We start from the raw sequence: 57,671 nt of genomic DNA, 5'->3' as shown, positions 1-57,671 counted from the left end.
TTTTTGAAGCAACGCTTTATGCCTGCCGCCAGCGTTTACGCCCGATTTTAATGACCTCGCTGGCGTTTGTCTTCGGCGTACTGCCGATGGCAGTCAGCAGCGGTGCTGGCTCCGGCGGACAACATGCGGTTGGTACTGGCGTAATGGGGGGGATGATTTCCGCTACCATTCTGGCAATTTACTTCGTACCGCTATTCTTTGTGCTGGTACGTCGCCGCTTCCCGCTGAAACCCCGGCCGGAATAAACAATAAAAAAGGCGACATGCCAACGTGTCGCCTTTTTCAACTTTCTGATAAAGAACCTGTTCATCAGGTTCTTTCATTTTACCTTTTGTCCTGGTAATTACTTACGAAGCATAACTTCGATAAAGTCTTTCCAGTTCCCCAGTTCACGTTCAATCATAACAACCTCTCTTATAATTATGGGTATTCTACGGAAACAATATACCGTGGTGAAGCTAATTTATTCGATTGCTGTGATTACTACCTCCGGGGCAAAACCTATGTAAATACTATGGCCCTGAGACAGGGATTTTTATGTGATGCAAAGCAACATTTCAACATATTCATACGGATTCTAATACTGAATCAATTCTGCTTGAAATACAGACAGATACCTAGGGGAATATTCTTAATAATTGCGTTCAAACTGCTCACAATTATTTAATAGTTGTTAAGTGAAATACCTTAATAAGGTTATATTCTCTGACAATCATTTGCAGGGGAAATGTATTGCCCGTTAAATGATTATTTATTCTTAATAATCGCAAAAGGATTCATTATGGTTACCCTTTACGGCATCAAAAACTGTGACACCATTAAAAAAGCCCGCCGTTGGCTGGAAACCAATAGCATTGACTTTCGCTTTCACGATTACCGTGTTGATGGTCTGGACAGTGAATTGCTGAACTCATTTATCAACGAATTAGGCTGGGAAGCGTTACTCAACACCCGTGGCACCACCTGGCGTAAACTGGACGAAATCACTCGCAATAAAATCACCGATGCGGCGTCTGCTGCGGCATTAATGACTGAAATGCCTGCAATTATCAAACGCCCATTGCTCTGCGCGCCCGGGAAGCCTATGCTGCTGGGTTTCAGTGAATCCAGTTATCAGCAATTTTTCCATGAGGTGTAGTCTATGTCGTGTCCGGTTATTGAGCTGACACAGCAGCTTATTCGCCGCCCATCCTTAAGTCCTGATGACGCAGGGTGTCAGGCAATTATGATCGAACGTTTACAGGCGATCGGTTTTACCGTCGAACGCATGGACTTTGCGGATACGCAGAATTTCTGGGCGTGGCGTGGACAGGGAGAAACGTTAGCCTTTGCCGGACATACCGACGTTGTACCGCCTGGCGATGCCGACCGTTGGATCAACCCACCATTTGAACCGACCATTCGTGATGGTATGTTATTCGGGCGCGGCGCGGCAGATATGAAAGGGTCGTTGGCGGCGATGGTCGTGGCGGCAGAACGCTTTGTCGCGCAACATCCCAACCATAAAGGTCGACTGGCGTTTCTGATCACCTCAGACGAAGAGGCCAGCGCCCACAACGGCACGGTCAAAGTGGTTGAAACCTTAATGGCGCGTCGTGAACGGCTGGATTACTGCCTGGTTGGCGAACCGTCGAGTATTGAAGTTGTCGGTGATGTAGTGAAAAATGGCCGTCGCGGCTCGTTGACCTGTAACCTTACTATTCATGGCGTGCAGGGACACGTAGCCTACCCACACCTTGCAGATAACCCCGTGCATCGCGCAGCACCTTTTCTCAATGAGTTAGTGGCTATCGAGTGGGATAAGGGTAATGAATTTTTCCCGGCAACCAGTATGCAGGTAGCCAATATTCAGGCGGGTACTGGCAGTAATAACGTCATTCCGGGTGAGCTGTTTATACAGTTTAACTTTCGTTTCAGTACTGAACTGACAGACGAAATGATCAAAGCGCAGGTTCATGCGTTACTGGAAAAATATCAGCTACGCTACACCGTTGACTGGTGGCTTTCCGGACAGCCATTTTTGACCGCGCGCGGTAAACTGGTCGATGCGGTAGTCAACGCTGTTGAGCACTATAATGAAATTAAACCGCAGCTACTGACCACAGGCGGAACGTCCGATGGGCGCTTTATTGCCCGCATGGGGGCGCAGGTGGTGGAACTCGGGCCGGTCAATGCCACCATTCATAAAATTAATGAATGCGTCAATGCTGCCGACCTGCAGCTACTTGCCCGTATGTATCAACGTATCATGGAACAGCTCGTCGCCTGATGAGTAGTTCTGCAAGAGGAAATAAGCATGGACTGGCTGGCTAAATATTGGTGGATTCTGGTGATTGTCTTTTTGGTGGGCGTTCTGCTGAATGTGATCAAAGATCTCAAGCGCGTCGACCATAAGAAATTTCTCGCCAACAAGCCGGAGCTTCCCCCGCATCGTGATTTCAACGATAAGTGGGACGATGACGACGACTGGCCGAAGAAGGATCAACCGAAGAAGTAAGCTGGAGGAGCCGGACAATGTCTGGCCTTCAACCGTAGGCCTGATAAGACGCCTCAGCGTCGCATCAGGCACCATAGCCGGATGCGGCGTAAACGCCTTATCCGGCCTACGCACCTGGCACCTGTTTTTCACATCATTTCAATCACATCATTATCACCGGGCTTACCGCCGCTTAACGCTTCGTCGAAGTAATGTTTCGGAATGGTATAACGCAAGTGATCCAGGGCAAATTGCATACTGCGATTATCGATCGCATGCCCCAAATCTTCCACGATATCCAGCGTGACATCACCACCAGCGTTAATTAACGCTTCTTGTGCCGCAACCGCATGTGCCAGATCGATAACCGGATCTTCACCACCGTGAATCAAGTGAATTGTCGTGGCAGTAGATGCGCTTTCCGGCAGGCTGGCATAACGCCCGTTAAAGGCTATTACGCGTGAGGCAAGACCCGGTTCGGCCTTAATGCTCTCCAGTGCCATAATCGCCCCTTGTGAGAAACCGATCAGCGCCGTGGCGTTAGCCCCTACTCCGCTCTGTTTCTGCCAGTAGCGTACCGTTTCAATAAACGTCGGCATGATGGCATCTACCCGCGCCTGGCGATTTTCTTCCGTTATACCCTGCACCGAAAACCATTGACGCCCTGCCGGATTACCACTCGGCTCCGCGCCGCCGACACTCACCACCAGCGCATCCGGAAACAGCGGCGCAAACCAACTGCCGATTTCCCCCATCGCCACTGGATTATCCCCAACACCGTGGAAAAGCAGTAACAACTGTTGCGCTGGTTTGTCCGGACTTTGAACAACAAAATGGTCATGTTTCATGGCGAACTCCTTAACTGATGTCAGTAATTTTACGCCGCTGACTCACAATGACCATGAGAGAAAATTGAAGGAGTCAGTGAAAAAATTGCCATTGCGTTATGCCATCGCGCAGGCGTTCAGTGCGAACATCATCAAGTGCCAATAGCGCCTGCACGGCTTCTTCGCGTTGGCGGGCCAGCAATGCCTTACGGCCTGAAAGTTTAAGTGTGGTACATAACCGCGCGTCGCTGACGCTTTTCTGCAAGCGTCCACGCAGCGCCGGTAACGCCAGTTCACTGGTTTGTAGCAGACGCGTTAAACAACCTAACGACGTTAAAAGCGGACGATGAGCGAAAGCAAAACCAGCCAGTTCAAGCCAGTCGTCGTCAGAAAGCACGGTGTCGTTTAGCCGATCAACCGGAATAGTTTCGCCATTCCACTGCGCGAGAATTTGCGCATCGCGGCGTAAACGGTCATGCTCACGCTCCGCCAGTTGTTTCCCCGCTTCGCTAACAGGTAACAGCGCTATCGCCGTATAACAGCCGCTGCTGGCTTCGCGATGGTTACCTATCCGCACCAGCACAAAACCACATCGTTGCCAGAAGCGCCATAATTCATCGGTGTAACCAAAACTCACAGAAAGATAATCGAGGTCATACGTATATTTCAGGGCGCTGACAATAAGCTGTTGTCCTATGCCTTCCCGTTGACGCGCCGGATGAACGGCTATCCGACTGACACGCCGCCCGCGTAATGTCGCCGCCAGTGGATTGCTGCCGTGCGCTGCCAGCGATTGAGCCACCAGATTTCCCCGCGGACGACGAAAACCGGCCCAGACCGCCTGACTGAGTTGTTCAGATAATCCGCCTTCATCCACCAACCATAGCGCCCCGGCGATCTCGTTTTCGCAAGTCGCCTGTAGGAAATGTTGTCCGGGTGCGTCCATCATCCGCCGTAAATCCAGTGGCGACGTCCGGTAGTGCGCACCAGACAATAATTGATAAACCTTTAACGGTGTTTCCGGCTCACTGCGCCATAATATCTGTTCAAATGGAGAAATGGTGATCTCGCCTTGTGGTGCGTGCGTGAAGTTTTCATCGTCAAAAACCAGTGCATCGCTGACCACTTTTTCCAGTGGACATCCCAGCGCCCAACGGATCGGTTGTTGCAATTCAAAACGTTGCAGATGCGGAAAACGAGCGCAAAATTTCAGCAAAAATCCGCGCCCGGTGCCTTCATAGCCCTGCACCGTAGTGGTTAACAAAGTACGCGGAAAATGCGATACCAGTTGATGCAGTAACGGTGCGGGAATGGCTGCGGCTTCATCGACCACCAGCCAGTCGGCTTTCTCATTGCTGGCTAATAATACATCTGGTGCCACAAAGCGATACTTCTCGCCCGCAAACTGTGCCAGCACATCCGTTGCGGCTTTCGCAGGCGCAGTAACAATCGCACGACCTGCGATACGGGAAATGAGTTGCCCCGCCAGTGCCGACTTACCGCGCCCGCGCGCAGCAGTTACCGCGGCCACGCCAGGCGGCATGGTCAGAAGCTGCTGTAGTATCTGTTGCTGTTCCGGCTGTGGTGCGCCAGTAGCGGGTTGCCAGTCAGTACGGGGAACAAAGTCAGCCAACGTTAGCGGCTGGTTTTGTCGCCAGAGAATAGCATCGTTCTCCGTCGTAAGGACGCATTTGAGATGTTGGACAAAATGTGGAGTAGCAATGGGACTGGAGCAATCACTCCAGCGCAGAGAATCGGCATCGGGATGGTTTTCCCATTCTTCCCATACAGGAAGCAACAAAACCAACCAACTTCCCGCTTTCAGTGTCCCACTAAGCGCCGCAAATGCTGCAGCATCAAAACCCTGGTGGGCGTCAAATACGGCATGACAGAACTCGCGCCCCAGCAAAGTTTGTAGCGCCGATGGCGTACAGTGGTTTTCAGTAGTTGGCTGCGGCGAAACCCACAACCAGTCACCGGGTAATATGTCACGCAATTTCAGTGCATGTTCACAGCACCAGCCCTCTTCCCCGCTCAACACCAACAAGCGGCGAATCCCTTCGCGTTTCATTTGCGCTGTTAATGTGTGTAGCGCAGTCAGTTCAGCCATCCCTGCCCCGAGAGTTAAATACTTTTACCGAAAGTATTGCATTGTGCCGGATCGCCACTATCGAAACCACGTTTAAACCAGCTATAGCGTTGTTGAGAAGTACCATGAGTAAAGCTGTCCGGCACCACCTGCCCCTGACTTTGCTGTTGTAAGCGGTCATCGCCAATAGCTTGCGCCGCATTCAGAGCCTCTTCCAGATCGCCAGTTTCCAGAACGCCTTGCTGCTGCATACTATGTCCCCAGACACCGGCAAAGCAGTCGGCTTGAAGTTCCATACGCACAGATAAGCGGTTCACTTCCGCCTGCGTCGCATTTTGTTGCAGTTGACGGACTTTCGGCTCGATACCTAACAGTTTCTGTACATGATGACCGACTTCATGGGCGATAACATACCCTTGGGCAAAATCGCCATCCGCGCCCAGCTTGTCTTTCATGTCATCATAGAAGGAGAGATCGATATAGACCGTGCCATCCGCCGGGCAATAGAACGGCCCCATAATGGACTGCCCGGCTCCGCAACCGGTGCGCGTCATCCCGCGATACATCACCAGCTTCGGTTGCTGATAAGTCTTCCCCATCTTCTCAAATTGCTGCCCCCAGGTATCTTCTGTGGTAGCCAGAATCACCGAGGTAAATTTTGCCGCTTCGTCTTCATTTGGGCTAATTGAACGCGTTGATTGCTGCTGAGAAACAGGTTGTCCAGTCATCAGCCCGGTTAAATCAACACCATAGTAGCCAGCGACCAGCACCACTACCAGTAAAATCAGCCCACCTTTACCGCTTGGCAGGCGAAAACCGGGACCGCCCATTGACGGACCACCAGAACTGTTTCGCCTGTCTTCAACATTGTCACTTTCACGACGCCCTTGCCAGCGCATAGATACCTCAACAATATATTCATTATAGTGATGATCGTAGGTGGTTCAGAGGAAGATTACCACAGGAAAACAGGAGGAAATGATGGAGGAATGAGCGTTCAATTCACGTCTTACAAAAGCGGTTGTCTTGCCGTGCCAACAGCACGGCAAGATGATGAGCGAAAAAATCAGTCCAGCTCTACACCCAGGCGGCGGGCGACGGCTTCATAGGCTTCGATCACGCCACCGAGGCTCTGGCGGAAACGGTCTTTGTCCATTTTCTCCAGCGTTTCTTTGTCCCACAGGCGGCTGCCATCCGGGGAGAACTCATCGCCCAGTACCACTTCACCTTTGTACAGACCAAACTCCAGCTTGAAATCGACCAGAATCAGACCGGCATCGTCGAACAGTTTTTTCAGCACGTCGTTCGCTTTGTAGGTCAACTCTTTCATACGCGCCAGGTTCTCTTTGCTTACCCAGCCAAAGGTTTCGCAGTAAGATTCGTTAACCATCGGGTCGTGCATTGCATCGTTTTTCAGGAACAGATCGAACAGCGGCGGGTTAAGCTCAATACCTTCTTCGATTCCAAGACGTTTCACCAGAGAGCCAGCGGCGCGGTTACGTACGACACACTCAACCGGCACCATATCCAGCTTTTTCACCAGACATTCAGTATCAGAGAGCAGACGCTCCATTTGAGTCGGGATACCCGCTTCAGCCAGTTTGCTCATAATGAAGTAGTTGAACTTGTTGTTCACCATACCTTTGCGATCAAACTGCTCAATGCGCGCGCCATCACCTGCTGACGTATCATTGCGGAATTCGAGCACCAACAGATCCGGGTTTTCCGTGCTGTATACGGTTTTCGCTTTACCACGATACAACTCAGCTTGCTTTTGCATCTTTATCACTCCTGGGTGTGAATTAACGTTTTAAAATCTTTTGCTGTCTGGTGTGCCAGATGTTTTGTCGGATGCGGTGTGAACGCCTTATCCGACCTGTGTCCGACAAACAAATTTCGTGCGAATTAACGCTAAAATTGCGTTTTTCTGTCGACGCACACGTTTGCGTATCATATCAGAAAAAAGGGCCGGATGATTCCAGCCCTGTATTTTTACTTGCTAAACGCTGCCTGGAAGACAGATACCAGTGCGTCGTTTTGGCTTTGAGTCAGCGTATGACCTTTCGGATCGATGAACTGTAAGCTGCTGCGGTTATCTAAATCACCGACCTGCAGTTTATAGTCGCCGGATGCCAGGCCAGGATCGCGAGCGCCCAGTTCCTGCCAGTCGCTGTCAGACAGCGGCTTATAGGTCACGGCCATGCTGCCCTGCGAACGGGTGCTGTCGGTCACTTTCATGCCCACTTTTTCCAGCGCCGCTGGCAGACGTTGCCAAACCACGTTGAACGGCCCGCGAACAACCAGCATTGGTAAACCGGTGTCGTCAGCAGCACTTTGTACGTCCATGGTGGTGGAAGCACGATTTTGCGCTGCATTCGCCGCGTCAGTAACGGATTTATCCAGGCCAGCGGAAATGACGTTCATCATCTCCGCGCTGTAACGCTGCATGGAAGCCGCGTCTGCAACCGGTTTGCCCGCCTGCTCCAGGTTCAGCAGTTTCACCGTTACCGCCTGCTGATAACCCTGCGGTTTAACAGAGATTTGATAACGGCCGCGATACTGCTCGTCTTCGTCCAGACGGTTCCATTGCACCCAATCGGTGGTCAGCGTCTGACCGGCATCATCGCGTTGGGTTATGGTGTAGTTTTTCGCCTGCAGCACGCTAACCACCTGCGGCCACAGAGTATTGCCACGACCATTTTCTACCAGCAGTGAAGCGGTATCGCCCGTGAACTGGGTACGTGCGCCAGATACCAGCGCCAGCGGCTGGGCTGGTGGACGAATATCCAGTGCCTTACCGACAGCACCGCTACCGTTGGTCACCGGGATTGCATAATCACCGGAGGTCACCGGCAAAATCATGCCTGCCGGGGCATGAAGCTCCGCAAGCGGTGCTGCTTCCAGGTAGGCTTCATCACCACTTACCTGACGCTTATAGCGTGAGTCAGAACTACAGGCAGCGAGTAATAAAACAAGCGAAACACCCGCAACCTTCGCCAGGCGCGACTTTTGAACAGAGTAAGCCATCAAATCTCCCTAAACTTTACAGCAAACCGGCATGCTTAAGCGCCGCTCTGACCGTCTCACGACCATTGTCGGTGATTGGCGTCATTGGCAGGCGCAGCGTATCGGTCGCCACAAGACCCAGTTCCTTACATGCCCATTTCACCGGGATTGGATTGGGTTCGACAAATAGTTTGTTGTGTAATGGCATCAGACGCTGATTAATAAGGCGTGCCTCGGCAAAATACCCTTCTGCCGCCAGTTTGCACATCTGAGCCATATCACGCGCAGCAACGTTAGCCGTAACGGAAATAACGCCATGACCACCTAATTGCATGAAGTCCAGCGCGCTCGCATCATCACCGCTCAGCAGAACAAAATCGTCTGAAACCAGCTCTTTGATCTGGTTAACACGTGTTAAGTTCCCTGTTGCCTCTTTGATTCCGATAATATTTTTTACTTTCGCCAGGCGGCCGACCGTTTCTGGTAGCAGATCGCAGCCAGTGCGGGACGGCACATTATACAGAATTTGCGGCAGGTCAGTATGTTCAGCGATGGCTTTGAAATGCTGATACAGACCTTCCTGCGATGGGCGGTTGTAATAAGGGGTTACCGTCAGGCAGCCAACGATGCCAGTGTCATTGAAACGCTGTGTCAGGTTAATGGCTTCCGCAGTAGCATTAGCGCCGGTTCCGGCAATCACCGGAATACGCCCGTCAGCCAGTTCCAGCGTCATCATCACCACATCAACATGTTCGTCATGATTCAGGGTAGCGGACTCGCCAGTGGTGCCAACAGAAACAATCGCCGAAGTACCGCTGGCGACATGATAATCAATCAGTTTTTTTAAGCTAGCCCGACAGACATTACCTTTTTCATCCATCGGAGTAACAATCGCGACAATACTTCCCGTGAACATGGGCCATCCTCTGTGCAAACAAGTGTCTCAATGGTACGTTTGGTATGGCATTAAAAGCAAGCAGACAGAACCGTTCTGATTGTTGTATGCATGTTTTTTTTATGCTTTCCTTAAGAGCTACTCTCCCCCTTGAAGGAATAACCGGTTTGACACTGTCATCGCAACATTATCTGGTGATTACTGCTCTGGGTGCCGATCGCCCCGGAATTGTGAACACTATCACCCGTCATGTCAGTAGTTGCGGCTGTAATATTGAAGACAGTCGCCTGGCGATGCTGGGAGAAGAGTTCACTTTTATCATGCTGCTTTCCGGTTCATGGAACGCAATCACCTTGATCGAATCAACGTTACCGTTGAAAGGTGCCGAGCTGGATCTGTTAATCGTGATGAAGCGAACGACGGCTCGTCCGCGTCCGCCGATGCCAGCATCTGTCTGGGTTCAGGTCGATGTAGCAGACTCACCACATTTAATTGAACGCTTTACCGCACTTTTTGACGCGCACCATATGAACATTGCGGAGCTGGTGTCTCGCACGCAACCTGCTGAAAATGAACGTGCTGCACAACTACATATTCAGATCACAGCCCACAGCCCGGCGTCTGCGGATTCAGCAAATATTGAACAAGCCTTCAAAGCACTATGTACAGAACTCAATGCGCAAGGCAGTATTAGCGTCGTCAATTATTCCCAACATGATGAACAGGATGGAGTTAAGTAATGAATCCACTGAAAGCCGGTGACATCGCACCGAAATTTAGCTTGCCGGATCAAGACGGAGAGCAAGTTAATTTGGCCGACTTCCAGGGACAGCGTGTTCTGGTTTATTTCTACCCGAAAGCCATGACCCCCGGCTGTACCGTACAGGCCTGCGGCTTACGCGATAACATGGATGAGTTGAAAAAAGCCGGTGTTGATGTGCTGGGTATCAGCACTGATAAACCCGAAAAACTCTTCCGTTTCGCGGAAAAAGAGCTGCTCAACTTTACGCTTCTGTCTGATGAGGATCACCAGGTGTGCGAGCAATTCGGCGTCTGGGGAGAGAAGTCCTTCATGGGCAAAACCTACGATGGTATTCACCGCATCAGCTTCCTGATCGACGCTGACGGCAAAATCGAACATGTATTTGACGATTTCAAAACCAGCAATCACCACGACGTAGTGATTAACTGGCTGAAAGAACACGCCTGATTACTTTGCTCCATTCCGTGCTGGCTGCGCTTGCGGCCAGCACATCTCACATTCCGGAATGAAGGTTAATCTTGTGCGATTTGGCCATCGGGCCAGGCATGAATCACCGCTTTAATTAGTGTCGCCAGAGGAATGGCGAAGAATACACCCCAGAATCCCCACAGCCCACCGAAGATCACCACCGATAAAATAATCACCAGCGGATGCAGATTGACCGCCTCGGAGAACAACACGGGAACTAACAGGTTACCGTCCAGCGCCTGGATAATCAGATACACCGCGAAGCAACTCCAGAATTCAGTGCCTGCTCCAAACTGGAATAGCGCCACCCCCACTACGGGAATAGTCACCACAAAAGCACCGATGTACGGGATAAGCACCGAGAAGCCGACCAGTACCGCCAACAGTAGTGAATAGTTCAGCCCGAAGAGTAAAAAACCCAGCCAGGTGGCTATCCCCACCACGATCATCTCCAGCACTTTACCGCGAATGTAGTTGGTGATTTGCTGGTTCATTTCCTTCCAGACCTGACCTGCCAGCCCACGGTTACGTGGTAGCACCCGACGAACGGCATTCAGCATTTGCTCTTTGTCTTTTAGCAGGAAGAAGACCATCAGCGGCACCAGCACCAGATAGACGGCAATGGTCAGCAATCCCACCAGCGAGGCGAGAGAGATTTTCACCACCGAATCGCCCATTGTGAGCATCCGACTGCGCATGTTGTCGGCCATCGCATCAATGATGCCCGCATCCATCAACGCCGGATAACGTCGCGGCAACGTGGCGGCAAAATCGGAAAGTTTATTGAGCATCCCCGGCATATCGCGGATTAAGTAAATACCCTGCTGCCAGGCAATAGGCAGTACCACGAATGCCATCAGTAGCAGGATGCCAACAAACAGAACCAGCACAATCGACGTCGCCCAACGGCGGGAACAGCCAATAGATTGTAGGCGGACGGTCGGCCATTCCAGCAAATAGGCCAGCACAATAGCCACCAGCAACGGCGCGAGTAGGCCACTAAAGAAAAAGATAATGCCAAAACCGGCAACTAAAATAACCAGCAAGGCAATCGCTTCCGGGTCGCTAAAACGGCGGCGATACCATTGCATCAACATTTCGAGCATAAAGACCTTCCCTGAACCTCAAGAGCGGGATTGCGATCCGCAATTGTATCGAAATGTCACAAAAAAGACTTCGCTTTTTATGACGGATTAAGGAAACTGAAAAGCCATTTGAGTGGGCTAATCTTCGTCGTTACACTCAAAGGCAGTGCGGTGGGAACGATATTTCACAGTATCGGTCAAATGACTACTCTCCAGAAATACAGGACAGAGGTTATGTTCAGGCAGTTGAAAAAAAACCTGGTTGCTACCCTCATTGCTGCCATGACCATCGGTCAGGTAGCCCCGGCGTTTGCCGACAGCACAGACACCTTGCCGGATATGGGAACCTCCGCGGGAAGCACGCTTTCCATTGGTCAGGAAATGCAGATGGGCGACTATTACGTTCGCCAGCTACGCGGTAGCGCACCATTAATTAATGACCCACTGTTAACACAATATATTAATTCGTTGGGGATGCGCCTGGTTTCACATGCCAACTCAGTGAAGACGCCGTTCCATTTCTTTCTGATCAATAACGACGAAATTAACGCCTTTGCTTTCTTTGGCGGCAACGTGGTGCTGCACTCTGCCCTGTTCCGTTATTCCGATAACGAAAGCCAGTTGGCTTCGGTTATGGCGCACGAAATCTCCCACGTCACCCAACGTCACCTGGCGCGAGCAATGGAAGATCAGCAGCGTAGCGCACCACTGACCTGGGTTGGCGCGCTAGGTTCTATTTTACTGGCGATGGCCAGCCCGCAGGCGGGGATGGCGGCGCTGACCGGTACGCTGGCGGGAACACGCCAGGGGATGATCAGTTTCACTCAGCAAAACGAACAGGAAGCAGACCGTATTGGTATCCAGGTGCTGCAACGCTCGGGGTTCGATCCGCAGGCGATGCCGACTTTCCTCGAAAAATTGCTCGATCAGGCGCGCTACTCTTCGCGTCCGCCAGAAATTTTGCTGACGCACCCGTTACCGGAAAGCCGTCTGGCAGATGCCCGTAACCGTGCTAATCAGATGCGCCCGATGGTGGTGCAATCGTCAGAAGATTTCTATCTGGCGAAAGCTCGCACACTGGGGATGTATAATTCCGGGCGTAACCAGCTCACCAGCGATTTACTGGATGAATGGGCGAAAGGTAACGTCCGCCAGCAGCGCGCGGCGCAGTATGGTCGTGCTTTGCAGGCGATGGAAGCCAATAAATACGACGAGGCGCGGAAAACGCTTCAGCCATTACTGACGGCAGAACCAACGAATGCATGGTTTCTCGATCTGGCAACCGATATCGACCTTGGGCAAAACAAAGCCAATGACGCGATCAATCGGCTGAAAAATGCTCGAGATTTACGCACCAATCCGGTGTTGCAGCTCAACCTGGCGAATGCTTATTTACAAGGTGGTCAACCACAGGAAGCGGCCAATATTCTGAATCGCTACACCTTTAATAATAAAGATGACATTAATGGCTGGGATTTACTGGCACAGGCGGAGGCCGCGCTAAATAACCGCGATCAGGAACTGGCTGCGCGAGCAGAAGGTTATGCGCTCGCCGGGCGACTCGATCAGGCCATTTCCTTATTGAGTAGCGCCAGTTCGCAGGTGAAATTAGGCAGTCTGCAACAGGCCCGCTATGATGCGCGTATTGACCAGTTGCGCCAGTTGCAGGAACGCTTTAAGCCTTATACCAAGATGTAATTCGCATTAAAGGAAGAACAATGACCAAACAGGTAAAAATCTACCATAACCCGCGCTGTTCAAAGAGCCGTGAAACGCTGAACTTGCTGAAAGAAAACGGCGTAGAGCCTGAAGTAGTGCTCTACCTTGAAACCCCCGCTGATGCGGCAACGCTGCGTGATTTACTGAACATGCTGGGGATGAACAGCGCCCGTGAATTAATGCGCCAGAAAGAGGATCTTTATAAAGAGCTGAATCTGGCTGACAGTTCGCTTAGCGAAGAGGCGCTGATTCAGGCGATGGTGGAGAATCCGAAGCTGATGGAACGCCCGATTGTGGTCGCGAATGGCAAAGCGCGCATTGGTCGTCCGCCGGAGCAGGTGCTGGAAATCGTGGGTTAAGATGTACCCCTTCGGTAGCTAAGGCATATTGCCGGATGCGACGCTTGACGAGTCTTATCCGGCCTACAAATACAATGAACTTGATTCGAGTAGGTCGGATAAGGCGCTCGCGCCGCATCTGACAATAAACGTCCCGTTTACAGCTTCAAAATCTCTTTCACAAACGGAATGGTCAACTTACGTTGCGCGGTAATAGACGCGCGATCCAACTGATCCAACGTCATAAATAGCGTGCGCATCTCTCTGTCGAGCCGCTTCAGCAAGAAACGTCCCACATCTTCCGGCAGTTCAAAACCACGCAAACGAGCACGTAACTGTAGCGCCTGCAACTTATCTTCATCAGAAAGCGGCTGCAATTTGTAGATCTGCCCCCAGTCGAGACGAGACGCGAGATCAGGTAATCCCAGATTCAACTGGCGCGGAGGGCGATCGCCGGTGATCAACAACCGCGTTTTGCCCGACTCCAGAATCCGATTGTAGAGATCGAAAATCGCCATCTCCCACAACTCATCGCCAGCAATACACTCAATATTGTCGATGCAGACCAGCGACAAATGCTCCATACCGTCGAGCACTTCCGGGACAAACCAGGTGCGTTTATCCAGCGGGACATAACCCACCGCATCGCCACGCTGCGACAATTCCGCGCAAGCCGCGTGCAGCAGATGGCTGCGCCCCGCGCCTTCGCGTGCCCAGAGATAAATGTAACCGCTATGTTCCTGACGCAGCACATTTTGCAGCGCGGCCAGTAGAGAGGAGTTATCCCCCGGCCAGAAACTTGCAAAGGTTTCGTCGTCAGGAAGATAAAGTGGCAAAGAGAGCTGTGCCGGTGTGTTCAGAGATACCTCAACCAGGGATTCCACAAAATCGCGAGAAGTTTACCACAGAATTCCATTATGTTTGAACCGGGCAGCAACACTGCCCGGTCTGTACATTATTTATCTGTTATATCCGCGTCTTCTGCGTCCAGCACCACTTCTTCAGGGCGCAGCACGCTAATCAGTTTGAAGATCAGGCTTAAGCCGATACCGACGATAGTCGCCAGCGCCATGCCTTTCAGCTCCGCCGCGCCGATGTTTACCTTCGCGCCACTGACGCCGATGATCAAAATAACAGAAGTCAGGATCAGGTTCTGAGCTTTGTTGTAATCCACTTTCGATTCAATCAGCACACGAATACCAGAAGCACCAATCACGCCGTAAAGCAGCAGTGAAACGCCGCCCATCACCGGCAGAGGGATCATCTGGATAGCGGCAGCCAGTTTACCAACGCAGGAAAGCAGGATGGCGAAAATCGCCGCGCCGCCGATTACCCATGTACTGTATACGCGGGTGATCGCCATAACACCGATGTTTTCCCCGTAGGTGGTGTTTGGTGTGGAACCAAAGAAACCGGAGATCACGGTCGACAGACCGTTAGCGAACATCGAACGATGCAGGCCCGGATCGCGCAGCAGATCTTTCTTCACAATGTTAGCCGTTACGACCAGATGCCCCACGTGTTCGGCAATCACCACCAGCGCCGCTGGCAGAATAGTCAGAATAGCAAACCACTCGAAGCGCGGTGTATAAAGGGTTGGCAGTGCAAACCAGTGAGCGTTAATAATCGGCGTGGTATCGACGATCCCCATCGCAAAGGAGAGCGCATAACCCACCAGCACGCCAATCAAAATCGGGATAATCGCCAGGAAACCACGGAACAGCACGGAACCTAAAACCGTGACTGCCAGGGTGGTAATAGAAATGATGACGGTTTTGGAATCTGGCGTTTGCCCTTCAGCCGGGAGTAAGCCAGCCATACCGGCAGCTACGCCTGCCAGCTCCAGACCGATGACGGCAACGATCGCGCCCATTGCTGCGGGCGGAAACAGGACGTCCAGCCAGCCGGTTCCCGCTTTCTTCACAATAAAAGAAACCAGGCAGAACAGCACGCCGCACATAATAAAGCCGCCCAACGCGACTTCATAACCCAACGGCAACAACAATAATACCGGTGAAATAAAGGCAAAGCTGGAACCGAGATAAGCCGGGATTTTGCCTTTACAAATGAAGAGATACAGTAGCGTTCCGATACCGTTAAATAGCAGTACGGTCGCCGGATTAATATGAAATAAGACGGGCACCAGGACGGTTGCACCAAACATGGCGAACAAATGTTGCAAACTAAGCGGGATTGTCTGTAAAAGTGGCGGTCTTTCACTCACCCCGATAGCACGGCGCGTCATAGTATATTCCTCTGTATTATGTGTTATAGGCGCTTTACTCAAAAAAAAGCCGACTCTTAAAGTCGGCTTTAATTATTTTTATTCTTTATTTTGTACCAAAGATTTTATCACCGGCATCGCCAAGACCCGGAATAATGTATCCGTGCTCGTTCAGTCCCTGGTCAATCGATGCGGTATAAAGCTCGACGTCCGGGTGCGCTTTTTCCAGCGCAGCGATACCTTCTGGCGCAGCCACCAGCACCAACACTTTAATGCTGCTGCAACCTGCTTTTTTCAGTAGGTCAATGGTGGCGATAACTGAACCACCGGTTGCCAGCATTGGGTCAACGATCAGCGCCATACGCTCATCGATGTTAGACACCAGTTTCTGGAAGTACGGCACCGGCTCCAGTGTTTCTTCATTACGGTACATACCGACTACGCTGATACGCGCACTCGGAACGTTTTCCAGAACGCCGTCCATCATCCCCAGACCGGCACGCAGAATCGGCACTACGGTAATTTTTTTACCTTTAATTTGGTCGATTTCCACCGGGCCGTTCCAGCCTTCGATGGTTACTTTTTCAGTTTCGAGGTCAGCGGTCGCTTCGTAAGTCAGCAGGCTACCCACTTCGGAAGCGAGTTCGCGAAAGCGCTTGGTGCTGATATCTTGCTCACGCATCAGTCCCAGCTTGTGTTTGACGAGTGGGTGTTTGACTTCCACGATCTTCATACTCTTTCTCCTTTGAGGGGCAGCCACAAAAAAAATCGACGGATTATACCGCCTTTCTTCAAGGCGGCAATATTATTTTCGTTGATTTTAGTCAAACCCATAGAAAATTTAGATAAATATATTTAACATTCAAATAGTTAAAAAAGATAATTATCCTGGCAATAAATCATTCGTTGCCTCTGCTCGCGCATTTTTTCACCTCTCGCTCAGCAAAAAGGGGGTAAAAAAGGTTGTGTAAAGCAGTCTCGCAAACGTTTGCTTTCCCTGTTAGAATTGCGCCGAATTTTATTTTTCTACCGCAAGTAACGCGTGGGGACCCAAGCAGTGACCGATAAAACCTCTCTTAGCTACAAAGATGCCGGTGTTGATATTGACGCGGGTAATGCTCTGGTTGGAAGAATCAAAGGCGTAGTGAAGAAAACGCGTCGCCCGGAAGTGATGGGCGGTCTGGGCGGCTTCGGTGCGTTGTGTGCGCTGCCGCAAAAATATCGCGAACCCGTGTTGGTTTCCGGCACTGACGGCGTAGGCACCAAGCTGCGTCTGGCGATGGACTTAAAACGTCACGACACTATCGGTATCGATCTGGTCGCCATGTGCGTTAACGACCTGGTGGTGCAAGGCGCTGAACCGCTGTTTTTCCTCGACTATTACGCAACCGGAAAACTGGATGTTGATACTGCCTCATCGGTGATCAGCGGCATCGCGGAAGGGTGTCTGCAATCGGGCTGCTCGCTAGTGGGTGGCGAAACGGCAGAGATGCCGGGGATGTATCACGGCGAAGATTATGACGTAGCTGGTTTCTGTGTTGGGGTGGTAGAAAAATCAGAAATCATCGACGGTTCGAAAGTCAGCGACGGCGATGTGCTGATTGCTCTCGGCTCCAGCGGCCCGCACTCGAACGGCTATTCGCTGGTACGCAAAATTCTTGAAGTCAGTGGCTGCGATCCGCAAACCACTGAACTCGACGGCAAACCATTAGCCGATCATCTGCTGGCCCCAACCCGTATTTATGTGAAATCGGTACTGGAGTTGATCGAAAAAGTGGATGTGCACGCCATTGCGCATCTGACCGGTGGCGGCTTTTGGGAAAATATTCCGCGCGTATTGCCGGAAAATACCCAGGCAGTGATTGATGAATCCTCCTGGCAATGGCCGGAAGTATTCAACTGGCTGCAAACGGCAGGCAATGTCAGCCGCCATGAAATGTATCGCACCTTCAACTGCGGCGTCGGGATGATTATCGCCCTGCCGGCTCCGGAAGTGGACAAAGCTCTCGCCCTGCTCAATGACAACGGTGAAAACGCGTGGAAAATCGGTATCATCAAAGCCTCTGATTCCGAACAACGCGTGGTTATCGAATAATGAATATTGTGGTGCTTATTTCCGGCAACGGAAGTAATTTGCAGGCAATTATTGACGCCTGCAAAACCAACAAAATTAAAGGCACCCTACGGGCAGTTTTCAGCAATAAGGCCGACGCGTTCGGCCTTGAACGCGCCCGCAAAGCCGGTATTGCAACACATACGCTCATCGCCAGCGCGTTTGACAGTCGTGAAGCCTATGACCGGGAGTTGATTCACGAAATCGACATGTACTCACCCGACGTGGTCGTGCTGGCCGGTTTTATGCGCATTCTCAGCCCGACGTTTGTTTCTCACTACACCGGGCGTTTGTTGAACATCCACCCTTCCCTACTACCAAAATATCCCGGTTTGCATACCCATCGCCAGGCGCTGGAAAATGGTGATGAGGAACACGGCACATCGGTGCATTTCGTCACCGATGAACTGGACGGCGGACCGGTTGTTTTACAGGCAAAAGTCCCGGTATTTGCAGGTGATACGGAAGATGAAATCATCGCCCGCGTGCAAACCCAGGAACACGCTATTTACCCACTGGTAATTAGCTGGTTTGCCGATGGGCGTCTGAAGATGCACGAAAACGCCGCGTGGCTGGATGGTCAACGCCTGCCGCCGCAGGGTTACGCCGCCGACGAGTAATGCCCCCGTAGTTAAAGCGTCAGCTCTACCGTTGGCGCTTTTCAATTCCCTTGTAAATCGCAAGCTCCAGCAGTTTTTTTCCCCCTTTTCTGGCATAGTTGGACATCTGCCAATATTGCTCGCCATAATATCCAGGCAGTGTCCCGTGAATAAAACGGAGTAAAAGTGGTAATGGGTCAGGAAAAGCTATACATCGAAAAAGAGCTCAGTTGGTTATCGTTCAATGAACGCGTGCTTCAGGAAGCGGCGGACAAATCTAACCCGCTGATTGAAAGGATGCGTTTCCTTGGGATCTATTCCAATAACCTTGATGAGTTCTATAAAGTCCGCTTCGCTGAACTGAAGCGACGCATCATTATTAGCGAAGAACAAGGTTCTAACTCTCATTCCCGCCATTTACTGGGCAAAATTCAGTCCCGCGTGCTGAAAGCCGATCAGGAATTCGACGGTCTCTACAACGAACTGCTGCTGGAGATGGCGCGTAACCAGATCTTCCTGATTAATGAACGCCAGCTCTCCGTCAATCAACAAAACTGGCTGCGTCATTACTTTAAGCAGTATCTGCGTCAGCACATTACGCCGATTTTAATCAATGCTGACACTGATTTAGTGCAGTTCCTGAAAGATGATTACACCTATCTGGCGGTGGAAATTATCCGTGGCGATACCATCCGTTACGCGCTGCTGGAGATCCCATCAGATAAAGTGCCGCGCTTTGTGAATTTACCGCCGGAAGCACCGCGTCGACGCAAGCCAATGATTCTGTTGGATAACATTCTGCGTTACTGCCTTGATGATATTTTCAAAGGCTTCTTTGATTACGACGCGCTGAATGCCTATTCGATGAAGATGACCCGCGATGCCGAATACGATTTAGTGCACGAGATGGAAGCCAGCCTGATGGAGTTGATGTCTTCCAGCCTGAAGCAGCGCTTAACCGCAGAACCGGTACGTTTTGTTTATCAACGCGATATGCCCAGTGCGCTGGTTGAAGTGTTGCGTGAGAAACTGACCATCTCCCGCTACGACTCCATCGTACCCGGCGGCCGTTATCACAATTTTAAAGACTTTATTAATTTCCCCAATGTCGGCAAAGCCAATCTGGTGAACAAACCACTGCCGCGTTTACGTCATATATGGTTTGATAAAGCCCAGTTCCGCAACGGTTTTGACGCCATTCGCGAACACGATGTGCTGCTCTATTATCCTTATCACACTTTTGAGCACGTGCTGGAACTGCTACGCCAGGCCTCGTTCGACCCAAGCGTACTGGCGATTAAAATTAACATTTACCGCGTGGCGAAAGATTCGCGGATCATCGACTCGATGATCCACGCCGCGCACAACGGTAAGAAAGTCACCGTGGTGGTTGAGTTACAGGCACGTTTCGACGAAGAAGCTAACATTCATTGGGCGAAGCGGCTTACCGAAGCGGGAGTACATGTGATCTTCTCTGCCCCGGGGCTGAAGATTCACGCCAAATTATTCCTGATTTCGCGTAAAGAAAACGGCGAAGTCGTGCGTTATGCGCATATCGGAACCGGGAACTTTAACGAAAAAACGGCGCGCCTTTATACCGACTACTCGCTGCTGACTGCCGATGCGCGTATCACCAACGAAGTACGGCGAGTGTTCAATTTTATTGAAAATCCATACCGTCCCGTGACATTCGATTATTTAATGGTGTCACCGCAAAACTCTCGTCGCCTGCTGTATGAAATGGTAGACCGCGAGATCGCCAATGCTCAACAAGGGCTACCCAGCGGTATTACCCTGAAATTGAATAACCTGGTCGATAAAGGTCTGGTTGATCGTCTGTATGCGGCCTCCAGCTCCGGCGTGCCGGTGAATCTGCTGGTGCGCGGGATGTGTTCACTGATCCCTAATCTGGAAGGCATTAGCGATAACATCCGTGCTATCAGCATTGTCGATCGTTACCTGGAACACGACCGGGTTTATATTTTTGAAAATGGCGGCGATAAAAAGGTTTACCTGTCCTCCGCCGACTGGATGACACGCAATATTGATTATCGTATTGAAGTGGCAACGCCACTGCTCGACCCACGGCTGAAGCAGCGGGTACTGGACATCATCGAAATTCTGTTCAGCGATACAGTCAAAGCGCGTTATATCGATAAAGAACTCAGTAATCGCTACGTTCCCCGCGGTAACCGCCGCAAAGTACGGGCGCAGTTGGCGATTTACGACTACATCAAATCACTCGAACAATCTGAATAACCCTATGCCAATACACGACAAATCCCCTCGTCCACAGGAGTTTGCTGCGGTCGACCTTGGTTCAAACAGTTTCCACATGGTCATTGCCCGTGTGGTGGATGGCGCAATGCAGATTATTGGTCGCCTGAAACAGCGTGTGCATCTGGCGGACGGTCTGGGGCCAGATAATATGTTGAGTGAAGAAGCAATGACGCGCGGCTTAAACTGCCTGTCGCTGTTTGCCGAACGCCTGCAAGGATTTTCTCCTTCCAGCGTCTGTATTGTTGGGACCCATACGCTACGTCAGGCGCTGAATGCCACTGACTTTCTGAAGCGAGCAGAAAAGGTTATCCCCTACCCGATTGAAATTATCTCCGGTAATGAAGAAGCACGTCTGATTTTTATGGGCGTGGAGCATACCCAACCGGAAAAAGGCCGCAAGCTGGTTATTGATATTGGCGGCGGCTCAACGGAACTGGTGATTGGCGAAAATTTTGAACCCATTCTCGTGGAAAGCCGCCGAATGGGTTGCGTCAGCTTTGCCCAGCTTTATTTCCAGGGTGGCGTCATCAATAAAGAGAATTTTCAGCGCGCACGCATGGCAGCGGCGCAAAAACTGGAAACCTTAACCTGGCAATTCCGGATTCAGGGCTGGAACGTGGCAATGGGCGCTTCCGGCACCATTAAAGCCGCCCATGAAGTGTTGATGGAAATGGGCGAGAAAGACGGGATTATTACCCCGGAACGTCTCGAAAAACTGGTGAAAGAAGTTTTACGCCATCGTAATTTTGCATCGCTTAGTTTACCGGGCCTTTCCGAAGAACGGAAAACCGTATTTGTCCCTGGACTGGCAATTTTATGCGGTGTGTTTGATGCCTTAGCTATCCGTGAACTGCGGCTTTCTGACGGTGCGCTACGCGAAGGCGTACTTTATGAAATGGAAGGCCGTTTTCGCCATCAGGATGTACGTAGTCGTACCGCCAGCAGCCTCGCCAACCAGTATCACATTGACAGTGAACAGGCACGGCGGGTGCTGGAAACCACCATGCAGATGTACGAACAGTGGCGGGAACAACAACCGAAGCTGGCGCATCCGCAACTGGAAGCCTTGCTACGCTGGGCCGCCATGCTGCATGAGGTCGGGTTAAATATCAACCATAGCGGATTGCATCGCCATTCGGCCTATATCCTGCAAAACAGCGACTTACCGGGTTTTAATCAGGAACAACAATTGATGATGGCGACGCTGGTACGCTATCACCGTAAAGCGATTAAGCTCGACGATCTGCCGCGCTTTACGCTGTTTAAGAAGAAGCAGTTTCTGCCCTTAATCCAGCTATTGCGCCTTGGCGTATTGCTAAACAACCAACGTCAGGCAACCACTACCCCACCGACATTAACGCTGATTACCGATGACAGCCACTGGACTCTGCGTTTTCCGCATGACTGGTTTAGCCAGAACGCGCTGGTTCTGCTTGATCTGGAAAAAGAGCAAGAATACTGGGAAGGCGTGGCTGGCTGGCGGTTAAAAATTGAAGAAGAAAGCACGCCTGAAATCGCGGCTTAAGATGAAATGAAAACGGGCCAACATGTTATGTCGGCCCCAATAAATTACGCGCTTTCCCGGACAGGTTCTCTTTCATCCAGCATATCCACTAACAGTTGCGGTTCACCAATCAAAAAGCCTTGCAGGTAATCAATACCCAAAGAATGAACCGCCTGGCGAATCTCTTCATTTTCAACATATTCCGCAACCACTTGCATTTTCTTCATTCGCGCCAGATGACAAATTGACGCCACTATCTGGTAATCCAGACTATTCGAGACAATATTGCGTATGAAGCTGCCATCAATTTTTAATAAATTAGCATTCACATTTTTTAGCCGCGCATAACTGGCATAGCCGGTGCCAAAATCATCAATTGCAATTTGGCATCCTAACTCCTGAAGATGCTGCAACGTATTCTGTGCCTGTTTAACATTGGTCAGGATATTACTTTCTGTTACCTCAAAAATAAGCTGCCACGCTTCTATTTGATATTTAGCTAAAAAATGACTGACGTTCAAAGGAAAATGCGCCTGACAAACGGAAGTTGGCGACAGGTTAATAGCAAATCGGCGGGCAGGCATTTTTTCTCTATTTTCCGCCATAAATTGCAGTGTATGTTCGATGACCCACATGTCGATGCTGGACGATAAGCCAAATTCATGCGCAACCGGTAAGAAATTGTCAGGATTGATGAGTTCATCGTTCTCTCCTTTCATGCGCAGCAGAATTTCATGATAGACATCACCACGCACCCCAGTAATCGGCTGGGCCATCAGGCAAAACTGGTTATGCTCAAGCGCCTGCTGTAGCCGATTCATCATCGCCACTTTGTCTTTTAATTCCCGTTGTAAATACATTGCCCCACGACGTTGCATATTTTCCGGGGTATTGGTCACGATGGAAAGTTCGGCAACCGTATTTAACTCCCCGAGCAGCAGGTATATATGATTAACCGGTGAGCGGACATAGCAATAACTAACGCCAATCTGAGGTTGTAACGGCATTCCATCCCAAAAGAAACGAAACTGCTTCAGATGGTTATCCAGCGCGGTAATGCGCTCCTGGTGTGATTCTGTATTCAATCGTAACGCAAGGTCGTTGCCGGAAAGCTGATAAACAGATTCGCCCGGCTCCAGCAATGATGTCAGCCAGTGTGAAATTTTTTGTTTATATTGAATGCGTAGCATGATGCCATAGTTCTTTACCAGCATTTCCATGCCTAGGATGCGTAAATAACATAGCACGGACCAGGGTGCATCGCGCAGCGCGCGGTTCAGGGCGCGAATATTTGGCAGATGAACAACCGGGTCCACATAGGCAAGCCGTTGAATGCGTCTGACCACCGCTCGCTGACGGGTTGCCAGTACAGCCATATAATTGACAATAAAAGAAAAAACTAAATAACTGGAGGAAGTTATGGTCAGTTGCGTGGTATATCCTGGATAAAGGGGAATGTAATTCTGATAGCAGTGAATACTGATCATCAGCACTACCGCCCAGAGCAGCGATATAAACTTATAGCCGTAGCGCATTGCTCCCCACATCATCAGCGGCAACAATAACGATAACGTATAGTTGGTGCTAAAAATTGTGCTTTTTTCATTTAACGGCATACATAACAGCAACAGCAACGTACCTAAAGCCAGTAACCAGATCGCAAATTCTTTTTTGGTCACTTTTCTGTCAACCTGCTGTTTTAACTGCGAATAATAGCTACGTAAATAAAGTGGATTTCGCACCACCCGAATGATGAAATAGCACAGCGGGACACCGATAAGATTACCGACCAGCAGGGCCTGATAATTGATTAAGGTTCCAAGGTTAAAAGGCATGACGCCTACCAGATTTTCTTTGCTCGCCAGTAATCCTACAAACGCCGCAAACTGGAAAAGCACCAGGAACAACGTTGCAGGAAAAAAAATCTGCCAAAAAATTCGCTGGGAAATTAAGCGGGTATCGCCATGTGAAACGTTGTTACGCCGGGGAGTAAAGACCCTGTAACCGCCCCAACAAATAATAATAATGATAATAAAATTAGCCGTTAACGAAAGCGTTTCGTAAAGGCCAAGCTCCGCATACTTACGAACAAAAATGCCTAATGCTATACCCGGTAATGCTGCCCAGCCAAAAAACATCATCATGCTGATCATCAGAGCCAGGGGCAGATAAAAGAGAAATACTTCACCAGAGGAAATATGCGCGAAAGTATTTATTTGTGCGAAAACAGGTAAAATTAAAGAAGGCAGGATCAGCGGAAGCCCCCACCATTTATCACGTATTTTTATATAAGTTGCATTCAGTTTCATAGATGCTCAGCAGAATCCCCCACATCCTGAAGGGGTGTATTCAGACAGGCATCCCACCTGACTTCGAAAGATGATTACTCATCGCTATAGAGGACATTGATTCTAAGTGTCATATGAAAGTTCCAATTGATATATATCAAACAAAATAACCCTGATTAATGAATTATTACGTTTATTATGTTAATTCATCATTATTACATCAGCACTGTAAATAATTAAATTAATTTCCATAACATTAAAATATGTATCCACTGACGCTTTTTTACATAACGAAGAATTGACCATTTTTTCCTGATGTGCCTTAATGTAAGTACCGTCTCCTGAGTGGGACATACTTCAAGGAACCTTTTGTGAGTCAGGCAACCAGTATGCGAAAACGACACCGATTTAACAGTCGTATGACCCGTATCGTACTACTCATTAGCTTTATCTTCTTCTTTGGCCGCTTTATCTACTCGTCCGTCAGTGCCTGGCAGCATCATCAGAGCAAAAAAGAAGCTCAACAATCCACACTCTCTATCGAATCATCGGTACAACGTTAGCGGTTACCTTCGTCATCCTTCCTGAACAAGACGGCTCAATGTTGTCAGATGCTGTTGCTCTTTGTTGTTATCAAAGCGGCAAGCATTCTTTCACCTTAAATCTCGCCTCTTTGCCCTGACTGACGATCATCTTGCCTAAGGACGGAATAAACATTAAATTAATATATATATTTCAATTATATTTTTTATTAATTTATTATCCTGGTGAATTTTAATAAATTAAATCTATTCCTTTATCCGCAATACATTTACTTTCTTCTTTTGATGATCTTAAATGTCTTATTTTTCGTAATGTGTACAACAAGGAATAGTGATGAAATTTAAAAAATGTTTTCTGCCTGTGGCAATTTTAGCGTCATTCACCCTGGCAGGATGCCAGTCAAATGCTGACGACCATGCCGCCGATGTCTATCAAACCGATCAACTGAATACAAAGCAAGAAACTAAAACCGTTAATATTATCTCCATTCTTCCCGCAAAAGTTGCCGTAGATAACTCACAAAATAAACGGAATGCGCAAGCCTTTGGCGCACTTATTGGCGCTGTCGCAGGCGGCGTTATCGGCCATAACGTTGGATCTGGTAGTAACTCCGGAACAACGGCTGGTGCAGTTGGTGGCGGAGCTGTAGGCGCGGCAGCGGGTACTATGGTGAATGATAAAACCTTAGTGGAAGGTGTCTCTTTAACTTATAAGGAAGGCACCAAAGTGTACACCTCCACCCAGGTGGGTAAAGAATGCCAGTTCACAACGGGTTTAGCCGTTGTTATTACCACCACTTATAACGAAACGCGTATTCAGCCAAATACAAAATGTCCTGAAAAGAGCTAACTATCAGGAGGACTCATGAAGAAAGTTTTTCTTTGCGCCGCCATATTAGCTGCTGTTAGTAGCCCGGCTTTCGCCTCTTCATTACAGGATCAACTCTCTGCGGTCGCAGAAGCTGAACAGCAAGGCAAAAATGAAGAACAAAGGCAGCATGACGAATGGGTTGCGGAGCGCAACAGGGAAATCCAGCAAGAGAAGCAACGGCGCGCAAACGCTCAGGCCGCAGCGAATAAAAGAGCGGCAGCAGCAGCAGCGGATAAAAAAGCTCGCCAGGATAAACGGGACGCCGAATTCACTGCGGATAAAAAGCGCGATCAAAGTTATGAAGATGAGCTGCGCAACTTAGAGATTCAGAAGCAAAAACTGGCGCTGGCAAAAGAAGAAGCGCGCGTTAAGCGTGAGAACGAATTTATCGATCAGGAACTGAAACACAAAGCAGCGCAAACCGATGTTGTACAATCTGAAGCTGACGCTAACAGGAATATGACTGAAGGTGGTCGTGATTTGATGAAAAGCGTGGGTAAAGCAGAAGAGAATAAATCAGACAGTTGGTTTAATTAATCGTCTTTCCACTACCAGGCCTGTAATTCGTGAGGATTATGGGCTTTTTAATTGCATAAAAAACCCTCCAGTGGATGAACAGAGGGTTTTGTTACCAAAATATGCTGAAGCCTCGTACGAATAGAAAACCTCAGCATTTAGTGTTCGGGTTTATTCCCACTCAATAGTAGCTGGCGGCTTACCGCTGATGTCATACACCACGCGGGAAATACCATTCACTTCATTGATAATACGGTTGGAAACGCGCCCTAAGAAATCATACGGCAGGTGCGCCCAGTGTGCGGTCATAAAGTCGATGGTTTCGACAGCACGCAGAGAGACAACCCAGTCATATTTACGACCATCGCCCATTACGCCTACGGAGCGTACTGGCAGGAAGACAGTGAATGCCTGGCTGACTTTGTCGTACAGATCAGCTTTACGCAGTTCTTCAATGAAGATGGCATCCGCACGGCGCAGCAGGTCGCAGTACTCTTTCTTCACTTCACCCAACACGCGAACGCCAAGGCCAGGCCCCGGGAACGGGTGGCGGTACAGCATGTCGTACGGCAGACCCAGCTCCAGACCAATCTTACGCACTTCGTCTTTGAACAGCTCTTTCAGCGGTTCAACCAGGCCCATCTTCATCTCTTTCGGCAGGCCGCCTACGTTGTGGTGAGATTTGATAACGTGCGCTTTACCCGTCGCAGAAGCGGCGGATTCAATAACGTCAGGGTAGATAGTCCCCTGCGCCAGCCACTTTACATCTTCCAGTTTCAGCGCTTCTTCATCGAATACTTCAACAAAGACGCGACCGATGATTTTACGTTTAGCTTCCGGATCGTTTTCACCCGCCAGCGCAGCCAGGAAACGCTCTTCTGCCGGAACGTGAATGATGTTCAGGCCGAAGCGATCACCAAACATATCCATTACCTGTTCAGCTTCATTCAGACGCAGCAGGCCGTTGTCGACGAATACGCAGGTCAGGTTTTTACCGATAGCACGGTGCAGAAGCATCGCAGTAACAGAAGAGTCCACGCCACCAGAGAGGCCAAGGATCACTTTATCATCGCCCACCTGCTCGCGAATGCGGGCTACGGCGTCATCGATAATTTTTGCTGGTGTCCACAGTGCTTCACACTGGCAGATATCGCGCACAAAACGCTCCAGCATACGCATCCCCTGACGGGTGTGAGTCACTTCCGGGTGGAACTGTACGCCATAGAAACGTTTTTCTTCGTTAGCCATTATGGCAAACGGGCAACTTTCGGTGCTGGCTACGGTAACGAAACCCTCAGGAATTGCAGTTACCTTATCGCCGTGGCTCATCCACACGTCAAGCAGCGGTTTGCCGTCTGCACTTAACGCATCTTCGATGCCACGAATGAGCGCGCTATCAGTTTGTACTTCAACCTGTGCATAACCAAACTCACGCTCGTTAGAGGCTTCAACATGGCCACCTAACTGCATCGCCATGGTCTGCATACCATAGCAAACGCCGAATACCGGTACGCCTGCTTCAAAGACATACTGCGGCGCTCGCGGGCTGTTTTCTTCGGTGGTGCTTTCCGGGCCGCCGGAAAGAATAATGCCGCTTGGGTTGAAGTCACGAATTTGTGCTTCTGTCACATCCCATGCCCACAGTTCACAGTAAACGCCCAGCTCACGCACGCGGCGCGCAACCAGTTGGGTGTACTGTGAACCGAAGTCCAGAATGAGGATGCGATGCTTATGAATGTTTTCCGTCATTGACGCTTATTCCGAGGCAAGTGAAACAGATAATATAAATCGCCCGACATGAAGTCGGGCGAAGAGAATCAGGAGCCCATACGGTAGTTCGGGGACTCTTTGGTGATGGTCACGTCATGAACGTGGCTTTCCTGAATGCCAGCACCGCTGATACGTACAAACTCCGCTTTAGTACGCAGTTCGTCGATAGTACCACAGCCGGTCAGGCCCATACAGGAGCGCAGACCGCCCATCTGCTGGTGGATGATCTCTTTCAGGCGACCTTTGTAAGCCACACGGCCTTCGATGCCTTCTGGCACCAGTTTGTCAGCGGCGTTGTCGCTCTGGAAGTAACGGTCAGAAGAACCTTTGGACATCGCGCCCAGAGAGCCCATACCACGGTAAGATTTATAAGAACGGCCCTGGTAGAGTTCGATTTCACCCGGAGATTCTTCCGTACCTGCCAGCATGGAGCCTACCATCACCGCGCTTGCGCCAGCAGCGATAGCTTTAGCGATATCGCCGGAGAAGCGAATACCACCGTCAGCGATAACTGGAATACCGGTGCCTTCCAGGGCTTCTACTGCGTCAGCAACGGCGGTGATCTGCGGAACACCTACGCCAGTGACGATACGGGTGGTACAAATAGAACCAGGGCCGATACCAACTTTAACCGCGCTACAACCGGCTTCCGCCAGCGCACGAGCGCCTGCAGCAGTGGCGACGTTACCGCCGATGATTTGCAGATCCGGGTATTTGGCTCGGGTTTCGCGAATACGTTGCAGAACACCTTCAGAGTGACCGTGAGAGGAGTCGATCAGCAGAACGTCAACACCAGCGGCCACCAGCGCATCAACACGCTCTTCGTTACCTGCGCCAGCACCAACCGCCGCACCAACACGCAGACGGCCTTGCTCGTCTTTACAGGCGTTCGGTTTACGCTCCGCTTTCTGGAAATCTTTCACGGTGATCATGCCAATCAGGTGGAATTCATCATCAACCACCAGCGCTTTCTCAACGCGTTTTTCGTGCATTTTGGTCAGCACAACTTCACGGGCTTCGCCTTCACGCACGGTCACCAAACGCTCTTTCGGCGTCATGTAAACGCTAACCGGCTGATTCAGGTCGGTCACAAAACGCACGTCACGACCGGTGATGATACCAACCAGTTCATTTTCTTCGGTTACTACCGGGTAGCCAGCAAAACCGTTACGCTCGGTCAGTTCTTTCACCTCGCGCAGAGTCGTGGTTGGCAGAACAGTCTGCGGGTCAGTCACCACGCCAGACTCGTGTTTTTTCACGCGGCGAACTTCTTCCGCCTGGCGTTCAATGGACATGTTTTTGTGGATAAAGCCAATACCGCCTTCCTGAGCCAGGGCAATAGCCAGGCGCGCTTCCGTTACGGTATCCATTGCTGCGGAAAGCATAGGGATGTTCAGACGAATAGTTTTCGTCAGTTGAGTGCTGAGGTCAGCGGTATTCGGCAGGACGGTAGAATGAGCAGGAACGAGGAGAACGTCGTCAAACGTCAGAGCTTCTTTAGCGATACGTAGCATGGGCAATATCTCGACCAGAGTGGTTAATAAATATTGCCGCGGCATTATACAGAGCGTAACCGATTGCATCTACCCCTTTTTGCAAAAAATGCTTGCTATCCCCTGCTGGCGGGTTACTATCGACTGAATAACTTGCTGATTTAGAATTTGATCTCGCTCACATGTTACCTTCTCAATCCCCTGCAATTTTTACCGTTAGTCGCCTGAATCAAACGGTTCGTCTGCTGCTTGAGCATGAGATGGGACAGGTATGGATCAGCGGTGAAATATCTAACTTCACGCAACCGGCTTCCGGTCACTGGTATTTTACGCTCAAAGACGATACCGCCCAGGTGCGCTGCGCAATGTTCCGTAACAGCAACCGCCGGGTAGCCTTTCGCCCACAGCACGGGCAACAGGTGCTGGTTCGCGCCAATATTACGCTGTATGAGCCGCGTGGTGACTATCAGATAATCGTTGAAAGTATGCAGCCCGCCGGTGAAGGCTTGTTGCAACAGAAGTATGAACAGCTAAAAGCGAAATTGCAGGCTGAAGGTTTGTTCGATCAACAGTTTAAGAAGCCACTCCCCTCCCCCGCGCACTGTGTAGGTGTCATCACCTCAAAAACCGGTGCCGCGTTGCACGATATTTTGCATGTGCTTAAACGCCGCGATCCGTCTCTACCCGTGATCATCTATCCTACCGCCGTACAGGGTGATGATGCGCCTGGGCAAATTGTTCGCGCCATTGAACTGGCGAATAAGCGCAACGAGTGCGACGTATTGATTGTCGGGCGCGGCGGCGGGTCGCTGGAAGATTTATGGAGTTTTAACGACGAACGCGTAGCGCGGGCGATTTTTGCCAGTCACATTCCGGTTGTCAGCGCCGTTGGACATGAAACTGATGTGACCATTGCCGATTTTGTTGCCGATTTACGAGCACCCACACCATCGGCTGCCGCCGAAGTGGTGAGCCGTAATCAGCAAGAATTACTCCGTCAGGTGCAATCTGCCCGTCAGCGACTGGAGATGGCGATGGATTATTATCTCGCCAATCGCACCCGGCGTTTTACACAGATTCATCATCGATTACAGCAGCAGCACCCACAGCTACGGCTGGCGCGTCAGCAAACCACTCTCGAACGTCTACAAAAGCGGATGAGCTTTGCACTGGAAAATCAGCTAAAACGTGTCGGACAGCAACAGCAGCGATTAACACAGCGACTAACCCAGCAAAATCCGCAGTCACGTATTCATCGCGCGCAAACGCGGATTCAGCAACTGGAATATCGTCTGGCGGAAGTGTTACACGCACAACTTAGCGTAACACGTGAACGTTTTGGTAATGCAGTAACACACCTGGAAGCCGTGAGCCCGCTGTCAACACTGGCGCGTGGATATAGCGTAACCAGCGCCGCCGATGGCACAGTGCTGAAACAGGTTAAGCAGGTCAAAGCGGGCGATACGTTGACCACGCGGTTAGGTGATGGCGTGGTGGTCAGCGAAGTCAGTTCAGTTATGAAAACCCGCAAACCACGTAAAAAAGCGGCTAATCCGTAGGCCGGATAAGATGCGCCAGTATCGCATCCGGCAATATCACCATGCCAACACCAGATATAATCCGGGCATCACTGAATGTACCCTGCCGTATTACTCATACTTCCACACTGTTTTGCTATATCACATTTGCCTGAATCAACTCAGTGTCCCAACGCCCAGGTTTCGTTGGCGACATTTGGTGCCACCACAACAACTGCACCAGAAGGTAATTCTGTTTTCAACAGAGGTCGATGTGTTTTTCAAACCCTTGTGTTGCAGAGTTGGTGATGTAATCGGCACTGCGTTCTTTAAATGAAGTTCCTTTATTATTTTGTGCTTCTTGTCGGGTCGCTTCGCTGCCGAACTCGAGCTATGGGTCGTTATTTTGTTTAATGTTTGTCTCCGGTGCGGCAATGGCTGCACCAGAGATCAGCATCATTACAATACAGTGCCCCCAATGCACCATCCCTGAATAATATATCAATACAAAAAATTAATAATGACAGGCAGTATATTCCACACATAAAGGAAAAATCACTCAAGCAAATATAAATACAATTTTAATTAAAATGGTCTAACCGATCTGTTTATCGACCAGACACTGATAAATCTAATTTTTATAGTGTGAATATAAATTTTAAATAAAACTTAATATTCAGGAAGGACAAACTCAACACGTTTGCGGGAAATAAGCCCGTGACCATTCTGACAGAAGTAATCTACCGCACCGCAGGCTTTGAGTACCTGCAAAGGCTGATGGCAATCAGGGCACAATGCCTGGAGAGAGAAATTTTTGTCACAGGTTTCACAATGAGCGATGTCACCATTACGCTCGAGAGGTTTCTGACAGATTGGGCAGTTGAGTTCCATATAAACTCCTTCGATAAGTTTCCCCCTACTTACGAGAGGGAAACTATAGATAAGTACTTACCTACTATTACTTATTTTTTTTGATGTGCTTCATCAGACGCTTGCGCTTACGCATCTGGGTCGGCGTCAGGGTGTTACGCTTGTTCGCATACGGGTTTTCCCCTTCTTTGAACTGAATACGAATCGGCGTACCCATCACATCCAGAGATTTGCGGAAGTAATTCATCAGATAACGCTTATAGGAATCCGGCAGGTCTTTTACCTGGTTGCCGTGGATTACCACAATCGGCGGGTTGTAACCACCGGCGTGGGCATATTTCAGCTTCACGCGACGACCGCGAACCAGCGGCGGCTGGTGGTCTTCAACAGCCATAGTCATGATACGCGTCAGCATAGACGTGCCTACGCGACGGGTAGAGCTGTCATACGCTTCACGCACTGATTCAAACAGGTTACCAACGCCACTACCATGCAACGCAGAGATAAAGTGCACGCGAGCAAAATCGATAAAGCCCAGACGGAAGTCCAGCGTCTCTTTCACCTGCTCCTTCACTTCCTGGCTCAGGCCATCCCACTTGTTCACCACAATCACAAGTGAGCGCCCACTATTGAGAATAAAGCCCAGCAGGGAGAGATCCTGATCGGAAATACCTTCGCGTGCATCAATCACCAGCATCACAACGTTGGCATCTTCAATTGCCTGCAACGTTTTGATTACCGAGAACTTCTCTACCGCATCGGTAATTTTGCCACGTTTACGTACGCCTGCTGTGTCAATGAGTACATACTCACGTCCATCACGTTCCATTGGAATGTAGATGCTGTCGCGCGTAGTCCCGGGCATGTCGTAAACCACCACGCGCTCTTCACCGAGAATACGGTTAGTGAGTGTAGACTTACCCACGTTCGGACGACCCACTATCGCCAGTTTGATCGGCAGACTTTGCGGATCGAAGTCGTCTTCCTCTTCTTCTTCCTCGCCATTCTCTTGCGCTTCAAATTGCGCCCAATATTCCGCGTCTTCATCCACTTCTTCTTGCGGCGCGATATCTTCCATCCACGGCAGCAGAACATGCTCAAGCAGACTCAAAACACCACGACCATGCGAAGCGGCAATCGGGTAGATTTCACCTAAACCAAGTGAATAAAAATCAACGATTGCTTGATCCGGATCCAGTCCGTCAGTTTTATTCGCCACCAGGAAGGTTGGCTTTTCGCGGGAACGCAGATGTTTGGCAATGGCTTCATCCGCTGGCATCAGACCCGCGCGTGCATCCACCATAAACAGCACCACATCCGCCTCTTCAATCGCCAGCAGCGATTGTTCCGCCATGCGGGTTTCTACACCGTCTTCTGTGCCGTCAATCCCGCCGGTATCAATACAGATAAACTCGCGGCCTTCAATTTCCGCACGACCGTACTTACGGTCACGAGTCAGACCCGGGAAATCCGCAACCAGCGCATCTCGGGTGCGAGTTAGACGGTTAAATAACGTGGATTTTCCTACGTTAGGGCGCCCGACAAGCGCGACCACAGGTACCATGTTTAAAGCCTCATTTTTATAAATCATCAGACAACGCCCGCAATTTTCGCGTCGTTGTTAAAAACAGGAAAACGGCCCCTGTCCAGGAGCCGTTTTCAAAGTGAACGACAGAGACGATTAACGTGTAATGGAATACACGGTCCCGTCTTTTGCCTGGATCAGCAGTTTGCCATCAGCGGCAACCGGGTCAGTCTGGAAACCGGAGCTATCAACTTTTTGCTGGGCAACGAAACGGCCATCTTCAACGTTAATCCAGTGCAGATAACCTTCGCTGTCACCCACCACCAGATTGCCATTATACAGCACCGGGGACGTCAGCAGGCGATGCAGCAGATCGCTTTGAGTCCACAGTGTAACGCCACCGTCGATGGTCAGCGCCATCACCCGGTCATTTTGATCGACCAGATAGATGCGGTTGCCGTCGACGATGAAATCATTCACCGAACCCAACTCGCGTTTCCACATAATCTGACCACTGCGCAAATCAAGCGCCGTCAGGTTACCATTATAGGCCAGCGCGAAAACAACACCGTTCACCACAACCGGCGTAGTATCAACATCGCTCAAACGGTCGATTTCGGTAGAACCGGTCGCCTGGGAGATACGCTGCTGCCAAATCATCTGTCCCTGCTGCATCAACACAGCACTGACGCGACCATTATCACCACCGACCACTGCCGCACCAAATGCAGTTGCTGGCGCAGACTCGCCACGCAGAGAGAGCGAAGGCATATCGAGGTTAACTGTCCATTTAACAGCGCCGTCAGCTTCGTTCAACGCCTGCAACTGACCGTTGCTGGTGTGAATCAAAACCAGACCGTCACTGACTACCGGACGAGAAAGTGCTTCACCCGCTACTTTGGTTTGCCATGCAACAGTACCATCGCTGGTGTTCAGCGCGTAAACCTGCGCTTTTTCGCTGCCAATATAGACATGACCACCCGCGACGGTCACGCCGCCGGAAAGTAACGCAGGCTCTTTAGATAACCAGCCATCTTTCTCGGCCAGACTGACAGACCAGATTTCTTTGCCGTCATCCGCATTCATCGCTTTAACCAAACCAGCGCGATCGGCAGCATAGACAACGTTATCCGCCAATGCCGGATGAAGATTAGAGTAGAAGTTACCAATGCCGCTACCAACGGAAGTGCTCCACGCCGTGGTCGGCGTAAACTGGTTTTCAACGGTCGGTAATGGGGACATCTTCACCACATCTTCTTCACTGTTAAACAGCGAACAGCCGCTTAAAAGGGTAACGGAAAGCATTCCTGGCAGCAGTAATTTACGCAATTGCATCGGGTCCCTCTCAGATGGACAAATTATTAATTTTCATCTGCATCATTTCACTCAGTGCCGGGGTAACATCGCTTTTCACGCCTGTTTCCCACGCACTACGCGCACCTTGCTTATCACCTTTGCTCAGCAATGCTTCACCACGCAGGTCAGCAACAATAGCAGCCCAACCTTCACCTTTAATGGTATCGAGGGTTTTCAGCGCGGCATCAGCCTGCTTGAGCTGCACCTGAACTCGGGCAAGACGCAGATTTATCACGGCTTTGAGATTTTCATCGCTCGTGTCCGCCAACCCTTGTTGTAATTGGGTGGCAGCTTTCTCTAGTTCATTTTTGTCAACAAATTGCTGCGCAAGTTCCAAAGAAGCCAGCGCGCCATAAGTATTTTTATTTTCAGCAGCGAATTTTTCCGCCGCCGGGATGCTGTCCGGTTTGCCTTCGCTCACTGCGGTAACCGCATTTTGATAAGCAAGAGAAGTGGATCGTGAGGACTCAACCTGATGGCTGTTCCAGTAGCGCCAGCCAATCAGTGCGCCAACACCTAAAATCACCCCAACAGCCAGTGCTTTGCCATTTTCAGCAAAAAAGCGTTTAACTGCTTCAACCTGGTCGTTTTCGTTCTCGTAAATTTCCACGCTGTCCTTCTCCTTCCTTAACCCAGTAACGTGCGCAAATGCGCGGCCACGCTATCCTGCGCAACTGCCGTTTGCTCACCAGAGCGCAAATCCTTCACCACTGCCGTGCCGTTGGCCACTTCGGACTCACCCAGCACCACAGCAACACATGCGCCCCATTTATCAGCACGGGCAAACTGTTTCTTAAAGTTGCCGCCGCCGTGGTTGGTCATCAATTTCACGCCAGGTAATTCATCACGCAGACGCTCAGCTAATGCCATAGCCGCAGATTGAATATCAGCACCTGAGGCCACCAGGTATATATCGACAACAGGATCGGCTTTAAATTCCGGATTAACTGCCTGAACTAACAACACAAGACGTTCGAGGCCCATTGCAAAACCCACTGCCGGTGTTGCGCGTCCGCCCAGTTGTTCCACCAGACCGTCATAACGACCGCCTGCGCACACTGTGCCCTGAGAACCAAGACTGTTAGTCACCCACTCGAAAACGGTACGGTTGTAGTAATCCAGACCACGAACCAGACGCTGATTTACGGTGTAGGCGATACCTGCACTCTCCAGCAGTTTGCAAAGACCAGCAAAGTGCTCGCGAGACTCTTCGTCCAGATAATCGCCCAACGCCGGAGCATCGTTAAGTAGCGCCTGCACTTCCGGATTCTTGGAGTCCAGCACGCGCAGCGGGTTGGTATACATGCGGCGTTTGCAGTCTTCGTCCAGCTTTTCTTTATGCTGTTCGAGGAAAGCAACCAGCGCATCGCGGTAATTGGCACGCGCTTCCAGCGAACCAATTGAGTTCAGCTCGAGGGTAACGTGTTCAGAGATACCCAGCGCGCGCCACCAGCGGGCGGTGAGCATAATCAGTTCGGCGTCGATATCCGGGCCTTGCAGACCGAAGACTTCGCAGCCCAACTGATGGAACTGACGATAACGCCCTTTTTGCGGACGCTCGTGACGGAACATTGGCCCGATATACCACAGACGCTGTTCCTGATTGTACAGAAGACCATGCTCGATGCCGGCGCGTACACAGCCCGCCGTCCCTTCAGGGCGCAAAGTCAGGCTGTCGCCATTGCGATCCTCAAAGGTGTACATCTCTTTTTCAACCACGTCGGTGACTTCACCAATCGCACGTTTGAATAGCGGGGTCTGCTCTACAATCGGCAAGCGGATTTCACTGTAACCGTAGCTGCCGAGCACGTTTTTCAGTGTGCCTTCAATGCGCTGCCAGATGGCCGTTTCGCCAGGCAGGTAATCGTTCATGCCGCGAATGGCTTGAATGTTTTTTGCCACGTTTATTCTCTTTCTGAATATAAAAATGAACCCTCAACGCTTCCCTCAATATTTCGGGAGCCATGCGGGTTCAATCATACACGGGAAGCGAGACGCTTCCCATCACGTTATTATTTTTCAACCTGCTGAACGTCAATTCGACGCGCTTCGTCCAGTTGGCTGGCTTTTGCACGAATGCGTGCTTCCAACTGGTCGATCATGTCGTTGTTGTCCAGACGGTCTTTGCGCACGCCATCTTCATAGAGGCCGCTTTTCTTGTTGCCGCCCGTGACGCCAAGCGTGGAAACCAACGCCTCGCCAGGACCGTTCACCACACAGCCGATGATAGAAACGTCCATCGGGGTGATGATATCTTCCAGACGCTGCTCCAGCGCGTTGACCGTACCAATAACGTCGAATTCCTGACGAGAACAGGTCGGACAGGCAATGAAGTTGATCCCGCGCGAACGGATCCGCAGCGATTTCAAAATATCAAAACCGACTTTGATCTCTTCAACCGGATCTGCCGCCAGTGATACGCGCAGCGTATCGCCAATGCCTTCCGACAACAGCAGACCTAAACCAATAGCGGATTTCACTGCCCCGCTACGTGCGCCACCGGCTTCGGTAATACCCAGATGCAACGGCTGATCGATCTGTTTTGCCAACAGACGGTAAGACTCCACGGCCAGGAAGACGTCAGACGCTTTCACGCTGACTTTGAACTGATCAAAGTTCAGGCGATCGAGATGATCAACATGACGCATAGCGGATTCCAGCAGCGCATGCGGCGTCGGTTCGCCATATTTTTCTTGCAGATCTTTTTCCAACGATCCGGCGTTAACGCCAATACGAATCGGAATGTTTTTATCGCGCGCGCAGTCAACCACCATGCGAATACGCTCTTCATTGCCGATATTACCAGGGTTAATGCGCAAGCAATCAACGCCATATTCCGCCACTTTCAGCGCAATGCGATAGTCGAAGTGGATGTCGGCCACCAGCGGCACATTAACCTGCTGCTTGATAAGTTTGAACGCTTCTGCAGCGTCCATCGTCGGTACAGAGACGCGAACGATATCGGCACCGACACGTTCCAGCGCCTTGATTTGATTGACCGTCGCTTCGACATCCGTCGTGCGCGTATTAGTCATGGACTGTACGGCGATGGGAGCACCATCGCCAATCGGCACATTCCCAACGTAAATACGTGTTGATTTTCTACGTTGAATTGGAGCCTGGTTATGCATGAAAAATCTCCCGCGTTACCCGTCTGTTACTGCGCCGGTGATTGTTCGGCATTTAGGGTCAGACGCGCAACCTGGTTAGTTCTGATAAAACGACTCAGATCGACAGGTTTCCCTTGATACTGGATCTGCACTGCGGCTGGCGCACCAATTTTCAGTTTATACGGTGCCTGACCGGCTAAATTCAAATTACCGCCTTTACGTTGCATCCCGCTGAACAGTTTTTTACCGGTAGCATCGGTAACTTCCAGCCAGCAATCGGCGGTAAAGTTCATGACCAGTGCATTAGGATCAGCCGCTGGCGTTGTTACAGCAGCCTGATCGGTTGGCAATGATGCTGCGGCATCTGGCGTCGTTGTTGCAACCGGAGCCGCCGGTGTAGTAGTGGCCGCAGTATCAACATTCGCCTGCGAAGGAGGAACAACCGCGTTCTGCTGTGGATCTACAGCAGGAACTGGCGTCGTCACGGCTGGCGCTTGCGTGTTCGTAACGGTGGTCTCCGCCGCCGATGGCGACGTAGTGGTACTGTTCTGATCAGTAGCCGTATCTAACGGTACACTCTGGCTCTGGTTATTATTCAATTCCGCGGTAGATTGATCAGCCATCGTGGTGATCTCTTCCTGCTGGGCTTTGTGATCCTGCCACCACCAGGCACCACTCAGGCCAATCACTACAAACAGAACCAGCCAGGTAAAGGTCATCAACCAGCCATCGCGTTTTTTACGTCGCTTCCCGAGGGAGAAACTCTGCATCGGCGCAACTTTTGCGGCCCGCAGAGGTGCCTGCTTTTCCAGCCCTGGCAGCAGTTCTTCTTCTGGAATATGGACCAGACGCGCATAAGAGCGGATATACCCGCGCAAGAATGTTGAAGCAAGATCGGCTGGTGCCTTATCTTCTTCAATGTCGCGTACCGTGGAAACCTTCAAACAAAGTCGTTCGGCAACGGCTTGCTGGCTAAGTCCAATTTGTTCACGGGCATTACGCAAGCGAGCGCCGGTGGTAAGTGCTTCATTTTGATCGTGCGTGGCTTCAGTATTCATTCGCTGCAGGTACGTTTAAATGAGAATTGGGATGCCGGTGAACCATCACGCCCACCCACACCGCGAAACATCTGTAAGGTTAACCTTTATCATACAGTATAAGACTGTCTGTGTGCTCGTGACAAAGCCCACGTGAATCAAAGCTAACTTACTGTTGCATCGTTACATACTGCCTTAAAGTCAGCAAAAACGCACCGTTAATATTGATCAGACAATTGCAACTTAATGCGACATTCATAAAACATTACGCCACGGTACATAAAGTAACCGTGGCGTAATGGCTATCAGACCGTTTTAATGTCGATGGTTTCACCCTGCATCCGTTTACGCAGAGTACGTTTAGTACGGTCGATGACATCTCCCGCTAACTGGCCACAAGCGGCGTCGATATCATCACCACGGGTTTTACGCACAATGGTGGTGAAACCGTAGCTCATCAGTACTTTTGAGAAGCGATCGATACGGCTGTTCGAGCTACGACCATACGGCGCACCCGGGAACGGGTTCCACGGAATCAGGTTGATCTTACACGGCGTATCTTTCAGCAGCTCCGCCAGTTGGTGCGCGTGTTCAGTACCGTCATTAACGTGGTCGAGCATCACGTACTCGATAGTAACACGGCCCTGGTTAGCGTTGGATTTCTCCAGATAACGGCGCACCGCAGCAAGGAAAGTTTCGATATTGTACTTTTTATTGATCGGTACAATTTCGTCACGAATTTCATCATTTGGTGCATGCAGAGAGATTGCCAGTGCAACGTCAATCATATCGCCCAGTTTATCCAGCGCCGGAACCACGCCCGAAGTAGAGAGCGTCACGCGGCGTTTAGACAGGCCAAAGCCAAAGTCATCGAGCATGATTTCCATCGCCGGAACCACATTGTTCAGGTTAAGCAGCGGCTCGCCCATGCCCATCATAACAACGTTAGTGATTGGGCGCTGACCGGTGATTTTTGCTGCGCCGACGATTTTCGCCGCCCGCCACACCTGGCCGATAATTTCCGACACCCGCAGGTTACGGTTAAAGCCCTGCTGGGCGGTGGAACAGAATTTACACTCCAGCGCACACCCTACCTGCGAAGAGACACAAAGTGTGGCTCGGTCATCTTCCGGGATATACACCGTTTCGACGCGCTGATCGCCCACGGCAATCGCCCATTTAATGGTGCCGTCAGATGAGCGCTGTTCTTCAACCACTTCCGGTGCGCGGATTTCCGCCACCTCTTTCAGCTTGCCGCGCAACACTTTGTTGATGTCGGTCATCTCATCAAAGTTGTCGCAGCAATAATGATACATCCACTTCATCACCTGATCGGCGCGGAAGGGTTTTTCACCTAACTCTTTAAAAAACTCCCGCATCTGCTGACGGTTGAGATCCAGCAGGTTGATTTTCCCATCTTTCGTGGTGACGTTTTCAGGTGTGACTAATTGTTCAGACATATGCTATTCCGGCCTCGTTATTACACGTTATGGCCCCTGGAGGGTTGAAAAAAGAAACGCCCCGGTGAGCGGCTGCTCGTCCGGGGGCGCTGCATTGTACAAATTCTGGCGCACGGATGCCACGTTTGCTCGCGGCATTTACGAAATTATTAACGCGTGCGCGGACACACTTCGCCTTCACCGAAGAAATAAGCGATTTCGCGAGCGGCAGATTCTACGGAATCAGAACCGTGGGTGCCGTTTTCAGTCAGGCTGTCAGCGTAATCAGCACGCAGAGTACCCGCCAGCGCATTTGCCGGGTTGGTTGCGCCGAGCAGATCGCGGTGACGCTGAACCGCATTTTCGCCTTCCAGCACAGAAACCACGATCGGGCCAGAGGTCATGAACTCAACCAGACCATCAAAGAACGGTTTTCCATCGTGTTCAGCATAAAAACCACGAGCCTGTTCAACGGTCAGGTGCAGCATTTTAGTGCCGACAATTTTGAACCCTGCAGCTTCGAAGCGCGCAAAGATACTACCAATGACGTTTTTTGCTACCGCGTTCGGTTTGATGATGGAAAAAGTACGTTCAATAGCCATTTTTACCTCTGTAAATTGTTCTGTTGTTGTCTGTACCAGCGTACGAGATGGCGCGGATTATAATGAGCAACAAGGCCGTTGACTATTGATGAAGGTAACATTTTTTTAAAATAAACCGAGCTTAAGCAACAAACCGTCGTGAAACAAACTACTGCATGGAAAATCTCACCGTCGCTACTTGCCCCATTTCATCCATCACCAGTAATTGATAATCGCCTTTTTCACTCAAACGCAGCGTAACGTTACGCCCACGTTCAGTTAACGGCTCACCATTAAGAAACCACCAGCGTTCACCTGCGCCACCACTGGTTTGCACAGGCAAAGAAGCATCAGCAGCGCCAGGTAATCGCTTAATAATGGTGCCATCACGTACTCCTGTTAGTTGCAACGGGAGTTGGGCATCGCGACCGTATGGCGGGCACATTGTCGATGCCGGAGGCAAACGCACAGCCCGGCGTTCCGGAGCAGGCAGCCAGGGTTCCAGCGGTAGCGGCCAGACATTTATCATTTCTTGTCGCGCCTGTGGACAATCGGCAGCGACTCGTTTGCCATTTTCATCCAGCCAGATAGGGAAACGTATGCCATTAATCCCTTCCTGCTCCGGCAGTAACAGAGTTGGCGGCTGGCTTCCATCCAGTAACCAGGTTGCCAGGCGACGCCGACAGTTACTGTCACCTTCCGGCAAAGACTGCCCGCCCGGCCAGCAGATAACACCACGGCTTACAGAGTTCGGACGTGGGTCTTCTGGCAGATTTGCACTGCGCGACAGTAAGATATTATTGACCTGATTCAACAGCGGTACGGCGCTGGCAAAGCCAAACTGACCAACAACAGGCGTACCGTCCGGCCTGCCGGTCCAGATACCGATGATATAGCGAGCATTTATACCTATCGCCCATGCATCTCGATAGCCATAACTGGTGCCAGTTTTCCATGCCAGTGGTACGATGCGCGGCAAAGCGCCATCCGGCAAGGGTTGCGCTTCATCAGCCATGATCCGGCGGATGATCCACGCAGCCCCCGGCGACATTAAGGGGCGTTCAAGCAGGGGGTCGTCAGGCTGTAAGCGCAATTTACCTGCCTTACCGCGGCGAGCAAAAGCGGTATACGCTGCTGCCATATCTTCCAGTTTTGCACCTGCGCCGCCGAGAATGAGCGACAGATTCGGCTCAGCACCGTTGGGCAGAAACAGCGGTAACCCGATGTTACGCAGCTTTGCCGCAAACCGTTTCGGACCATAGGCTTCCAGCACCTGCACGGCGGGTAAGTTCAGCGAGCGCACCAGCGCCTCGCTCATGCTGATCGGGCCATGAAATCCGCTATCAAAGTTACCTGGTCGATAATCGCCGGTGCGTCGGGGGACGTCCTGCAACAACGATGCCGGATGGATCAATCCCTCATCCAGCGCCAGACCATAGACAAACGGTTTAAGCACCGATCCCGGCGATCGGATCGCATTAACCATATCGACATGACCAAAGCGTGAATCATCATTGAGATCAACCGATCCTACCCAGCCGCGAACACGCATATCAGTATGATCAACCACGATCATCGCCAGTGAACTGCGCGGCGGCAATCGTCCTTTCCAGTTTAGCGCCAGTTCTTCCAGACGCCGCTGAAGGCCTGCATCCAGTGTAGTAACGATTTTGTCGCTTTTACTTTTACCGAGCATCATCCGCGAAAACAGCGGTGCCAGTTTTGGCATCTGTCTGGGTGCCAGCCAGACAGGTTCTTCGATTGACTCTTTTACCTGCTCACGGAACCATACACCTTGCACTGCCATCCGTTTGAGCACTTTATTACGCGCAGCCTCGGCACGCTCCGGCCAGCGATCCGGGCGCAGCCGACTGGGTGCTTGCGGTAATACCGCCAGCATTGCTGCCTCGGAATAGCTTAAATTTGCAGGCGATTTCCCAAGATAAGCCCAACTTGCTGCCCCAACTCCCTGCAACGTACCGCCAAACGGGGCGCGATTAAGATACAAAGTCAGAATTTCACGTTTAGACAGATGCCACTCCAGTTGAAACGCGCGCCAGAGCTGACGAATCTTGCCGCCAAACGTTTTGGGGTGAGGATCAAGCAGACGCGCCACTTGCATGGTGAGCGTGCTACCGCCAGAGATAACCCGACCAGAAGTCAGATCCTGCCAGGCTGCGCGCGCCACCGAGAACGGGTTTACGCCAGGATGCTTCCAGAACCAGCGATCTTCGTAATTAATCAGTGCTTCAATATAACGTGGAGAAACATCTTCGATTGCTACCGGATAACGCCAGATACCATCTGCATCAGCAAAGCGCCACAGTGGCGTACCGTCCTGCGCCACAACCACGCGTGCGGGATTGACTTCATGTAGCGGCAGAGGCCAGAGTTTATCTGCTCCCCACGCCGCCAGAATGATGATAAAAGGCGCGGCTGCCAGCGTTATCCAGCAGCCGCGTTTTGTTAACAGACGAGGCATTTACGGTCTGACAATCAGCAAATCTTCAGTCGCACCCGTCGCCCGCCATTGGGGAACATACATCGATTCCACCATCGGCTGCGGCATCTGATACGTTCCCGGCGTTACCGCCCGCGCCAGATATACCAGCGTTACCGGTTGATATTCATCAACGGCAACCGCGGCCACAAAGCGATCGTCACGGAACTCAATGTGCTTAATGCTCGCTTGCTGCATTTGATTGAGCAAGTTTTGCACTTCGCCACCACTTTGTTCCAGACTGGCGCTGCCGTTCGCCAGGTTCTGGTTTTCCAGTTCCAGACCCGCTGGCAACAAATCAACCACCAGCGCATCCGGCACGCTGTTACTGGCTTTTACCTGCAACCAGACCAGCACCAGATCGCCACTACGCAACGAGTCCAGAGACTTGCTCTTACCATCAGTACCTAATATATGGCGCTCAATTTGCAGAACATTATTCGCTGGAAGCGGTGCAGACTGCGGATAACCGCTGGCATCCACACGCAGCCATAGCGGTTGGTCGCCACTGTTGGTTACCTGCAAAGTTGCAAGTTGATCGCTATTCAGATTGCTGTTTTGCGCTTTCTCGCCTGTCAGAGGTGCGGCAGAGAAAGACGTTTGCGCCTGCCATTTGCCCGGTAAATCCTGAATCGCACGGGCAGCCAGGAACAACGCGTTACTTTCCTGAGTTGATAGCCAACGTTCACCAAACGCCTGCTGCGAAAGCGTGTTCAATAAGGTGTTCTGATCATCTGGCAATAGTTTGTTCTCTTCCAGCAAGGAGAGCATCAACGCGTTGTCGCGCAGTGGGCTACCGTAATCGCCCAGCCATTTCCGCTCATCATTGCGCGGCGTTTTCAGCGCCAGTGCAATCGCTTCTTCACCACGCATCGCATCGCCCATCGTTTTCAGCGCAACGCCAAGTTGCAACAGTGGCAAACCCGAAGCAGCATCTGCACGACGCTCCCAGATTTCACGCAGTGCACCCAGCGGTGCTTTTTGCTGCCGTGCCAGTACCAGCGCAGCATAAGACTGTATGGCAAACTTGCTGGCTTTGAGGTTATCCGCATACGGAATCGACATCATGCCCGGATCTTGTAAATAGCGCAGCAGACGCTCATTTCCCCGGTTAATGACTTCTGTCGGCACGCTGTAACCCTGCTCACCTGCGCGAACCAGAAAATCCATCACGTAGGCAGTCAGCCAGTACTCTTCGTCACCGTTTTTATCCCACAGCGCAAAGCCGCCGTTATCACGTTGCATTTGCAGCAAACGCGAAATGCCAATATCGACTGCCGCACGGCGTTTATCATCACCGTCGCCTTTGATACCCAATGCCTGTAGCTGGGCGGCGTTGGTATAAAGTGACGGGAACAGGCCGCTGGTGGTTTGCTCCAGACATCCGTAAGGATACGCTTTTAACTCTTTAATATAACGAGCAATGTTCAGCGGTGGTTTGCCGCTCAACAACAACTGTCCTTCCAGCGTAACAGGCAAGAAGTTTTGCAATCCATCAGTTGGCATCGCCCATGTTTCACCAGGCTGCAACGCCGTACCATAATTGACCGTTTGTGCCGGGAATGCCGGACGGACGCCAATTTTCCACTGCTTATGCTGATCGGCAACGGTTTCCCCCGGTAACACTAACCCGCTAATGGTGGCCCGAATTTCGCCATCGCCATAGCCCGTCAGTGCGCGTACCGGGATAAACAGCGTAGTTCGCACGCCTGGCGCTAATTCAACGCCTGCGGGCGAGTTACTCACCAGTTCAAGTAAACCGCTGGCGGTCAGAGCAACGTTCAGTTTTTGCGGTTTATCGGTAAGATTAGTGATATCCAGCGTCAGACGCGAGGTATCGCCGCTGGCCATAAAGCGTGGCATATTCAGTTCCGCTATCACCGGTGCGGCAACAACCACTTTACTTTCGCTGCTGCCGAAGTCATCCGCTGTCCAGGCCTGCGCCATGACTCGTAGCTCACCATTAAAATCGCCAATGGGTAGCGTAACCGTGCCTTCCCCCTGTTCGTTGAGCGTTACCGGCTGTGCCTGTTGCGCAACAATATTGACGTGGTTCACGGGCGGTTTACCCCCGCGTTTCAGCTCATCGCCATCGCCACCAAAGCGCAGCGCTGCCAGACGTCCCTGACCTTCAATAACCTGACCGTAAATATCGTAAATATCAGCACCATAACGTTTCTGACCAAAGAATGCCTGCCACGGATCTGGTGTAACGTAATCAGTGATATTCAGCACACCACTATCAACGGCCGACACCAGCACATTCACCTGTTTTGGCATCTCACCATTTTTATTGCTGGCTTTGATTTTCACGGTTAATGGCTGATTGGGGCGCATTTTTGTTGGTGTTTCCAACGCCAGATCGAGGCGACGGTTTTCATCGCCAAGCGGCAAATGCAACACGCCAACCGCACGTTTTGGCGTCGCGGAACGAGATTTATCTCCCGGACGAACCACCAGCGTACTTAAATAGAGGTCATGTCGATTCCAGGTTTTATCGACCGGAATCATCAAATCCAGCCCTTGTGCCGGGACATCAATCTCTTGCCACCACAGCGGCCCTTCACTGGACTCGACCATCGCGTAGCCTTTACCCGCCGTTGGCGCAGCAATATGCAACTTGATCGTATCGCCAGGTCGATAACTGGCTTTATCCAGTTTCATCGTGACACGGTCTGGTCGTACCGCACCGCTACCGTCGCTATTATCCTGCCAGCTATATCCGGCCCAAAAACGCACGCTACTGACCGCTTCATTCGGCGCTTTGACTTCCAGACGATAAGCGCCCCACTCTACCGGGAAACTCACTTTGCCGGTTTCACCCGCTTGCAGATCCAGTGTTTGCTCATTTTCGATCAGATCTTTTTGATCAAACTGCGACCGCCAGCCTTCATCTTCCGACCAGTTCCAGTAGTAATCACGACGTTCACGAATCAGTCTCACCTGCAAGCCCGACACGGCTTTTTTCACGCCCTGTGCATCGCTATAAACGATATCAAAAGCAGCGTTACTGTCTTCATCAACAATGGGCTGTTTTACCGTGCTGTCAGTGCGGTAATCGTAAACCGATTTTGACGAGAACTGCGGGCGGATCCCTGGCAACGCATCCGCAGGCCAGATAGCCTGTTCAACACGGCGCGTCACCGGGCGGCCGCCGGATTCCAGTAAACTCCCCTGGAAAATAACCTGCAATGGAGAATGTGTTTCTTTCCACTGACTTTCTGTAGAAACTTCGCCGCGCCCTTTATCATCCAGCGTCAACTGGACTTCATCCAATGATCGGGAAAGGTTTTCGGCAGCAATATCACCAAATTCGAAACCGGGTAATGCAGCAACCGCTTCACGCAGTGGCCGCAGGAAAAGCTGCCCCTGCAAGGTATTACCGTTAGCAGGCGCTCCGTACAGGTAGTAACCCACCACAGAGAATTTCACCTCATCTTTCGGCGTTAACGGCGTTTTCTCGCCACTCAGATTCAGCGCCATACGCTCAGGCATGAAATCTTCGACGTGGAAATCCCACATTCGATACTGGTTATCGCCCGTGTTAGCGCGGATATGCCACATGCCTGTTGGCGCACTGCTATCGAGTGGCCAGGTAAAGTGATAGAGGCCATTTTGCGGCTGACTAACGACGCTCCTAAGAACCTGCCCGTCGGGTTTAATCACGTCCAGTTTGACAGGTTGATCCGGTAACATTTTACCGTCCGCATCCCGCAATAACCCATTGAGAATTACCGTTTCGCCAGGGCGATAAAGATCGCGCGGGCCAAACATAAAGAACTGCTTGCTGTAGCCTGGCGCGCCTGCAATGTTAAATTCCGCTAAGTCCAGCGCCGGGAGTTTTAAATCAAGCAACGTTGTCTGACCGTCTTTACGCGCCAGCAGCAGTGCCGCGTTTTTGTCATTTTCCAGTTGCACATGGCCCTGTGCATCACTGGTCGCCTGAGTCAGCGTCTGCCCTTCCTCATTTAATAGCGAGACTTCAATTCCTTGCTGAGCCGCGCCGTTTTCCAGGCTTTGGGTAAAGATATCCAGACGATTGTGATAACGGTGGGCCGATACGCCAATATCACTTAACGTAAACAACGTAGCCGGATTACTGTAATCGTAACGTCCGGCCTGATTCATCACCGCCAGATACACGCCCGCCTGCTGAAGCGGCTTGATATCGCCCAGCGGCAGCAATAATTTTTCACGGGTGTTACGCGCAGGATTGAGATCAAAACGCCCGGTGTAGACCAGATCAGCCATCTGCAATAGTTTGTCCGATTGCCAGTTCGCCAGCGAATTGCGGTATTCCCACTGGCTAATGAAAGCAGGCAGAGATTCAGGCTTCACACGGAAGAAGTTAACATCGACATTGTTAACGTTGAGCGCCATTACCGGCAGCCCTTCAACGACTTTCCCGGGCAGCAGCGAACCACGGCTGGCAAAACCGACGCTGGGTTGGATATCGCGGGTAGAAATCGTTTTTTCGTAATCTTTACTGAAGGTTGCGTTATTGAGAGCTTTGACCTCCTTGCCAATAGTGACGATCAAATCACGTTTAGGTTCAAGGTGGCGCAAGCGTAGCTCTTTGAGATTATCTGATAGCTCCCAGGCACCATCCACTTTGCCGCTCTTTTTATCGACGACATGGATAACACGCGAGAAATCCTGATCCGGGTCAAGGGGGATGGAGAAAGTCAGCACCAGCGTGGCTGCGCCATCGAGTTGTACTTCAGAGAGATCCAGCAATGTCAGTGCTTTACCGGCACTCTGTTGTGCCAGTTTTTGTCGCTCCACCGCGGAGGTTTTTGCAGAATTCGTATTTCCCGACGATGTGTCTTTAGCAACTTCTGAGGACGCGTCTTTTTTCACCTCTATTGGCGCGTTATCGTTGTTGTCGCACCCTGCCAGCGCCAGCATTAACATGCAGGCGGCTATGCGTAACTTTTTCATCTCTCATCCCTGCCACAATGGCCCGTTAGCAACATCGAATAATTATTATGCGTGAGAAATGACGTTATGTAATTCACTATCACGCCTACAGAATCCGAATTTTAGTGAGAAATGTGGCTCAGACAGCCAAATCAGTCTCTTTTGCTTGTCGCTTTTCGGCAAACATCCGACAATTTAGCTTAACCCCGGCAAAAATGGAGATGCCTATGTCCACGACATGGTTTGTAGGAGCCGACTGGCTCGCTGAACATATAGATGATCCGGAAATTCAGATTATTGATGCCCGTATGGCACCGCCCGGACAGGAAGATCGTGACATTGCCCAGGAATATCTCAATGGACATATCCCCGGCGCAGTATTTTTCGATATCGAAGCACTTTCCGATCACACTTCCCCGCTTCCGCACATGCTGCCACGCCCGGAAACATTCGCAGTGGCAATGCGTGAACTGGGCGTTAATCAGGACAAACATCTGATTGTCTATGATGAAGGTAACCTTTTCTCTGCACCGCGCGCATGGTGGATGCTGCGCACTTTTGGCGTGGAGAAAGTGTCGATTCTGGGCGGTGGACTGGCGGGCTGGCAGCGCGATGGTCTTCTGTTAGAAGAGGGCGCGGTGGTATTGCCGGAAGGGGAGTTTAACACCGCGTTTAACCTGGAAGCCGTGGTGAAAGTGACCGATGTGTTATTGGCAAGCCATGAAAAAACGGCGCAAATTATTGATGCCCGACCGGCAGCGCGTTTTAATGCTGAAGTTGATGAACCTCGCCCAGGTTTACGTCGTGGGCATATTCCCGGCGCGCTGAATGTTCCGTGGACGGAGTTGGTGCGCGAAGGCGAACTGAAGACGACCGATGAACTGGATACAATATTTTTTGGACGCGGCGTCAGCTATGACAAACCAATTATTGTCAGTTGCGGTTCTGGCGTAACGGCAGCCGTCGTGTTGCTGGCACTCGCTACGCTGGATGTACCAAACATAAAACTGTACGACGGTGCATGGAGTGAATGGGGGGCACGGGCAGATTTGCCGGTCGAGCCAGTGATATAAGCTTTTTATTGCTGGTCTGGTTCGCGGCCTTTCCAGCAGATTGACTTGTGTTGCATAAGCAACGCAGGTGCTTCACAGCGCTTGCTATCGCGGCAATATCGCCAGTGGTGCTGTCGTGATGCGGTCTTCGCATGGATCGCACAATGAAGATACGGTGCTTTTGTATCGTACTTATTGTTTCTGGTGCGCTGTTTTCCCAGGTAAATAATAACCGGAGTTTCTCTGGTAATAATTTACTGGTGGCTAACAACCTTCAGTGCAGCAAGTAAGCCCGAATGCCGCCCTTTGGGGCGGCATATTTTATATTATCCGATTCTGTTTAAAATCACGCAGGAATCCACCCCAGCGACGTTCATAGAATGGCGCAATATGTTCGGTAATAAAGTGGCTAATTCCTTTTTCCCCTTTTTTCACCTGACAAATATCGATAGGTTCATCGCCCGGTAACGTATCGGTCGCCACACTTCCCGCCGCCTGAATAATTTCTTCGATATCGCCATCTGCTTCAATACCAATAAGCAAATTAGATTGTGCCTCTTCGCTTTCTTTAATTGAACAAATAAAAGCGCGCTTCACCGGCTTAATGGTTTTAAATAAGGTGGTGAGCGAATCAATCATTTGTGCTGGCGGCTCTGCGACTTCCGATAATATCAGCGACTCGCCACCTTCCAGCACTTCCTGACTGCTCAGTGGGTTTCCCTCTTCACCGATCAGCAAACTGATTTCACGCGGCATAAACTCTTTGCCGGTGGGCAGTTTTGCATTAAGGAAGAGCGTTTCACCAAGGGTCATCTCAAACAGCGTGCGAACGGGCATCACGACAAATGCCTGTTCGTCTTCAACCGCCTGTTGAAGTGCTTCTAACGAGGTGAAAAAAGGAATGACGCTGGTGCCATCTTCTTTTTCCCAGTGCTGTAAATCAAGTGCACTATCTTCAGCTACTGCCTCGCCCTGCGCCGCTGTACCCGGCACCCAGACAGTGGATTCCAGTAGAGTACGGAAAAAGGCTGGACGGTGTGCCGGTTCGGTTGCTGCTTTTTCCAGCAGGTCTTCAAGTTCATTTTTTGTTTCGGACATAAGAACCACAATTCATTCAACGTTCTGGGCGCAAGTGCCTGATGCGCTACGCTTATCAGGCCTACAAGTGAATCGCAATTTGTTGAATTTGCAATACTTTGTAGGCTGGATAAGGCGTTTACGCCGCATCCAGCATGAACAAATGCACTTTGCCAACGGTCTGATAAAAAAACCGGATGTGGCTTGAACCGCATCCGGCATAAAAGATTACGCAGTTAACAGATTGGCAATCGTGCGCACACCCAGCCCGGTCGCGCCCGCAGACCACTGCTCAACCGGCGCTTTACGGTAAGTCGCTGAGCAGTCAATGTGCAGCCAACCTTGCTGATAGTTCTCAACAAAGTGCGACAGGAAGCCCGCAGCCGTACTCGCCCCTGCCGGATAAGCCGCGCTTCCGGTATTGTTAAGTTCGGCAAAGTTTGACGGTAACTGGTTACGATGGAACTCCGCCAGTGGCAGACGCCAGAATGGTTCATTCTCCTGCGCGGCACTCGTCAGCAAACGCCCTGCCAGCGCATCGTCAAAACTGAACAGTGCGTGATAATCATTACCCAGCGCGGTTTTCGCCGCTCCGGTCAGGGTCGCAGCATCAATAATCAGTTCCGGTTTCTGCGCGCTGGCATCAATCAGGCCATCTGCCAGCACCAGTCGCCCTTCCGCATCGGTGTTCATCACTTCGACTTTTTTACCGTTGCGATAGGTGATGATATCGCCCAGTTTGAACGCGTTGCCGCTGATCAGGTTATCCGCACAGCAGAGGAACAGTTTCACGCGTTTATTCAGACCGCGCGTAATAGCAAATGCCAGCGCTCCGGTAACCGTTGCAGCACCGCCCATATCGGACTTCATCGAGTCCATAAACGCGGTCTGTTTGATACTGTAACCGCCGGAATCAAAGGTGATGCCTTTGCCTACCAGGCAAGCGTATACCGGCGCTTCTTTATCGCCCGTTGGGTTATAGTCCAGCGCCAGCAATACCGGGGAACGTTCTGATCCGCGTCCAACGGTGTGCAGCCCCATATAACCCTGCTCGCGCAGATCTTCGCCTTTAGTGATCCGGTAAGTCACACGATCGCCCGCAACGTTGCTGATCAGATCAACAGCACGCTGCGCCTGTTGTGATGGCCCCAGTTCTTCAGCCGGTGCGTTGATGGTGTCACGCACCCAGTCGATGATCATCAGGCGGTTATCCAGTTCCTGGCGTTGTGCATCGTCCAACTCCGGCCACTCGACTTTATGCGTACCTTTAGGCGCTTTGTAACCCTGCCAGAACGCCCAGCAACGATCCACATCCCAGCCTTCACCACTTAACTGGACATGCTTAATGCCCAGACCGTCAATCTTGCGCGCCGCACGCTGGATCAGCCCCAAATCGTCAGCCCCGGTCAGGTGCAGGGTAATGCCATCATTATTAATGCTGTAAGTCGCTTTTTCTCCCCAACGCGCATCAGCAGGTTGGGAAGAAAGGGTAATTTTCATCGCTTCTGTCATTTTAGTTATCCTTATTTGTTTAACAGCAAAACGGGCTACCCCCAGGCAGCCCGTTTATTCACTCAGCTTCGTCCAGCCAGACTAACAAAATCGCTTCGAGGATTTTCTCGTTAGATGCCTGCGGGTCGTCGTCGAAATCTTCCAGATCGCAAATCCACTGATGCATATCGGTGAATCGAACCGTTTTCGGGTCGAGATCGGGATACGCATCGTACAGTGCTTCGCCAATTTCGCGGCTATCGGTCCACTTAAGTCCCATACTAACCTCTGTTAATGCTCACGCGCATGGTTGATAGTGTAACGCGGAATTTCGACCACTAAATCTTCATCGGTGACGCGCGCCTGGCAGCTTAAACGGCTTTCCGGCTCCAGCCCCCAGGCTTTGTCCAGCATGTCGTCTTCCTGCTCAGAGCTTTCCGGCAACGAGTCAAAACCTTCACGAACGATACAGTGGCAGGTGGTGCAAGCGCAGGATTTTTCACAGGCGTGTTCAATCTCGATGCCGTTACGCAGCGCAGCGTCGAGAATGGTTTCACCGCTCTTAGCTTCCAGAACAGCACCATCAGGGCAGAGATCCTGATGAGGCAAAATAACAATCTTTGGCATATTAAACCTCGTCCACGGAATGGCCTTTCAGCGCACGACGAACCGACTGGTCCATGCGGCGAGCGGCGAAATCCTGGGTTTGTTTGTCTACGTTTTTAATCGCTTGTTCGATGGCGTCAACATCATCGCCCTGCGCTACTTCACTCAGGTGAGCAGCGGCATCGTCGATGACCTGACGTTCTGCGGTGCTTAACAGCGCGGCATCCGCAGCCAGCGCGCCGTTCAGACTTTCCAGTACGCGCGCCGCTTCGACTTTTTGTTCAGCCAGCATACGGGCTTTTACGTCCTGCTCGGCATAGCTCATTGAGTCTTTAATCATTGAGGCGATTTCGCTGTCGGTCAGACCATAAGAAGGTTTGACCTGAATAGACGCCTCAACGCCGGTGGATTTCTCCATCGCCGTCACACTTAAAAGACCGTCGGCATCGACCTGGAACGTTACGCGAATATGCGCACCGCCAGCCGGTAACGCCGGGATCCCACGCAGCGCAAAACGTGCCAACGAGCGGCAATCCTGCACCAGTTCACGCTCACCCTGCATAACATGGATAGACATTGCCGTCTGACCATCTTTAAAGGTGGTGAAATCCTGGGCGCGGGCCACCGGAATGGTGGTATTACGTGGGATCACTTTCTCCACCAGGCCGCCCATAGTCTCAAGGCCCAGCGACAGGGGGATCACGTCGAGCAGCAGCATTTCACTGTCCGGCTTGTTACCCACCAGAATATCAGCCTGAATCGCCGCGCCAATGGCGACAACTTTATCCGGGTCGATGGAGGTCAGTGGCGGACGACCGAAAAATTCGCCCACCCGTTCACGCACCAACGGCACACGGGTAGAACCGCCAACCATCACCACTTCCAGAACTTCATCAGCCTCAACGCCCGCGTCTTTCAGCGCGCGACGACAGGCCAGTAAGGTTCGTTTAACCAGTGGTGCGATCAGTTCGTTGAATTGTTGACGGCTGATTTCGCCCTGCCAGCCCGCAACATTAACAGTCACGGAATCGGCATCGCTCAGAGCGATTTTGGCCGCAATGGCGGCATCCAGCAGTTCACGCTGAACGCGGTTATCGCTACGGTCAGGAATGCCCGCCTGCTCGCGAATGTAATCCGCCAGCAGATGGTCGAAGTCATCACCACCGAGCGCAGAATCACCGCCGGTCGCCAGCACTTCAAACACGCCGCGACTTAAACGTAGAATGGAAATATCAAAAGTCCCGCCGCCGAGGTCATAAACGGCAATCACACCTTCCTGACCGGAATCCAGCCCGTAGGCGATAGCCGCAGCGGTCGGTTCGTTGAGCAAGCGCAGGACATGCAGGCCAGCCAGACGCGCTGCGTCTTTGGTGCCCTGACGCTGGGCATCGTCAAAGTACGCCGGAACGGTGATAACCACACCATCCAGCTCGCCTGCCAGGGCTTCAGTTGCCCGTGCTGCCAGTGCTTTGAGGATGTCCGCAGAAACGCGCACCGGGTTCAGCAGTCCCGCCGCCGTTTCAATCATCGGCAGACCATTCTCGCTGGCCTGGAATTGATAAGGCAGATGCGGATAGCGTTGCTGGATATCAGCCAGCGAGCGCCCCATCAGGCGTTTAACAGAACTAATGGTGTTGGCTGTGTCAAGCGCTGCATTAGTACGCGCGTCATACCCCACCGAATGCCCTTGCTGTTGATAGTGAACAACAGACGGCAGCAGGTGACGGCCTTCATGGTCGGCTAACGTTTCGGCCTGACCGCTGCGTACTGTCGCCACCAGCGAGTTGGTTGTGCCCAGGTCAATACCGGCCGCCAGACGACGCTGATGCGGCGCAGCACTCAAACCAGGTTCACTAATTTGTAATAAGGCCATGTTTAGCTTCCAGAAATTAAAAATCGAGCAGTTTTTCTTCGAGTTGTTCGGCACTGCTTCGCAGTTTATCGAGAAAACGCAGCTTACGCACGGTATCCGCCGCCGCGTCCCACGCCTCGTTGTCTAACTGTTCAACCATCAACTGATGGCGGGTATCAAACATCTTTTTGACGCGTTTGATAAAGCTTTCCAGCCGCGCTTCGTCTTTCGCCTGTTCGATCTCGTCCAGCTCCTCGCGCAGCTCCAGTTGTTCCATCAGGAACGCGGTGTCGCGCACTGTATGCTGCTCGCTGGCAAGATCAAAACCGTGCAGCGAAAGCAGGTATTCTGCCCGCATCAATGGATGACGCAGCGTTTGCCATGCCTGGTTAATGGTTGCGGATTGCTGGACGGCGGCGAGTTGTTCCGCCTGGCTTCCGCTGGCGAATTTATCAGGATGATACTGACGTTGTAGATCCTGAAAACGCAGGCTCAATGCCTGGGTATCGAGTTGATAACGGGCAGGCAAACCAAAGAGGGTGAAGTAATCCATAACATTCTCAGGGCTGCGATCCGCCGCAATGACGGCGAATCAGGTAAAACAAACCCCACGCGCAGGCGACCACGGTGGGGTTATCGGTATGCGCATCAGACGTGGAAGCTTTCGCCGCAACCACATTCATCTTTTACGTTCGGGTTGGTGAATTTAAACCCTTCGTTCAGGCCTTCTTTTACGAAGTCCAGTTGCGTACCGTCCAGAAATTGCAGGCTTTTGCCATCGACCACGACTTTCACGCCTTTGTCTTCAAACACGATGTCTTCCGGCGTCGGTTCGTCAACAAATTCCAGTACATACGCCATACCTGAACACCCAGAGGTTCTCACACCCAGACGCAGGCCAAACCCTTTACCGCGGTTAGCCAGAAAGGTATTTACTCGCGCTGCTGCACTGTCGCTCAGTGTAATCGACATAACCAAACCTCAACTCTTATTTTGCTTCACGTTTGCTTTTATAGTCCGCAATGGCGGCTTTGATCGCGTCTTCTGCCAGAATAGAACAGTGAATTTTCACCGGTGGCAGTTCAAGTTCTTCAGCAATATCGGTGTTTTTGATCGCCTGTGCTTCGTCGAGAGATTTCCCTTTCACCCATTCGGTCACCAGAGAACTGGAAGCGATAGCGGAACCGCAGCCGTAAGTTTTAAAACGCGCGTCTTCAATGATACCTTCATCGTTGACTTTAATCTGCAACTTCATCACGTCGCCACAGGCTGGTGCACCCACCATGCCGCTGCCCACGTTTTCGTCGTTGTTGTCGAAGGAACCCACGTTACGCGGATTCTCGTAATGGTCGATAACTTTTTCGCTGTAAGCCATTATAAATTCTCCTGATTCCGATACCGATTAATGATGAGCCCATTCGATGCTGTTCAGATCCACGCCCTGCTTGTACATTTCCCACAGCGGAGAAAGGTCACGCAGACGACCGATGGATTTACGAACTAACTCGATGGTGTAGTCGATCTCTTCTTCAGTAGTAAAACGACCTAAAGAGAAACGGATAGAGCTATGTGCCAGCTCGTCGTTCAGCCCCAGCGCGCGCAGCACGTAGGACGGTTCGAGACTTGCCGACGTACAGGCGGAACCTGAAGAAACCGCGAGGTCTTTCAGCGCCATAATCAGCGACTCACCTTCAACGTAGTTAAAGCTGACGTTGAGAATGTTCGGCGCACCGTGTTCCAGGTCACCGTTCAGGTAAACTTCTTCGATATCTTTGATGCCGTTCCACAGACGGTTACGCAGGCCGCGCAGACGTTCCATCTCGGTCGCCATCTCTTCTTTTGCGATGCGATAGGCTTCGCCCATACCCACGATCTGGTGAACCGGCAGTGTACCGGAACGCATACCGCGCTCGTGACCGCCGCCGTGCATTTGCGCTTCAATGCGCACGCGTGGTTTACGACGCACATACAGCGCGCCAATACCTTTCGGACCGTAGATTTTGTGACCGGAGAAAGACATCAGGTCAACTTTCAACTGGCTCAGGTCGATAGGCAGTTTACCCACGCTCTGGGTTGCATCAACGTGATAGATAATGCCGCGGGCACGGCACATTTCACCGATAGCCGCGATATCCTGTACCACGCCGATTTCGTTATTCACGTGCATGATAGAAACGAGGATGGTGTCATCACGCATCGCCGCTTCGAGTTCTTTCAGATCGATAATTCCGTTACGCTGCGGCGCCAGGTAGGTGACTTCAAAACCTTCACGCTCAAGCTGACGGCAGGTGTCCAGTACCGCTTTGTGTTCGGTTTTGCTGGTGATGATGTGCTTGCCTTTTTTCTGATAAAAGTTGGCTGCACCTTTAATTGCCAGGTTGTCAGATTCGGTGGCGCCAGAGGTAAAGACGATTTCACGCGGGTCAGCACCGACCAGATCGGCAATCTGATTACGGGCGATATCTACTGCTTCTTCAGCCTGCCAGCCGAAACGGTGAGAACGGGAGGCCGGGTTACCAAAGGTTCCGTCCATCGTCATAAACTGCATCATTTTCTCGGCAACACGCGGGTCCACCGGCGTGGTTGCGGAGTAATCGAGATAAATCGGTAATTTCATTGCTCTATAAACTCCGTACATCACTCAATGCAAGGAATCAGGCTACCGGCTGGATGTACGACCGTGTTTACGAAGTGATAAACACTCCGGCCTGACTCTGAATTCTTTTTATTAAGCGCGTAACTTAACGTCGATCGCGTCTTGTGTGCGGGTACGTGGCGCGTCGTGAGTATGTTGACGACCAGACACATCCAGCACTTCCTGGTTATTGACCAGTTCGCCTAAAGTAATGTTGTTGAGAAAACCGGTGAGACG

At 51.2% G+C, this 57,671-nt stretch carries 54 protein-coding genes (2 of these 54 cut by a window edge); 18 read left to right on the top strand and 36 right to left on the bottom strand.

Annotated elements, in window-relative coordinates:
- Positions 1-245: the 3' portion of a multidrug efflux RND transporter permease AcrD gene (gene acrD, locus C7B16_RS06855; RefSeq protein WP_085449137.1), read on the top strand. The gene continues 2,869 nt to the left of window position 1, outside the view; the window shows 245 of its 3,114 coding nt (coding positions 2,870-3,114); its start codon lies beyond the left edge, outside the window; the stop codon is at positions 243-245.
- Between the two features lie 98 nt (positions 246-343).
- Here the strand turns inward: acrD and ypfM are convergent, their stop codons facing one another.
- On the bottom strand, positions 344-403 hold the full coding sequence (ypfM, locus tag C7B16_RS06850) for a protein YpfM (RefSeq protein WP_001386977.1): 60 nt from the start codon (positions 401-403) through the stop codon (positions 344-346).
- Positions 404-781: 378 nt separating this feature from the next.
- Between ypfM and C7B16_RS06845 the strand changes: the two genes are divergently transcribed.
- Genes C7B16_RS06845 through C7B16_RS06835 form a run of 3 tightly spaced genes read left to right on the top strand, consistent with a single transcriptional unit; the run spans position 782 to position 2,497 of the window.
- On the top strand, positions 782-1,138 hold the full coding sequence (locus C7B16_RS06845; protein ID WP_000258263.1) for an ArsC family reductase: 357 nt from the start codon (positions 782-784) through the stop codon (positions 1,136-1,138).
- Positions 1,139-1,141: 3 nt separating this feature from the next.
- The gene (gene dapE / locus C7B16_RS06840) at positions 1,142-2,269 is read left to right on the top strand and encodes a succinyl-diaminopimelate desuccinylase (protein WP_001277783.1); all 1,128 of its coding nucleotides are present in this window, start codon (positions 1,142-1,144) and stop codon (positions 2,267-2,269) included.
- Between the two features lie 27 nt (positions 2,270-2,296).
- Positions 2,297-2,497 (top strand): YpfN family protein, encoded by a 201-nt coding sequence (locus tag C7B16_RS06835; protein ID WP_000383836.1) that lies wholly within the window; start codon positions 2,297-2,299, stop codon positions 2,495-2,497.
- 128 nt (positions 2,498-2,625) lie between these two features.
- Here C7B16_RS06835 and ypfH read toward each other — a convergent pair whose 3' ends face one another.
- The 6 genes from ypfH to dapA all read right to left on the bottom strand — a co-directional run bounded on the left by ypfH (position 2,626) and on the right by dapA (position 9,314).
- On the bottom strand, positions 2,626-3,324 hold the full coding sequence (gene ypfH / locus C7B16_RS06830; RefSeq protein WP_000679835.1) for an esterase: 699 nt from the start codon (positions 3,322-3,324) through the stop codon (positions 2,626-2,628).
- A gap of 73 nt (positions 3,325-3,397) precedes the next feature.
- A complete protein-coding gene (gene tmcA, locus C7B16_RS06825; protein WP_107179514.1) occupies positions 3,398-5,413 on the bottom strand; it encodes a tRNA cytosine(34) acetyltransferase TmcA in 2,016 nt (671 codons plus the stop codon).
- 14 nt (positions 5,414-5,427) lie between these two features.
- Positions 5,428-6,291 (bottom strand): neutral zinc metallopeptidase, encoded by an 864-nt coding sequence (locus tag C7B16_RS06820; protein ID WP_001267513.1) that lies wholly within the window; start codon positions 6,289-6,291, stop codon positions 5,428-5,430.
- Between the two features lie 167 nt (positions 6,292-6,458).
- A complete protein-coding gene (gene purC / locus C7B16_RS06815) occupies positions 6,459-7,172 on the bottom strand; it encodes a phosphoribosylaminoimidazolesuccinocarboxamide synthase (protein ID WP_001516861.1) in 714 nt (237 codons plus the stop codon).
- Positions 7,173-7,384: 212 nt separating this feature from the next.
- Positions 7,385-8,419 carry an outer membrane protein assembly factor BamC gene (gene bamC / locus C7B16_RS06810; protein WP_001516862.1) on the bottom strand — a complete coding sequence of 345 codons (1,035 nt, stop codon included), beginning with the start codon at positions 8,417-8,419 and terminating at the stop codon, positions 7,385-7,387.
- 16 nt (positions 8,420-8,435) lie between these two features.
- On the bottom strand, positions 8,436-9,314 hold the full coding sequence (dapA, locus tag C7B16_RS06805) for a 4-hydroxy-tetrahydrodipicolinate synthase (RefSeq protein ID WP_001516863.1): 879 nt from the start codon (positions 9,312-9,314) through the stop codon (positions 8,436-8,438).
- Between the two features lie 146 nt (positions 9,315-9,460).
- On the opposite strand from dapA, the gene C7B16_RS06800 reads away from it, so the two are divergent.
- The gene (locus tag C7B16_RS06800) at positions 9,461-10,033 is read left to right on the top strand and encodes a glycine cleavage system transcriptional repressor (protein WP_010378971.1); all 573 of its coding nucleotides are present in this window, start codon (positions 9,461-9,463) and stop codon (positions 10,031-10,033) included.
- Complete coding sequence (gene bcp / locus C7B16_RS06795; protein WP_001068673.1) at positions 10,033-10,503, top strand: thioredoxin-dependent thiol peroxidase; 471 nt, start codon at positions 10,033-10,035, stop codon at positions 10,501-10,503. The genes C7B16_RS06800 and bcp overlap by 1 nt, the downstream gene beginning before the upstream one ends.
- Positions 10,504-10,568: 65 nt before the next feature.
- Here bcp and C7B16_RS06790 read toward each other — a convergent pair whose 3' ends face one another.
- Complete coding sequence (locus tag C7B16_RS06790) at positions 10,569-11,630, bottom strand: AI-2E family transporter (protein ID WP_000892035.1); 1,062 nt, start codon at positions 11,628-11,630, stop codon at positions 10,569-10,571.
- Positions 11,631-11,843: 213 nt separating this feature from the next.
- Here C7B16_RS06790 and bepA point away from each other — a divergent pair, with 213 nt between their 5' ends.
- Complete coding sequence (gene bepA / locus C7B16_RS06785; RefSeq protein ID WP_000489687.1) at positions 11,844-13,307, top strand: beta-barrel assembly-enhancing protease; 1,464 nt, start codon at positions 11,844-11,846, stop codon at positions 13,305-13,307.
- Positions 13,308-13,327: 20 nt separating this feature from the next.
- Positions 13,328-13,687, top strand: a complete 360-nt coding sequence (gene arsC / locus C7B16_RS06780; protein WP_000166463.1) for an arsenate reductase (glutaredoxin) — start codon at positions 13,328-13,330, stop codon at positions 13,685-13,687.
- Between the two features lie 137 nt (positions 13,688-13,824).
- Here arsC and C7B16_RS06775 read toward each other — a convergent pair whose 3' ends face one another.
- From C7B16_RS06775 to upp, 3 genes are all read right to left on the bottom strand, one after another.
- Positions 13,825-14,526, bottom strand: coding sequence for a DnaA inactivator Hda (locus tag C7B16_RS06775; protein WP_001307333.1), 702 nt, complete (start codon positions 14,524-14,526; stop codon positions 13,825-13,827).
- A 95-nt stretch (positions 14,527-14,621) separates the two neighbouring features.
- Positions 14,622-15,911 (bottom strand): uracil permease, encoded by a 1,290-nt coding sequence (uraA, locus tag C7B16_RS06770; RefSeq protein WP_016249065.1) that lies wholly within the window; start codon positions 15,909-15,911, stop codon positions 14,622-14,624.
- An 85-nt stretch (positions 15,912-15,996) separates the two neighbouring features.
- The gene (gene upp, locus C7B16_RS06765) at positions 15,997-16,623 is read right to left on the bottom strand and encodes a uracil phosphoribosyltransferase (RefSeq protein ID WP_001295473.1); all 627 of its coding nucleotides are present in this window, start codon (positions 16,621-16,623) and stop codon (positions 15,997-15,999) included.
- Between the two features lie 324 nt (positions 16,624-16,947).
- Between upp and purM the strand changes: the two genes are divergently transcribed.
- The 4 genes from purM to ppx all read left to right on the top strand — a co-directional run bounded on the left by purM (position 16,948) and on the right by ppx (position 22,407).
- Positions 16,948-17,985: a phosphoribosylformylglycinamidine cyclo-ligase gene (gene purM, locus C7B16_RS06760; protein ID WP_001516867.1), complete on the top strand. Its 1,038-nt coding sequence runs from the start codon at positions 16,948-16,950 to the stop codon at positions 17,983-17,985.
- Positions 17,985-18,623, top strand: a complete 639-nt coding sequence (purN, locus tag C7B16_RS06755; protein ID WP_038355478.1) for a phosphoribosylglycinamide formyltransferase — start codon at positions 17,985-17,987, stop codon at positions 18,621-18,623. The genes purM and purN overlap by 1 nt, the downstream gene beginning before the upstream one ends.
- A 171-nt stretch (positions 18,624-18,794) precedes the next feature.
- Positions 18,795-20,861, top strand: a complete 2,067-nt coding sequence (gene ppk1 / locus C7B16_RS06750; RefSeq protein ID WP_001516868.1) for a polyphosphate kinase 1 — start codon at positions 18,795-18,797, stop codon at positions 20,859-20,861.
- Between the two features lie 4 nt (positions 20,862-20,865).
- Positions 20,866-22,407 carry an exopolyphosphatase gene (gene ppx / locus C7B16_RS06745; protein ID WP_001121375.1) on the top strand — a complete coding sequence of 514 codons (1,542 nt, stop codon included), beginning with the start codon at positions 20,866-20,868 and terminating at the stop codon, positions 22,405-22,407.
- Between the two features lie 44 nt (positions 22,408-22,451).
- Here the strand turns inward: ppx and C7B16_RS06740 are convergent, their stop codons facing one another.
- Both C7B16_RS06740 and C7B16_RS24775 read right to left on the bottom strand, forming a co-directional pair.
- Entirely contained in the window at positions 22,452-24,695 is a 2,244-nt protein-coding gene (locus C7B16_RS06740; protein WP_107179513.1) for a sensor domain-containing phosphodiesterase, read from the bottom strand.
- Between the two features lie 180 nt (positions 24,696-24,875).
- Positions 24,876-25,028 carry a hypothetical protein gene (locus tag C7B16_RS24775; RefSeq protein WP_000019728.1) on the bottom strand — a complete coding sequence of 51 codons (153 nt, stop codon included), beginning with the start codon at positions 25,026-25,028 and terminating at the stop codon, positions 24,876-24,878.
- A gap of 17 nt (positions 25,029-25,045) precedes the next feature.
- Between C7B16_RS24775 and C7B16_RS06730 the strand changes: the two genes are divergently transcribed.
- The 3 genes from C7B16_RS06730 to C7B16_RS06720 all read left to right on the top strand — a co-directional run bounded on the left by C7B16_RS06730 (position 25,046) and on the right by C7B16_RS06720 (position 26,624).
- On the top strand, positions 25,046-25,237 hold the full coding sequence (locus tag C7B16_RS06730; protein ID WP_000076002.1) for a YfgG family protein: 192 nt from the start codon (positions 25,046-25,048) through the stop codon (positions 25,235-25,237).
- Positions 25,238-25,547: 310 nt separating this feature from the next.
- Positions 25,548-26,066 (top strand): glycine zipper 2TM domain-containing protein, encoded by a 519-nt coding sequence (locus C7B16_RS06725; protein ID WP_010378956.1) that lies wholly within the window; start codon positions 25,548-25,550, stop codon positions 26,064-26,066.
- 15 nt (positions 26,067-26,081) lie between these two features.
- Positions 26,082-26,624, top strand: a complete 543-nt coding sequence (locus C7B16_RS06720) for a DUF5384 family protein (RefSeq protein ID WP_000755156.1) — start codon at positions 26,082-26,084, stop codon at positions 26,622-26,624.
- A 150-nt stretch (positions 26,625-26,774) separates the two neighbouring features.
- Here C7B16_RS06720 and guaA read toward each other — a convergent pair whose 3' ends face one another.
- Both guaA and guaB read right to left on the bottom strand, forming a co-directional pair.
- Positions 26,775-28,352: a glutamine-hydrolyzing GMP synthase gene (gene guaA / locus C7B16_RS06715; protein ID WP_000138266.1), complete on the bottom strand. Its 1,578-nt coding sequence runs from the start codon at positions 28,350-28,352 to the stop codon at positions 26,775-26,777.
- Between the two features lie 68 nt (positions 28,353-28,420).
- Complete coding sequence (gene guaB, locus C7B16_RS06710) at positions 28,421-29,887, bottom strand: IMP dehydrogenase (protein ID WP_001516870.1); 1,467 nt, start codon at positions 29,885-29,887, stop codon at positions 28,421-28,423.
- 161 nt (positions 29,888-30,048) lie between these two features.
- On the opposite strand from guaB, the gene xseA reads away from it, so the two are divergent.
- Positions 30,049-31,425 (top strand): exodeoxyribonuclease VII large subunit, encoded by a 1,377-nt coding sequence (gene xseA, locus C7B16_RS06705; protein ID WP_016249069.1) that lies wholly within the window; start codon positions 30,049-30,051, stop codon positions 31,423-31,425.
- Positions 31,426-32,052: 627 nt separating this feature from the next.
- Here xseA and C7B16_RS06700 read toward each other — a convergent pair.
- The 11 genes from C7B16_RS06700 to yfhM form a co-directional block, all read right to left on the bottom strand.
- Complete coding sequence (locus C7B16_RS06700; RefSeq protein WP_000422354.1) at positions 32,053-32,274, bottom strand: zinc ribbon domain-containing protein; 222 nt, start codon at positions 32,272-32,274, stop codon at positions 32,053-32,055.
- Positions 32,275-32,341: 67 nt separating this feature from the next.
- Entirely contained in the window at positions 32,342-33,817 is a 1,476-nt protein-coding gene (gene der / locus C7B16_RS06695; protein WP_001516872.1) for a ribosome biogenesis GTPase Der, read from the bottom strand.
- A 117-nt stretch (positions 33,818-33,934) separates the two neighbouring features.
- A complete protein-coding gene (bamB, locus tag C7B16_RS06690) occupies positions 33,935-35,113 on the bottom strand; it encodes an outer membrane protein assembly factor BamB (protein ID WP_001177078.1) in 1,179 nt (392 codons plus the stop codon).
- A 10-nt stretch (positions 35,114-35,123) separates the two neighbouring features.
- A complete protein-coding gene (gene yfgM, locus C7B16_RS06685; protein WP_000409215.1) occupies positions 35,124-35,744 on the bottom strand; it encodes an ancillary SecYEG translocon subunit YfgM in 621 nt (206 codons plus the stop codon).
- 17 nt (positions 35,745-35,761) lie between these two features.
- Positions 35,762-37,036, bottom strand: coding sequence for a histidine--tRNA ligase (gene hisS, locus C7B16_RS06680; protein ID WP_107179512.1), 1,275 nt, complete (start codon positions 37,034-37,036; stop codon positions 35,762-35,764).
- A gap of 110 nt (positions 37,037-37,146) precedes the next feature.
- Positions 37,147-38,265, bottom strand: a complete 1,119-nt coding sequence (ispG, locus tag C7B16_RS06675) for a flavodoxin-dependent (E)-4-hydroxy-3-methylbut-2-enyl-diphosphate synthase (protein WP_016262255.1) — start codon at positions 38,263-38,265, stop codon at positions 37,147-37,149.
- A gap of 26 nt (positions 38,266-38,291) precedes the next feature.
- The gene (gene rodZ, locus C7B16_RS06670) at positions 38,292-39,302 is read right to left on the bottom strand and encodes a cytoskeleton protein RodZ (protein ID WP_107179511.1); all 1,011 of its coding nucleotides are present in this window, start codon (positions 39,300-39,302) and stop codon (positions 38,292-38,294) included.
- A 284-nt stretch (positions 39,303-39,586) separates the two neighbouring features.
- Positions 39,587-40,741: a bifunctional tRNA (adenosine(37)-C2)-methyltransferase TrmG/ribosomal RNA large subunit methyltransferase RlmN gene (locus tag C7B16_RS06660; protein WP_000003330.1), complete on the bottom strand. Its 1,155-nt coding sequence runs from the start codon at positions 40,739-40,741 to the stop codon at positions 39,587-39,589.
- Between the two features lie 149 nt (positions 40,742-40,890).
- Positions 40,891-41,322, bottom strand: a complete 432-nt coding sequence (ndk, locus tag C7B16_RS06655) for a nucleoside-diphosphate kinase (protein WP_000963841.1) — start codon at positions 41,320-41,322, stop codon at positions 40,891-40,893.
- Between the two features lie 148 nt (positions 41,323-41,470).
- Positions 41,471-43,783 carry a peptidoglycan glycosyltransferase PbpC gene (gene pbpC, locus C7B16_RS06650; protein WP_107179510.1) on the bottom strand — a complete coding sequence of 771 codons (2,313 nt, stop codon included), beginning with the start codon at positions 43,781-43,783 and terminating at the stop codon, positions 41,471-41,473.
- Complete coding sequence (yfhM, locus tag C7B16_RS06645) at positions 43,784-48,742, bottom strand: alpha2-macroglobulin (RefSeq protein ID WP_107179509.1); 4,959 nt, start codon at positions 48,740-48,742, stop codon at positions 43,784-43,786.
- A gap of 206 nt (positions 48,743-48,948) precedes the next feature.
- Between yfhM and sseA the strand changes: the two genes are divergently transcribed.
- Both sseA and timP read left to right on the top strand, forming a co-directional pair.
- Entirely contained in the window at positions 48,949-49,794 is an 846-nt protein-coding gene (sseA, locus tag C7B16_RS06640) for a 3-mercaptopyruvate sulfurtransferase (RefSeq protein WP_000108593.1), read from the top strand.
- A gap of 143 nt (positions 49,795-49,937) precedes the next feature.
- Entirely contained in the window at positions 49,938-50,063 is a 126-nt protein-coding gene (gene timP / locus C7B16_RS25240) for a small toxic inner membrane protein TimP (protein WP_242664687.1), read from the top strand.
- A 31-nt stretch (positions 50,064-50,094) separates the two neighbouring features.
- On the opposite strand, the gene sseB is transcribed toward timP, so the two are convergent.
- The 10 genes from sseB to iscR all read right to left on the bottom strand — a co-directional run.
- The gene (sseB, locus tag C7B16_RS06635; protein ID WP_105269669.1) at positions 50,095-50,871 is read right to left on the bottom strand and encodes an enhanced serine sensitivity protein SseB; all 777 of its coding nucleotides are present in this window, start codon (positions 50,869-50,871) and stop codon (positions 50,095-50,097) included.
- A 207-nt stretch (positions 50,872-51,078) separates the two neighbouring features.
- Positions 51,079-52,362: an aminopeptidase PepB gene (gene pepB, locus C7B16_RS06630; protein WP_107179508.1), complete on the bottom strand. Its 1,284-nt coding sequence runs from the start codon at positions 52,360-52,362 to the stop codon at positions 51,079-51,081.
- Between the two features lie 58 nt (positions 52,363-52,420).
- Positions 52,421-52,621 carry a Fe-S cluster assembly protein IscX gene (gene iscX / locus C7B16_RS06625; RefSeq protein ID WP_000523616.1) on the bottom strand — a complete coding sequence of 67 codons (201 nt, stop codon included), beginning with the start codon at positions 52,619-52,621 and terminating at the stop codon, positions 52,421-52,423.
- Positions 52,622-52,632: 11 nt separating this feature from the next.
- Complete coding sequence (gene fdx / locus C7B16_RS06620; RefSeq protein ID WP_001124467.1) at positions 52,633-52,968, bottom strand: ISC system 2Fe-2S type ferredoxin; 336 nt, start codon at positions 52,966-52,968, stop codon at positions 52,633-52,635.
- A 1-nt stretch (position 52,969) separates the two neighbouring features.
- Positions 52,970-54,820 (bottom strand): Fe-S protein assembly chaperone HscA, encoded by a 1,851-nt coding sequence (hscA, locus tag C7B16_RS06615; protein ID WP_001516878.1) that lies wholly within the window; start codon positions 54,818-54,820, stop codon positions 52,970-52,972.
- Between the two features lie 16 nt (positions 54,821-54,836).
- Positions 54,837-55,352, bottom strand: a complete 516-nt coding sequence (gene hscB / locus C7B16_RS06610) for a co-chaperone HscB (protein ID WP_000384411.1) — start codon at positions 55,350-55,352, stop codon at positions 54,837-54,839.
- 95 nt (positions 55,353-55,447) lie between these two features.
- A complete protein-coding gene (gene iscA / locus C7B16_RS06605; RefSeq protein ID WP_000028953.1) occupies positions 55,448-55,771 on the bottom strand; it encodes an iron-sulfur cluster assembly protein IscA in 324 nt (107 codons plus the stop codon).
- A gap of 16 nt (positions 55,772-55,787) precedes the next feature.
- Entirely contained in the window at positions 55,788-56,174 is a 387-nt protein-coding gene (iscU, locus tag C7B16_RS06600) for a Fe-S cluster assembly scaffold IscU (RefSeq protein ID WP_000331707.1), read from the bottom strand.
- Positions 56,175-56,201: 27 nt separating this feature from the next.
- Positions 56,202-57,416 carry a cysteine desulfurase gene (iscS, locus tag C7B16_RS06595; RefSeq protein ID WP_001295373.1) on the bottom strand — a complete coding sequence of 405 codons (1,215 nt, stop codon included), beginning with the start codon at positions 57,414-57,416 and terminating at the stop codon, positions 56,202-56,204.
- Positions 57,417-57,527: 111 nt separating this feature from the next.
- Positions 57,528-57,671, bottom strand: the final stretch of a protein-coding gene (gene iscR, locus C7B16_RS06590) for a Fe-S cluster assembly transcriptional regulator IscR (protein WP_001241357.1). 345 nt of this gene lie beyond the right edge of the window; the window shows 144 of its 489 coding nt (coding positions 346-489); the start codon falls outside the window, past its right edge — the gene reads right to left on this strand; it ends in the stop codon at positions 57,528-57,530.

This window comes from Escherichia sp. 20412-1 (assembly GCF_003027595.1).
Lineage (GTDB): Bacteria > Pseudomonadota > Gammaproteobacteria > Enterobacterales > Enterobacteriaceae > Escherichia > Escherichia marmotae.
Note: the sequence above shows the minus strand (reverse complement) of the source record. Positions and strands in the feature narration are given on the sequence as shown.

Excerpts from the sequence above, each read along its gene's own strand:
- C7B16_RS06845 (WP_000258263.1), top strand. The coding sequence starts at position 782 with ATGGTTACCCTTTACGGCATCAAAAACTGTGACACCATTAAAAAAGCC.
- dapE (WP_001277783.1), top strand. The coding sequence starts at position 1,142 with ATGTCGTGTCCGGTTATTGAGCTGACACAGCAGCTTATTCGCCGCCCA.
- C7B16_RS06835 (WP_000383836.1), top strand. The coding sequence starts at position 2,297 with ATGGACTGGCTGGCTAAATATTGGTGGATTCTGGTGATTGTCTTTTTG.
- ypfH (WP_000679835.1), bottom strand. The coding sequence starts at position 3,324 with ATGAAACATGACCATTTTGTTGTTCAAAGTCCGGACAAACCAGCGCAA.
- tmcA (WP_107179514.1), bottom strand. The coding sequence starts at position 5,413 with ATGGCTGAACTGACTGCGCTACACACATTAACAGCGCAAATGAAACGC.
- C7B16_RS06820 (WP_001267513.1), bottom strand. The coding sequence starts at position 6,291 with ATGCGCTGGCAAGGGCGTCGTGAAAGTGACAATGTTGAAGACAGGCGA.
- purC (WP_001516861.1), bottom strand. The coding sequence starts at position 7,172 with ATGCAAAAGCAAGCTGAGTTGTATCGTGGTAAAGCGAAAACCGTATAC.
- bamC (WP_001516862.1), bottom strand. The coding sequence starts at position 8,419 with ATGGCTTACTCTGTTCAAAAGTCGCGCCTGGCGAAGGTTGCGGGTGTT.
- dapA (WP_001516863.1), bottom strand. The coding sequence starts at position 9,314 with ATGTTCACGGGAAGTATTGTCGCGATTGTTACTCCGATGGATGAAAAA.
- bcp (WP_001068673.1), top strand. The coding sequence starts at position 10,033 with ATGAATCCACTGAAAGCCGGTGACATCGCACCGAAATTTAGCTTGCCG.
- C7B16_RS06790 (WP_000892035.1), bottom strand. The coding sequence starts at position 11,630 with ATGCTCGAAATGTTGATGCAATGGTATCGCCGCCGTTTTAGCGACCCG.
- bepA (WP_000489687.1), top strand. The coding sequence starts at position 11,844 with ATGTTCAGGCAGTTGAAAAAAAACCTGGTTGCTACCCTCATTGCTGCC.
- arsC (WP_000166463.1), top strand. The coding sequence starts at position 13,328 with ATGACCAAACAGGTAAAAATCTACCATAACCCGCGCTGTTCAAAGAGC.
- uraA (WP_016249065.1), bottom strand. The coding sequence starts at position 15,911 with ATGACGCGCCGTGCTATCGGGGTGAGTGAAAGACCGCCACTTTTACAG.
- upp (WP_001295473.1), bottom strand. The coding sequence starts at position 16,623 with ATGAAGATCGTGGAAGTCAAACACCCACTCGTCAAACACAAGCTGGGA.
- purN (WP_038355478.1), top strand. The coding sequence starts at position 17,985 with ATGAATATTGTGGTGCTTATTTCCGGCAACGGAAGTAATTTGCAGGCA.
- ppk1 (WP_001516868.1), top strand. The coding sequence starts at position 18,795 with ATGGGTCAGGAAAAGCTATACATCGAAAAAGAGCTCAGTTGGTTATCG.
- ppx (WP_001121375.1), top strand. The coding sequence starts at position 20,866 with ATGCCAATACACGACAAATCCCCTCGTCCACAGGAGTTTGCTGCGGTC.
- C7B16_RS06740 (WP_107179513.1), bottom strand. The coding sequence starts at position 24,695 with ATGAAACTGAATGCAACTTATATAAAAATACGTGATAAATGGTGGGGG.
- C7B16_RS24775 (WP_000019728.1), bottom strand. The coding sequence starts at position 25,028 with ATGTCCCACTCAGGAGACGGTACTTACATTAAGGCACATCAGGAAAAA.
- C7B16_RS06720 (WP_000755156.1), top strand. The coding sequence starts at position 26,082 with ATGAAGAAAGTTTTTCTTTGCGCCGCCATATTAGCTGCTGTTAGTAGC.
- guaA (WP_000138266.1), bottom strand. The coding sequence starts at position 28,352 with ATGACGGAAAACATTCATAAGCATCGCATCCTCATTCTGGACTTCGGT.
- guaB (WP_001516870.1), bottom strand. The coding sequence starts at position 29,887 with ATGCTACGTATCGCTAAAGAAGCTCTGACGTTTGACGACGTTCTCCTC.
- xseA (WP_016249069.1), top strand. The coding sequence starts at position 30,049 with ATGTTACCTTCTCAATCCCCTGCAATTTTTACCGTTAGTCGCCTGAAT.
- C7B16_RS06700 (WP_000422354.1), bottom strand. The coding sequence starts at position 32,274 with ATGGAACTCAACTGCCCAATCTGTCAGAAACCTCTCGAGCGTAATGGT.
- der (WP_001516872.1), bottom strand. The coding sequence starts at position 33,817 with ATGGTACCTGTGGTCGCGCTTGTCGGGCGCCCTAACGTAGGAAAATCC.
- bamB (WP_001177078.1), bottom strand. The coding sequence starts at position 35,113 with ATGCAATTGCGTAAATTACTGCTGCCAGGAATGCTTTCCGTTACCCTT.
- ispG (WP_016262255.1), bottom strand. The coding sequence starts at position 38,265 with ATGCATAACCAGGCTCCAATTCAACGTAGAAAATCAACACGTATTTAC.
- rodZ (WP_107179511.1), bottom strand. The coding sequence starts at position 39,302 with ATGAATACTGAAGCCACGCACGATCAAAATGAAGCACTTACCACCGGC.
- C7B16_RS06660 (WP_000003330.1), bottom strand. The coding sequence starts at position 40,741 with ATGTCTGAACAATTAGTCACACCTGAAAACGTCACCACGAAAGATGGG.
- ndk (WP_000963841.1), bottom strand. The coding sequence starts at position 41,322 with ATGGCTATTGAACGTACTTTTTCCATCATCAAACCGAACGCGGTAGCA.
- pbpC (WP_107179510.1), bottom strand. The coding sequence starts at position 43,783 with ATGCCTCGTCTGTTAACAAAACGCGGCTGCTGGATAACGCTGGCAGCC.
- yfhM (WP_107179509.1), bottom strand. The coding sequence starts at position 48,742 with ATGAAAAAGTTACGCATAGCCGCCTGCATGTTAATGCTGGCGCTGGCA.
- sseA (WP_000108593.1), top strand. The coding sequence starts at position 48,949 with ATGTCCACGACATGGTTTGTAGGAGCCGACTGGCTCGCTGAACATATA.
- timP (WP_242664687.1), top strand. The coding sequence starts at position 49,938 with ATGAAGATACGGTGCTTTTGTATCGTACTTATTGTTTCTGGTGCGCTG.
- sseB (WP_105269669.1), bottom strand. The coding sequence starts at position 50,871 with ATGTCCGAAACAAAAAATGAACTTGAAGACCTGCTGGAAAAAGCAGCA.
- pepB (WP_107179508.1), bottom strand. The coding sequence starts at position 52,362 with ATGACAGAAGCGATGAAAATTACCCTTTCTTCCCAACCTGCTGATGCG.
- iscX (WP_000523616.1), bottom strand. The coding sequence starts at position 52,621 with ATGGGACTTAAGTGGACCGATAGCCGCGAAATTGGCGAAGCACTGTAC.
- fdx (WP_001124467.1), bottom strand. The coding sequence starts at position 52,968 with ATGCCAAAGATTGTTATTTTGCCTCATCAGGATCTCTGCCCTGATGGT.
- hscA (WP_001516878.1), bottom strand. The coding sequence starts at position 54,820 with ATGGCCTTATTACAAATTAGTGAACCTGGTTTGAGTGCTGCGCCGCAT.
- hscB (WP_000384411.1), bottom strand. The coding sequence starts at position 55,352 with ATGGATTACTTCACCCTCTTTGGTTTGCCTGCCCGTTATCAACTCGAT.
- iscA (WP_000028953.1), bottom strand. The coding sequence starts at position 55,771 with ATGTCGATTACACTGAGCGACAGTGCAGCAGCGCGAGTAAATACCTTT.
- iscU (WP_000331707.1), bottom strand. The coding sequence starts at position 56,174 with ATGGCTTACAGCGAAAAAGTTATCGACCATTACGAGAATCCGCGTAAC.
- iscS (WP_001295373.1), bottom strand. The coding sequence starts at position 57,416 with ATGAAATTACCGATTTATCTCGATTACTCCGCAACCACGCCGGTGGAC.